General features: G+C 47.8%; 47 protein-coding genes, 2 rRNA genes, 1 other RNA gene and 1 riboswitch (2 of these 51 cut by a window edge). Of the genes, 14 read left to right on the forward strand and 36 right to left on the reverse strand.

All coding sequences use genetic code 11. The features are described from left to right. From LEUMU_RS25940 to LEUMU_RS28565, 6 genes are all read right to left on the reverse strand, one after another. Window positions 1–917: the 5' portion of a restriction endonuclease subunit S gene (locus LEUMU_RS25940; RefSeq protein ID WP_022952671.1), read on the reverse strand. Its footprint begins 421 nt before the window's first position; the window shows 917 of its 1,338 coding nt (coding positions 1–917); the start codon lies at window positions 915–917; its stop codon lies beyond the left edge, outside the window. Then, the gene (locus LEUMU_RS0112735; RefSeq protein ID WP_022952672.1) at window positions 917–3,238 is read right to left on the reverse strand and encodes a type I restriction-modification system subunit M; all 2,322 of its coding nucleotides are present in this window, start codon (window positions 3,236–3,238) and stop codon (window positions 917–919) included. Before LEUMU_RS0112735 ends, LEUMU_RS25940 begins: the two co-directional genes overlap by 1 nt. Before the next feature lie 191 nt (window positions 3,239–3,429). Next, window positions 3,430–4,989 carry a hypothetical protein gene (locus LEUMU_RS0112740; protein ID WP_022952673.1) on the reverse strand — a complete coding sequence of 520 codons (1,560 nt, stop codon included), beginning with the start codon at window positions 4,987–4,989 and terminating at the stop codon, window positions 3,430–3,432. A 205-nt stretch (window positions 4,990–5,194) separates the two neighbouring features. Then, on the reverse strand, window positions 5,195–5,443 hold the full coding sequence (locus tag LEUMU_RS0112750; protein WP_022952675.1) for a hypothetical protein: 249 nt from the start codon (window positions 5,441–5,443) through the stop codon (window positions 5,195–5,197). After that, a complete protein-coding gene (locus LEUMU_RS0112755; protein WP_022952676.1) occupies window positions 5,443–6,741 on the reverse strand; it encodes a replication initiation factor domain-containing protein in 1,299 nt (432 codons plus the stop codon). Before LEUMU_RS0112755 ends, LEUMU_RS0112750 begins: the two co-directional genes overlap by 1 nt. A 388-nt stretch (window positions 6,742–7,129) precedes the next feature. Then, window positions 7,130–7,291 carry an Arc family DNA-binding protein gene (locus LEUMU_RS28565; RefSeq protein ID WP_022952677.1) on the reverse strand — a complete coding sequence of 54 codons (162 nt, stop codon included), beginning with the start codon at window positions 7,289–7,291 and terminating at the stop codon, window positions 7,130–7,132. Between the two features lie 95 nt (window positions 7,292–7,386). Here LEUMU_RS28565 and LEUMU_RS0112765 point away from each other — a divergent pair, with 95 nt between their 5' ends. After that, entirely contained in the window at window positions 7,387–7,599 is a 213-nt protein-coding gene (locus LEUMU_RS0112765) for an Arc family DNA-binding protein (protein WP_022952678.1), read from the forward strand. Window positions 7,600–7,645: 46 nt separating this feature from the next. Here the strand turns inward: LEUMU_RS0112765 and LEUMU_RS0112770 are convergent, their stop codons facing one another. The 7 genes from LEUMU_RS0112770 to LEUMU_RS0112795 all read right to left on the reverse strand — a co-directional run bounded on the left by LEUMU_RS0112770 (window position 7,646) and on the right by LEUMU_RS0112795 (window position 12,891). After that, entirely contained in the window at window positions 7,646–8,161 is a 516-nt protein-coding gene (locus LEUMU_RS0112770) for a terminase small subunit (protein ID WP_022952679.1), read from the reverse strand. Between the two features lie 137 nt (window positions 8,162–8,298). Beyond that, window positions 8,299–9,069 carry a phage antirepressor KilAC domain-containing protein gene (locus LEUMU_RS28070; protein ID WP_022952680.1) on the reverse strand — a complete coding sequence of 257 codons (771 nt, stop codon included), beginning with the start codon at window positions 9,067–9,069 and terminating at the stop codon, window positions 8,299–8,301. 1 nt (window position 9,070) lies between these two features. Further along, window positions 9,071–9,295 (reverse strand): helix-turn-helix transcriptional regulator, encoded by a 225-nt coding sequence (locus LEUMU_RS0112780; RefSeq protein ID WP_022952681.1) that lies wholly within the window; start codon window positions 9,293–9,295, stop codon window positions 9,071–9,073. An 84-nt stretch (window positions 9,296–9,379) separates the two neighbouring features. After that, on the reverse strand, window positions 9,380–9,982 hold the full coding sequence (locus tag LEUMU_RS0112785) for a hypothetical protein (RefSeq protein WP_157474337.1): 603 nt from the start codon (window positions 9,980–9,982) through the stop codon (window positions 9,380–9,382). Between the two features lie 109 nt (window positions 9,983–10,091). Then, on the reverse strand, window positions 10,092–11,330 hold the full coding sequence (locus LEUMU_RS0112790) for a tyrosine-type recombinase/integrase (protein WP_022952683.1): 1,239 nt from the start codon (window positions 11,328–11,330) through the stop codon (window positions 10,092–10,094). 163 nt (window positions 11,331–11,493) lie between these two features. After that, window positions 11,494–11,848, reverse strand: a transfer-messenger RNA (tmRNA) gene (ssrA, locus tag LEUMU_RS28570). Window positions 11,849–11,931: 83 nt separating this feature from the next. After that, the gene (locus tag LEUMU_RS0112795; protein WP_022952684.1) at window positions 11,932–12,891 is read right to left on the reverse strand and encodes a helix-turn-helix domain-containing protein; all 960 of its coding nucleotides are present in this window, start codon (window positions 12,889–12,891) and stop codon (window positions 11,932–11,934) included. Window positions 12,892–13,465: 574 nt separating this feature from the next. Here LEUMU_RS0112795 and LEUMU_RS0112800 point away from each other — a divergent pair. Continuing rightward, a complete protein-coding gene (locus LEUMU_RS0112800) occupies window positions 13,466–15,313 on the forward strand; it encodes a DEAD/DEAH box helicase (RefSeq protein WP_022952685.1) in 1,848 nt (615 codons plus the stop codon). Window positions 15,314–15,374: 61 nt separating this feature from the next. Here LEUMU_RS0112800 and cmoB read toward each other — a convergent pair whose 3' ends face one another. Genes cmoB through LEUMU_RS0112825 form a run of 5 tightly spaced genes read right to left on the reverse strand, consistent with a single transcriptional unit; the run spans window position 15,375 to window position 20,366 of the window. Beyond that, entirely contained in the window at window positions 15,375–16,367 is a 993-nt protein-coding gene (gene cmoB, locus LEUMU_RS0112805; protein WP_022952686.1) for a tRNA 5-methoxyuridine(34)/uridine 5-oxyacetic acid(34) synthase CmoB, read from the reverse strand. A gap of 16 nt (window positions 16,368–16,383) precedes the next feature. Beyond that, the gene (locus LEUMU_RS0112810; RefSeq protein WP_022952687.1) at window positions 16,384–17,178 is read right to left on the reverse strand and encodes an SDR family NAD(P)-dependent oxidoreductase; all 795 of its coding nucleotides are present in this window, start codon (window positions 17,176–17,178) and stop codon (window positions 16,384–16,386) included. A gap of 17 nt (window positions 17,179–17,195) precedes the next feature. Next, window positions 17,196–18,647 carry a coiled-coil domain-containing protein gene (locus tag LEUMU_RS0112815; RefSeq protein ID WP_022952688.1) on the reverse strand — a complete coding sequence of 484 codons (1,452 nt, stop codon included), beginning with the start codon at window positions 18,645–18,647 and terminating at the stop codon, window positions 17,196–17,198. Beyond that, window positions 18,644–19,648 carry a MotA/TolQ/ExbB proton channel family protein gene (locus LEUMU_RS25950; RefSeq protein WP_022952689.1) on the reverse strand — a complete coding sequence of 335 codons (1,005 nt, stop codon included), beginning with the start codon at window positions 19,646–19,648 and terminating at the stop codon, window positions 18,644–18,646. The genes LEUMU_RS0112815 and LEUMU_RS25950 overlap by 4 nt, the downstream gene beginning before the upstream one ends. Window positions 19,649–19,661: 13 nt before the next feature. Continuing rightward, the gene (locus LEUMU_RS0112825) at window positions 19,662–20,366 is read right to left on the reverse strand and encodes an HAD-IA family hydrolase (protein ID WP_022952690.1); all 705 of its coding nucleotides are present in this window, start codon (window positions 20,364–20,366) and stop codon (window positions 19,662–19,664) included. Between the two features lie 64 nt (window positions 20,367–20,430). On the opposite strand from LEUMU_RS0112825, the gene LEUMU_RS0112830 reads away from it, so the two are divergent. After that, window positions 20,431–20,916 carry a TlpA family protein disulfide reductase gene (locus LEUMU_RS0112830; RefSeq protein ID WP_022952691.1) on the forward strand — a complete coding sequence of 162 codons (486 nt, stop codon included), beginning with the start codon at window positions 20,431–20,433 and terminating at the stop codon, window positions 20,914–20,916. A gap of 54 nt (window positions 20,917–20,970) precedes the next feature. Here the strand turns inward: LEUMU_RS0112830 and LEUMU_RS0112835 are convergent, their stop codons facing one another. Further along, window positions 20,971–21,717 (reverse strand): phosphate/phosphite/phosphonate ABC transporter substrate-binding protein, encoded by a 747-nt coding sequence (locus LEUMU_RS0112835; RefSeq protein ID WP_022952692.1) that lies wholly within the window; start codon window positions 21,715–21,717, stop codon window positions 20,971–20,973. Beyond that, entirely contained in the window at window positions 21,714–22,202 is a 489-nt protein-coding gene (locus LEUMU_RS0112840) for a PAS domain-containing protein (RefSeq protein ID WP_022952693.1), read from the reverse strand. Before LEUMU_RS0112840 ends, LEUMU_RS0112835 begins: the two co-directional genes overlap by 4 nt. A gap of 214 nt (window positions 22,203–22,416) precedes the next feature. Here LEUMU_RS0112840 and LEUMU_RS0112845 point away from each other — a divergent pair, with 214 nt between their 5' ends. Continuing rightward, on the forward strand, window positions 22,417–23,088 hold the full coding sequence (locus tag LEUMU_RS0112845) for an HAD-IA family hydrolase (protein WP_022952694.1): 672 nt from the start codon (window positions 22,417–22,419) through the stop codon (window positions 23,086–23,088). 54 nt (window positions 23,089–23,142) lie between these two features. On the opposite strand, the gene mtgA is transcribed toward LEUMU_RS0112845, so the two are convergent. Next, complete coding sequence (gene mtgA, locus LEUMU_RS0112850) at window positions 23,143–23,856, reverse strand: monofunctional biosynthetic peptidoglycan transglycosylase (RefSeq protein WP_022952695.1); 714 nt, start codon at window positions 23,854–23,856, stop codon at window positions 23,143–23,145. Between the two features lie 9 nt (window positions 23,857–23,865). On the opposite strand from mtgA, the gene LEUMU_RS0112855 reads away from it, so the two are divergent. Continuing rightward, a complete protein-coding gene (locus tag LEUMU_RS0112855) occupies window positions 23,866–25,068 on the forward strand; it encodes a GNAT family N-acetyltransferase (protein ID WP_022952696.1) in 1,203 nt (400 codons plus the stop codon). Further along, window positions 25,068–25,673, forward strand: coding sequence for a DUF938 domain-containing protein (locus LEUMU_RS0112860; protein ID WP_022952697.1), 606 nt, complete (start codon window positions 25,068–25,070; stop codon window positions 25,671–25,673). Before LEUMU_RS0112855 ends, LEUMU_RS0112860 begins: the two co-directional genes overlap by 1 nt. A gap of 62 nt (window positions 25,674–25,735) precedes the next feature. On the opposite strand, the gene fsa is transcribed toward LEUMU_RS0112860, so the two are convergent. Further along, window positions 25,736–26,392 (reverse strand): fructose-6-phosphate aldolase, encoded by a 657-nt coding sequence (gene fsa / locus LEUMU_RS0112865; RefSeq protein WP_022952698.1) that lies wholly within the window; start codon window positions 26,390–26,392, stop codon window positions 25,736–25,738. 317 nt (window positions 26,393–26,709) lie between these two features. Here fsa and LEUMU_RS28075 point away from each other — a divergent pair, with 317 nt between their 5' ends. After that, window positions 26,710–27,111, forward strand: coding sequence for a LysM peptidoglycan-binding domain-containing protein (locus tag LEUMU_RS28075; protein ID WP_022952699.1), 402 nt, complete (start codon window positions 26,710–26,712; stop codon window positions 27,109–27,111). A gap of 199 nt (window positions 27,112–27,310) precedes the next feature. Continuing rightward, a complete protein-coding gene (locus LEUMU_RS0112875; RefSeq protein ID WP_022952700.1) occupies window positions 27,311–28,702 on the forward strand; it encodes a cytochrome-c peroxidase in 1,392 nt (463 codons plus the stop codon). Here LEUMU_RS0112875 and LEUMU_RS25960 read toward each other — a convergent pair. The 7 genes from LEUMU_RS25960 to LEUMU_RS0112910 all read right to left on the reverse strand — a co-directional run bounded on the left by LEUMU_RS25960 (window position 28,680) and on the right by LEUMU_RS0112910 (window position 37,568). Beyond that, window positions 28,680–30,446, reverse strand: a complete 1,767-nt coding sequence (locus tag LEUMU_RS25960) for a CRTAC1 family protein (protein ID WP_022952701.1) — start codon at window positions 30,444–30,446, stop codon at window positions 28,680–28,682. The two genes, LEUMU_RS0112875 and LEUMU_RS25960, sit on opposite strands and share 23 nt — an antisense overlap. Further along, a complete protein-coding gene (locus tag LEUMU_RS0112885; protein ID WP_022952702.1) occupies window positions 30,443–31,228 on the reverse strand; it encodes an ATP-binding cassette domain-containing protein in 786 nt (261 codons plus the stop codon). Before LEUMU_RS0112885 ends, LEUMU_RS25960 begins: the two co-directional genes overlap by 4 nt. A gap of 11 nt (window positions 31,229–31,239) precedes the next feature. Further along, a complete protein-coding gene (locus tag LEUMU_RS0112890; protein ID WP_022952703.1) occupies window positions 31,240–32,514 on the reverse strand; it encodes a sugar ABC transporter permease in 1,275 nt (424 codons plus the stop codon). 106 nt (window positions 32,515–32,620) lie between these two features. Continuing rightward, window positions 32,621–33,658: a D-xylose ABC transporter substrate-binding protein gene (gene xylF / locus LEUMU_RS0112895; protein ID WP_022952704.1), complete on the reverse strand. Its 1,038-nt coding sequence runs from the start codon at window positions 33,656–33,658 to the stop codon at window positions 32,621–32,623. A gap of 50 nt (window positions 33,659–33,708) precedes the next feature. After that, window positions 33,709–35,022 (reverse strand): xylose isomerase, encoded by a 1,314-nt coding sequence (gene xylA / locus LEUMU_RS0112900; RefSeq protein ID WP_022952705.1) that lies wholly within the window; start codon window positions 35,020–35,022, stop codon window positions 33,709–33,711. Continuing rightward, complete coding sequence (gene xylB, locus LEUMU_RS0112905; protein ID WP_022952706.1) at window positions 35,019–36,476, reverse strand: xylulokinase; 1,458 nt, start codon at window positions 36,474–36,476, stop codon at window positions 35,019–35,021. The genes xylA and xylB overlap by 4 nt, the downstream gene beginning before the upstream one ends. A 60-nt stretch (window positions 36,477–36,536) precedes the next feature. Next, complete coding sequence (locus LEUMU_RS0112910; protein WP_022952707.1) at window positions 36,537–37,568, reverse strand: LacI family DNA-binding transcriptional regulator; 1,032 nt, start codon at window positions 37,566–37,568, stop codon at window positions 36,537–36,539. Window positions 37,569–37,732: 164 nt separating this feature from the next. Here LEUMU_RS0112910 and LEUMU_RS0112915 point away from each other — a divergent pair, with 164 nt between their 5' ends. After that, complete coding sequence (locus tag LEUMU_RS0112915) at window positions 37,733–38,605, forward strand: AEC family transporter (RefSeq protein WP_022952708.1); 873 nt, start codon at window positions 37,733–37,735, stop codon at window positions 38,603–38,605. Here the strand turns inward: LEUMU_RS0112915 and LEUMU_RS25965 are convergent. Further along, a complete protein-coding gene (locus tag LEUMU_RS25965; RefSeq protein WP_022952709.1) occupies window positions 38,568–38,861 on the reverse strand; it encodes a GIY-YIG nuclease family protein in 294 nt (97 codons plus the stop codon). The two genes, LEUMU_RS0112915 and LEUMU_RS25965, sit on opposite strands and share 38 nt — an antisense overlap. Before the next feature lie 73 nt (window positions 38,862–38,934). Here LEUMU_RS25965 and LEUMU_RS0112925 point away from each other — a divergent pair, with 73 nt between their 5' ends. The 3 genes from LEUMU_RS0112925 to mnmC1 are packed head-to-tail and all read left to right on the forward strand — an operon-like array spanning window position 38,935 to window position 41,902. Further along, window positions 38,935–39,879, forward strand: coding sequence for an ABC transporter ATP-binding protein (locus LEUMU_RS0112925; RefSeq protein ID WP_022952710.1), 945 nt, complete (start codon window positions 38,935–38,937; stop codon window positions 39,877–39,879). Next, window positions 39,876–40,655 carry an ABC transporter permease gene (locus tag LEUMU_RS0112930; protein WP_022952711.1) on the forward strand — a complete coding sequence of 260 codons (780 nt, stop codon included), beginning with the start codon at window positions 39,876–39,878 and terminating at the stop codon, window positions 40,653–40,655. The genes LEUMU_RS0112925 and LEUMU_RS0112930 overlap by 4 nt, the downstream gene beginning before the upstream one ends. Continuing rightward, the gene (gene mnmC1 / locus LEUMU_RS25970; RefSeq protein ID WP_022952712.1) at window positions 40,652–41,902 is read left to right on the forward strand and encodes an FAD-dependent 5-carboxymethylaminomethyl-2-thiouridine(34) oxidoreductase MnmC1; all 1,251 of its coding nucleotides are present in this window, start codon (window positions 40,652–40,654) and stop codon (window positions 41,900–41,902) included. The genes LEUMU_RS0112930 and mnmC1 overlap by 4 nt, the downstream gene beginning before the upstream one ends. Before the next feature lie 5 nt (window positions 41,903–41,907). On the opposite strand, the gene LEUMU_RS0112940 is transcribed toward mnmC1, so the two are convergent. The 4 genes from LEUMU_RS0112940 to LEUMU_RS0112955 all read right to left on the reverse strand — a co-directional run bounded on the left by LEUMU_RS0112940 (window position 41,908) and on the right by LEUMU_RS0112955 (window position 44,788). After that, window positions 41,908–43,080: an O-succinylhomoserine sulfhydrylase gene (locus LEUMU_RS0112940; protein ID WP_022952713.1), complete on the reverse strand. Its 1,173-nt coding sequence runs from the start codon at window positions 43,078–43,080 to the stop codon at window positions 41,908–41,910. A gap of 51 nt (window positions 43,081–43,131) precedes the next feature. Continuing rightward, a riboswitch (SAM riboswitch) is annotated at window positions 43,132–43,209 on the reverse strand. A gap of 61 nt (window positions 43,210–43,270) precedes the next feature. After that, complete coding sequence (locus tag LEUMU_RS0112945; protein WP_022952714.1) at window positions 43,271–43,675, reverse strand: RNA-binding S4 domain-containing protein; 405 nt, start codon at window positions 43,673–43,675, stop codon at window positions 43,271–43,273. Continuing rightward, complete coding sequence (locus tag LEUMU_RS0112950) at window positions 43,651–44,106, reverse strand: YcgN family cysteine cluster protein (protein ID WP_022952715.1); 456 nt, start codon at window positions 44,104–44,106, stop codon at window positions 43,651–43,653. Before LEUMU_RS0112950 ends, LEUMU_RS0112945 begins: the two co-directional genes overlap by 25 nt. Before the next feature lie 13 nt (window positions 44,107–44,119). Further along, on the reverse strand, window positions 44,120–44,788 hold the full coding sequence (locus tag LEUMU_RS0112955) for a hypothetical protein (RefSeq protein ID WP_022952716.1): 669 nt from the start codon (window positions 44,786–44,788) through the stop codon (window positions 44,120–44,122). Between the two features lie 179 nt (window positions 44,789–44,967). Here LEUMU_RS0112955 and LEUMU_RS0112960 point away from each other — a divergent pair, with 179 nt between their 5' ends. Together LEUMU_RS0112960 and LEUMU_RS0112965 are read left to right on the forward strand one after the other, a co-directional pair. Continuing rightward, window positions 44,968–46,275 carry a citrate synthase gene (locus tag LEUMU_RS0112960; protein WP_022952717.1) on the forward strand — a complete coding sequence of 436 codons (1,308 nt, stop codon included), beginning with the start codon at window positions 44,968–44,970 and terminating at the stop codon, window positions 46,273–46,275. 29 nt (window positions 46,276–46,304) lie between these two features. Beyond that, window positions 46,305–46,487, forward strand: coding sequence for a YgaP-like transmembrane domain (locus LEUMU_RS0112965; RefSeq protein WP_211223083.1), 183 nt, complete (start codon window positions 46,305–46,307; stop codon window positions 46,485–46,487). A 132-nt stretch (window positions 46,488–46,619) separates the two neighbouring features. Here the strand turns inward: LEUMU_RS0112965 and rrf are convergent. Continuing rightward, window positions 46,620–46,735: ribosomal RNA gene (gene rrf, locus LEUMU_RS0112970) — 5S ribosomal RNA — on the reverse strand. 132 nt (window positions 46,736–46,867) lie between these two features. Further along, window positions 46,868–48,416, reverse strand: a 23S ribosomal RNA gene (locus LEUMU_RS0112975); it runs 1,325 nt beyond the window's last position.

The following is a 48,416-nucleotide window of genomic DNA, read 5'->3' on the forward strand; positions in this document are numbered from 1 at the left end:
GTAGTAGCGCCTAACTTTACAACTAATATATCCCCCCGTTGAGGACAATAACGTTTGGAAAATACTTTATGGTCGTCCTCAGAAATATAACCCCATTTCTTTTCAAAGTTGATATAGCCCTGGGAAACAGCCTCCGCCGAAATAAACGGGATACCACTCTCATGTTTTTGGGGGGTTAAATGTGGCCCGTCAATAATTGGGGCTGAAACCAAATACTTGAGAGAAGCGACCACCCAATGCTCTGGCACATCTCCCAACCACTCAACCCCAGAATCCCGCATCGGCGCATCAGGATTAAGGCCTTTGGTCACAGCATGACTAATCACCGCTTGGCGTTTTTCTTTTAGCAGCTTTATGAGCTGTTGTTGCTTTTCGATCAGGGTGTCGATTTTGGCGGTTTCGTGGTCGAGGAAGTCTGATATTTTTTGCTGCTCTTCAAATATGGGAAGTGGCACGCTAAATCCACCGAACTTGTCGGTAGTTAAATGCTGCATAGTCGAGCCATGCGATGACTCATTCAACTCCCTCATGAACCACTTTGCAGCCCAATAGAAGTATTTTTTAAAAATACTGTGCTTATTTACATCAACACGAAAAATATGCTGATTCAACCATGCTGGCTCTCCATCCCAAATGAAAACATCCAAAGTTGCAGACCATGAAATTAATATATCACCCCTCATTACCTGATAACGAGCTGGTGGAATAAATGATGTTCTATTAATGTCGGAATCAGGGTTGGATAAATTTTGTATCCTTATGATTGGAACCCCTTGAGTAGACCAATGTGTAGGTTTAAAAGCAAACCCATTTAAGTACTCACCAATAAATTTAACTTTACTCAATTTCCACGTAAGTGGAATCCTATGCCCATTTATATTTTTAAAATCTTGATATACGGAAAGTCCAGAAGACATTACGAATGCACCTCCCGAAGCAGCTCCATAATCTCAGCACTGACCTTATCCAAGTCCGCATCAATCTCCACTAAATCTCTCGGCGGCTGGTACTCATAAAAATGCCGGTTAAACGGAATCTCATACCCCACAATCCCGATTTGGTGATCCTTGTCATCGGTCTTGGTCGCATCAATCCAGGCATCCGGCACATGCGGTTGTACTTCCTTGACGAAGTAAGCCTCATTCAAGGCATTCACGGCTTGGCTTGGGTCAAGCGCCACATTTTCATGGTCGCGCAGATTGCCATCCGGTTTGTATTCAATGGTTTTGGTGCCGACTTTAAACAAGCCATAGAGCGGATTGGCTTCCGTGTTTTTATGTACCTTCTTAATCACCTTTTCCGCCTCTGGATTGATCCAGCTCACCGCAGCGGTAATTTGCTTTTTCTGAGTGGCATCTAAGCTTAGGTCTTGCGCTTTGCAGGCGGCTTTAAGCACTGACTCATAGCGATTCATATCATCGTATTGCGCGGTGCCGATCTCAGCTTGCAGCGTTTTAGCCTTGAGTAGTATCTGCTTTTGCTTGTCCCAGGTTTCAACGTGTAATAGCTCTTTGATTTTGGCTTCTTTCAGGTCGCTAAAGTTAGCTTTCAGGTGGATGCGAATATCTGTTGCCTGCTCAGCCAGCTTGCCATAGTGCTCACAGCCTTCCTCATCACGCCACTCAGCACCATAAGTTTCATAGATCCAGCGCATTGGCGCATCCAGTGGCTTGGCCGCAAAGCGCAGCTCAGCAATGCGTTCATCACTAAACTGATAGCTTTCGCGTAGTGGTCGCTCAATGGTGATCCGGCGATAGCCAAATTCATGATTCGCAAAGATCTTACTGGCAAAGGTTTTAGGGGCGTCGGTTTTGGGGCTGGCAGACTGGCGGCCACGGTTGCTTTTTTGTTCCGCTGGCTTATCCACTGCACGTGCATCAACCTCCTCAAACGCGCCAAAGGTACGGGTGATCGTGGCAATGTCATCCTCGCCCATTTCATTGCGCTTACTGCCCAAGGACTTACGCATTTTACTGTAGAGGTTCACGCCGTTAATCAGCTGCACCTTGCCCTTGCGCTCAGTGGACTTTTTATTCGAGAGCACCCACACATAGGTCGCAATGCCGGTGTTGTAGAACATATCCGTCGGTAAGGCGACAATGGTTTCCAACAGATCCGCTTCAAGGATATACCGGCGAATTTCAGATTCACCGGAGCCCGCGCCACCGGTAAACAGCGGGGAGCCATTGAGGATAATACCGATACGGCCACCGCCTTCGGAGGCATCGCGTAACTTGCTAATCAGGTGTAGCAGGAATAATAAGGAACCATCAGACACACGCGGCAGACCAGGGCCAAAGCGCCCATCGAAGCCTTTTTGCAGGTGTTCATCCTTAATCAGGTCAACGATCTTTTTCCAGTCCACGCCAAACGGCGGGTTCGACAGCATGTAATCAAACCTCACCGCGAAGAATTGATCGTTCGACAAGGTGTTACCCAGTTTGATGTTATTCACATCCTGACCCTTAATCAGCATGTCCGCCTTACAGATGGCATAGCTTTCAGGGTTCAGCTCTTGGCCAAAGGCACGAATCACCGCATTGGGGTTTAATTCATGCACGTATTCCATGCCCGAAGACAGGAAGCCGCCCGTGCCTGCGGTGAGGTCGTAGAGCGTGCGAATAATGCCTTCTTTGGTCAGGGCATCATCGTCTTCCATAAACACTAAGGAAGTGGTCAGGCGCACAATATCGCGCGGGGTAAAGTGTTCTCCGGCAGTTTCATTCGAGCTTTCAGCAAAACGGCGTATCAGCTCCTCAAACACCAAACCCATATCGTGGTTGGTGATGGATTTGGGGCTTAGGTCGGTGGCTTTGACTTTCTCAACGATCTTGTACAGCAGATCGGCATCATTGAGCTGACCGATAAACTCGGCAAAGTTGAAGTATTCAAAGATCTCACGCGCATCTTTTGAGAAGCCTTGGATATAGCTTTCCAGATTGCTTTTAATCTCGTTCTGGCCCAGCTTGGAGAGGTTCATCTGTGAGGTATTGAAGAAGCTGAGGCCACTGGCTCTGAGGAGGAATTTCTCTTGGGCTTCTTCGGGCAGGTTCATCCCTTCAATTCTTGCAAACTCAGTCAGTACCGAGTCCTTAGTGGCTTCCAGAACGCATTCCAAACGGCGTAACAGCGTGAACGGTAGAATAATGCGCCCGTATTGGCTTTGTTTGAAGTCACCGCGCAGTAAGTCAGCGATAGACCAGCAGTAGGCTGCAAGATTATTGGGGGTTTGATCCACGTAGAAATACTCCATTAAGATTCAGCTATGACATTATCGCTTGTCAGCATATAAGCGGTGATCGTATCACCAAATTCTATACATTTGTTCCCTGAGTAAGTAGATAAATTATCAATCAAGAATAAGCCAAACAGAGTATTAAGCAAAAGGCCGGGCTAATTGCTCCCGGCCTACTATCCCACTGGCTCGACTTACTTGCTGATTAACGCGCCGATACCCGCAATCGGTGATAGACCCTCTTCACTGACCCCAACACCTGCACCGATCGCAGGTGTGACTTTGATCTTCTTTTTGGGTGAATCGTCAACTAAGTGATCCGCTGCAACATAAATAGCGCCGCACGAACTTTTAACCCTGCCCTTGGGTGTGGTCTCGACTATTCGCTCCTGCTTTCCACACTCGGGACAAATACAGCTCACTGGTTCATCGAGTGTGATATTTCGATTAGCCGGTTTGCGCTGCCCTTCCAAGTCATTAGAAGCTGATTGATAGTTCGGATTGAGCATGAACTTTGCCACGACCTGCCCACTCTTTCCGAAGTCGGGATTATCAATCAACACACCTTCAGCGTGTAACTGATCCAGAATATCAACGGCCTTCTGTTGGCGTGCGGCATCATCCACAAAACGCACTTTCAGTTTAACCAATTGAGCTTTGACAGGTCTCACGGTGGGCTTTATACCTCCACTCAGAATCCCCTCTTTAATCGTTAAGTAATGACCATTCGAGTAATCGACTTTGCCGCCCTGCTGATTGTCTTCATTTGGAGTACGTACACCAACACTCTCTGAAGGATTTAAAACCGCCCCCAGCCTAGTATCTTCTACGTGGGGGCGGTTTTCAGCGGCCCGATTATTTGTGCTTGTTAGATCATTGTTTTCAGCACTCGGAAGGGCGGTATTATTCACAGTTGCCGCCACTTTTTCACGTCCCAGATAGCCGCTAAATTTATTCGCCAGTGGGGATAGTTCATGCTGAACCGTTTTAAAATCTGATCCGTCCGATTGCCAGTCGTGGTTTGCTTTTGCCTTCAAGCTAAACGCTGGCATGGCCACCAAGGGGTTGATGAAAACAGCGCTGAAGGCACTACAGAAAATGGCCCCCACACTGCATACGATTGAGAATAGGGCGATAACAATATAATGCTCAGTGGTGCCGCTCTGAATCATCTGTACCGGCTTGTGTAAGGTATGCGCGGCTTTCTGTTGGGCGATTGCAATCAGTTGATCCTGATAGGCTCGCTCTGCGTCGATCTTGGCGATTAACTTCGATTCCTCGTCATGTATCCGGTTTGCACGGTGCAGCGCAGAATCCCGCGCCATCTCCGCAGAGCGCTCCATATTAGCAAATGATCCGTCTGTCACTTGGTACGAGGCGGTCTGTGTATCACGCCGGTCGGTGTCTGCCAGTTGGCTGCTAATACCGGCAACAATCGCCATAATAGTCACGACGATGGCCAGCAAGCCCTGAATGATAGTACCGGATGAAAAACCGTGCAGTCGATACGATGTCACCATGCTTTTGGCTAGTGGTATTTCAATGCAGGCAATTCCAGCGCCCACGACCATCAAGGCCCACTTGAATATAAAACTACCCTCCGGGCTAGTGAGCTTGGATACCAGAAAATTAGACAGGTGATAAGCGTTCATAAAGACCAGCGCCATCATAATGACCGCCATTAGCACCCCGAATGATTTAGACGCGCCAACGCTATGGCCAGCAATTGTTTGATGTCTGAAGGTTGCACTCATTACAGATCCCTCCGAGTGATATCGTAACGCTCAACGCCGCTTGCTTCATCGCGTCCAGTACAATAAAGAAACACGTTGAAGCCATAGGCCCGTTGTTCTCGAATGTATCTGTCCCGCGCTGCGTGACTTTCAAACGTCATTGATTCAGGTGGATAGTGTGTGACCTGCTTAGGCTGACTTGGATTAACTAGGCGTAGTTCGTTGTTCATAATGTTACCTCCTGGGCTTCCATTTCTTTCCGGTGCGCCATCGCTTGTCGCTCACCTGCCATATCAATCAAAAAAATCAGATCATCAAAAAATTCATGCTCAGCAATTTTTAGTAGCGTGATTAAGCTGGCTACAGTCGCTTGCCAATCGCTCGTTGTGGAGGATTGCCACAGCTCAACAATAACGGCCTGAACCTTATGTAATCGAAACGCCGGATTAATCTCTAACGTGCTTTGAGTAGTCATCACGCGGCCTCCTGCTCAAGATCAAAGATAAAGTCTTTCAGCCCGTCCTCACGGGTCAACCAATCAATAATTTTCTCGTATTCAATGCCACGTTGGATAAGCGTTCTAAACAAGCGACCATAGCTCTGTTTGGCCCAATGGATTTTCTTGCTGAGCAATAGGTTCTTTTCGCGGTTGAACTGCGTTAGTTGCGCCTGTGTAGCTTGCTCCAGTGTGAGTGATTCCCTGAATTCATCCATTAAAGCCCGAACGCCTGACCGGTCAATGGCAAAATAAGCATCTGGTCTTAGCATGACATCCAGCGGAATTTCACGGCCTGTCCCTTTTCGGCTCATTTCATGCTCAATCCGAACCCATGCACGGTCGGTGCTGTCTGGCTCTGCTTCTGATCCAAGTAATTCTTTGCCTTTTTCGTAAGCTCTGAAGAAGTCAGCAGAACCCTTACGGCTGCCAATGTAAGCCGTTAAACCAGCCGGACAATGCTTTATGGGTTGATAGGACTCTGGTGTGATATCACTCACTGTCAGTGGCGACCAATCTCCCGCCATGCCGAAGGATTGCAGCATGTTAGGGTTGCGCAGCTTGTCAGACCTGAAAAGACCCTCATTGACTGCTTGTTTGAACAGTAAAGGCACGGTATAGCCTTTTGCTAGGCAGTATTCCCCAGGTAAATCCAAAGCGATATCGGCACGGCTGATGCGCCACTCGTTCAACTGTAAGATGCTAAACAGCTCGTTCCACAACTCAGGGTAGTTAAGCTGTAACAACTTGCAGCCAAGGCCTGTTAACTCAAACATGCCACCCTTATTGCGTCCTGTCTCACTGGTGGCGATATGGCCCAAGGTTAGATAATCAGCGTCACGACGCATTAGCAACTTAGCCGACTGCTCATAGCCGTGTAGCCCTTTTTCTGTCCATACGGTTTCAATACCGGCTGAATTAAGAATGCCGCCCTTACCGTCGATATCACCCATTGAAGCGCGGAAGGCATCCAAGTCAGTAACCGTTAATCGCAACCAGTCAACTTTGGTGATATTAGTCGCTAAGTTGTCTTTGGCGTGATTTGGTAATTCATAACCCCCCGTATTACAGTACGGGGGATAGGTCGCGTTTTTCGCTCCTTTAAAATCAATAGGTTGAGTGGTTCTAACTTGATTAGTTACAGAACTATCGATGTCTAAACCACCTACCGCATTCGATTTAAGGCTCAGAAGTGCTTCACGCTCTACTTGAAGCTTTTTGGCTTTATTACGGCTTGCACGAGCAGCATTTACCACGCCTTTAGGAAGTTTGCTCATGATCGAACCTCCACAATAGACATGTATTTTATTTTTGCATTAGGGTTGGATGTAGAGATTTGGGCAAATGCAATTCTGCTGGCTTCTTCTCTCGATGTAGCGGAGATCAAAAGAATTTCATGCAGTGGGTAGTATATTTTGAACTGCCTAATTGAAGTGCTCATGACAATAACCCCCCGTTAAGAGACAGGCTGAGGAAGTACTGTGATGAGGTCAAAGGTGTAGTAACTAGGGACGTGCGTATGCAACGAGGTATGATAGAATCAACCATGCTGAAAACTCCTATAAATTCGCGTTTATGTATGTATTTAGCGTTAGGCTTTGACGTTGACGCGTCTTAGCCAGAAGCCTTACCAGTTGACGCTGGTGGGGCTTTTTTACTATTTGCTTATGCTGCTTCTGGTTTAGGCTTCTCCTTCTCTCGTTCAATTACTTCATTTAGCATCCGGACAATCTCACCATTCATTGATCGATTGTTTTCACTGGCAGCCTTAACAATCCATTGATGTGTTGCTGCGGGTAATCTAACTTGTGTTTTAGCTGTTTTCATGTGTCTCCTTAATGTGCCACTACCGTAGTGGTATCGGTGCCACTATAGCAGTGGCATAAATTTAATACACCTATTTTAGGTGTAATATTCAGCACATGGCCAAACAACAAGACTTCTTTAAAACACAAATTCGTATACCGTCAGATATTTATGGCGCGATAAAAGATGCCGCCGAAGAAAGTGGACGTAGCATCAATGCCGAGATAATAGAGCTGTTTTTAATTGGCCTAGGTGAAAAGGAACCACCCATAAACAGTGTAATGATCCGGAAAATCATACGAGAAGAGCTCCAAAAAATAAGCAAGTGACCAAACACTAGTCTGGCGTGCTTCACAATAGGTGCGGCTCTGGTTTCTAGGTCGTAAACTTGCCGATTTCACCCTTGGCTTCAAGTTCTGCAATCATAAGTTTGTTTTTTTCGGCTGCTCTGTCCAATTCACGATTTACCTCATCCAGATCGATAGAAACGGCATGCGTAACTTCCTGCTCGATTTTATCTTGCCATCCATGTGCATTCTTCATGAACAAATTTAAAAATGGTGAGTTCAGTGCCCCAACTACTCCGGCTTCAAGGATGTAAACCATTTGGCAATCGCGCGCACGCGTATAGGCTTCTAAAAACTCCGGGTGAACTGGTTCCTCGCTGTCTTTTTTTGTCTTGTTTGCCCAGTTCCAAAGTGTTCCCACGGTAACGCCGATCCCCAGTGCAAAGCGCTCCATCGTTGGCATTCTACGGGCTACCATTTGTATTGTTCCCTGCTTGTTAACACTCTCACGATAAGAGGGCTCATCAATCGAAAAGAACTCCTCCATTCTCTGTGCATACTCAGGTTTGTACTTAGTTGGGCGACCATTCTTTTTAGGTTGCATATATCACCTTCAAATCTCAATTATCGTTAATTGAGCTACTCACGATTTATTACTGTGGTGTGGTTGTTTGGGCAAATCTAAAGCTGGTTATCAGGAAGAGAAGTAATCCTCTGTATCGATACTCAGCAAGATTTATTTTATTTACCCTGCCAGACATTGAAGCCGCGCAGGGGCGTGTCATCCGTATCCGCTTTGCGGCTACCTGGTGTGGTGCCTTTGAAAATGATGGCAAGCTTTGCCAGTCCTTTTGCAGTGATCATAGGCTGACTATATGAATGCCCATTCTTGGATACTCCTGAGCGCGTATTCATTAGGCCAGAAGTGATACGATGCTCAAAGGCGACACGTTCATTTTTACCGTTCTTGTAACACCATTTATTATTATCTACCCAAGCGCATAGAGCCTTAGGGCTGAGCTTTAACTGTTTGGCTGCATCACGGATAGAGTGTGAGCCATTGGCATTCGATAGACGATCCAGTGCATTGGCTTTGGGTAATAGTATTTGATTCTGTTCTGCTATATCCGCAGCTATACGTAATGCCTCAGCAAAGGTTTGTGGCAATTGAGGGGCCTTAGGCTTTGATCTGTTTATCCAATACTCTGTGATCTGTCTGAGGTAATTCACGTCCTTAGTAGCAACCAGCATTTTACTTTCTACTTCCGGCAGGTCGTATAAGACTACTTGTCCATTAGGCCTTAGAGTGGATGGGATTTTCCCATCCTCTATTTCAGACCTAAATATCACCTTGATGTCGCGGTGAAGGTCACCTAGCAACATCGGCTTGGTTCGATTAGCATTTAACAGCTCTAGGATATCCCTTGATGACATAAAGTTTGTCGTTGTTGTAACACCAGATCCAGAAGTGGTTAGAACTGCTCCTGCGCCAAGGGCTTGCTTTGGATTCATCTTAGACCTCCTCTACAGCAGGTATGCCGTTATTCGCAAGCTCACGAATATACTCAGCGTCCCATACTGACACTCGCGCACCATAACGCATAGGCTCCTGAATGCGTCCTTGCTTGACATACAACCAAAATGTAGAAACTGCAATACCTAGAAATGGCGCAGCTTCCTTTACCCTTACCTTCCCCTCAGCCGCAAAAGGCTTTACTTGCACTGTTGTGTTCATCATTGACACCATCTGCCTTGTTTAGATGAATCTATTAGATAGTAAATTTTATGATTTAAATAACCATCTAGGGGGACTAAAGTCGGATTATTTTTTTGGCCTGCCTTTCTTGGTGGCGATCTTGAACTCTTTAGCCCATAAAGTGCACTTTTTCAGAATTGTACTGCTTTTAACGCTCGGAAAAATTAAGCAGACCTTGTTAGCAAAGTCTTCATTGTTTTTGTAGTCAAGTCCCGAGTTAGGAACTAACTTCCATTCAAACCACATTTCTTTCACTTCATCTATATCTTTGTTTTTATTTGTTTTTCTGTGATGCTTCTTCATTGCTTCCCTGGTTTTACTAGAGTGATTTACCTTTTTTATGGAGAGAATTTCCTTATCTACAACTGAGATTTCACTATTCAAATGATTCAGTTTTCTACTCAGTGATTGTTGATTAATTAATCTACAATGCTGAGAAATCAGCGTACGTAAAATTGGAAGTAAGTCATCTATTTCGGTGTTTTCTTTAGTAATGAGATTCGCAATCTCATTACCAATATGCTTAACTAATTCATGGTTTGATTTTTTTTCTGAAAACTTATCGGTAGCTTCAAGCACTATTTGATCGAGATCCCAAATTAAATCAAGCTGCCATAGACTATCTGTGGACTGAACCCTATTTTGAAGAAATACTCTCAAATCTTTCATGTGGTATAGGTATTCCATATTGCACCTTCACAACAACCTTAAGTAAAAGCCGCGCCACTTGGTAAGGTGTCCAGCTTGTCCCCCGTCGGGTAAGGCGCGGTGAACTCTATTATGCCTGATTGCGCTTTATGGGTATTACATCGGCACCCGTTCGCAAACCGTCAAGATAATCCGCGTAATACTGCATCATGGCCCGGCGCTCTGGGAGATTCTCACTCCGATCATAAGCGCGCCTGACATCATTGCCGACTACATGGGCAAGCTGCCTTTCTATTAAGTCTGAAGAATAACCAAGCTCATAAAGCATTGTTGATGCCATCGCCCGAAAGCCGTGTGCGGTCATTTGGGTGTTGTCATAGCCTAGCCGCCTGATTGCCTGCCTTACCGTGTTGTCACTCATTGGTCGGCTTTTTGAACGCACACCCGGAAACACAAAACCGTATTGACCTGTAAGCGGCTGAAGGTCATGCAATAACTCTACGGCTTGCCGTGATAGTGGCACCACATGGGCAGAGCGTGTTTTAACTTTCTCAGGCGGTATTAGCCAGCGTGATTCCTGAAAGTCAATTTCGCCCCACTCCATGCGTCGAAGTTCGCCGGGTCTGGTGAATGTATAGGCTGATAGTTTTAATGCCGCTTGTACGGTGTAATCACCCTTATACGCCCAACAACCACGCAAGAAAGCAGCGACTTGTTGCGGCTCTGTAATCGCTGCAAAGTGCTTTTGCTTTACAGGTGGCAATGCCCCCTTTAAGTCTGCGGTCTGATCTCGTTTGGCCCTACCAGTAGCAACCGCAAATCTAAACGCCTGCCCTATTACCTGCTTTACTCTGTGGGCCGTCTCAACGACTCCCCTACTTTCAACACGCTTTAAGCATTGCAATATGTCCGGCGGTTCAATTTGGGATATTGGCACCGATCCAAGCCACGGGAATACATCATTTTCTAATCTGGCTAATACGCGGGTTTTGTGGCTGTCGCTCCAGTTCGCAGAATAGCTAACAAACCATTCACGCGCTACAGATTCAAAGCTGTCTTGTGCTAATTGTTGCTTCACTGCTTTTAGGTGCTGCTTATGGGCTGAAGGGTCTACGCCTTTGGTAAGCTGCTCCCGTGCTTCGTCGTGAATAGTCCGGGCATGTTTCAGGCTCATCTCAGGATAAGCGCCAATAGAAAGCGTTTTTTCTTTTCCCAGTACCCGGTATTTATAGCGCCATAGCTTCGACACACTACCGCTGGACTCCCTCACCAGTAGATACAGGCCGCCACCATCACCATACTTTTTTGGTTTACCGTCTGGTTGCGGCTTTGCTGCCTGAATCGCTTTATCTGTAAGGTTTCGCTTCATTTGGGGGTATCTCCACTCTGAAAGATTCAATGCCCCCAATTTATACCCCCATTGGGGGTAGCTTTCAATGAACCAACTTAGATTACTATAGACGAAAAAAAACCCTCAGAGCGTTATGCTGTAAGGGTTTTTAGACTTTCTTGTACCAGTTTGGACAGTGTATTGGTGGAGACGGCGGGAATCGAACCCGCGTCCGCAAATCCGCTGCCTGAAGGCGCTACATGCTTAGATCCGTCATTAATTTAGCAAACTCAGTCTCGACGGGCAGAGAAAGAATCCGCGATTTCAGTTAGGTTTTAACGCTTTGGCCCTGAACAGTCCGCCACGCGATACCGCATAAATGATTCCCGTTCAGCACCTGCGGGCGAACACTGGCGGGAATTTAGCAGGCTGTTAAGCCGCTAAAGCGTAGTTGTTATCGTTAGCAACTAATAGTTTACAGCTGGGATTTAAGTGGTCACTGCATCCACTGCATGCTCCCCAGGTTTTGTAATCCACGTCGAAGCCAGGTCGTCCCCAAGATTACACGCTGGTGAATGACGCAGTGTACTTCATCCCGAAGGAGCTGTATAGCACTGCGTACATCTATTACCAACTCTCTTTATGGCTGAGAAAACTTAGCACGGTAGCGAGTTGGTGAAAGACCTAACAAACGAGTGAAGTGATGACGCAAGTTCATACCAGTTTGGAAACCAGTTGAAGACGCAATCTCTTCTACGCTGTAGTTAGTTGTCTCAAGGAAGTCTTGAGCCAAGTTAATACGTTGATGGATCAGCCACTCTTTAGGGCTCTTACCGACGGTAGAACGGAACTGACGGTCAAAGCTACGACGTGACAAGCAAGCCTGCTCTGCCATTTCAGTAACATTCAATGGCTTGTCCAGATTCTCAAGTACCCAGTTAATAGTCTCGTGCAGACGACCGTGCTGCTGGCGCAATGTACGCTCAACAAACTGAGACTGTGTTCCGTCACGATGTGAAGAAACAACCAAATCTTTAGCAACCACATTAGTGCGGTGAGCACCGTAGTCTTGTCTGATCATGTGCAAACCTAAATCAATTGCTCCAGAGTGACCTGAAGAGGTGTGCATGCGGTCTTCACCGGTATACAGCACGTTATCGATAAAGTTAACTTTAGGGAACATATCAGTAAATGACTTAGCATGTGCCCAATGAGTCGTTGCACGCTTACCATCCAGCAAACCAGTTGATGCCAGAGCAAACGCTCCCAGACCTAGTGCTACGATTCGGCCACCGCGCTGATGCATCTCAAGGATCGCATCAATCACGTGCTCAGGTGGCTTAACATCTGTGCCACTCCAGCCCGGAATAACTAACATGTCATAGCCAGTCAAATCATCAACCTTGCCATCAACCTGAACGGTGATGCCACAAGCTGCTTTTATAGGTCCTTCTTGAACGCTTAAGATATCGGCTTGATACCATGCTTCCAGTTCAGGGCGAGGCGTTACGAACAACTCCACTGCACAACCAAACTCAAATGCATCCAAATTTTCGTACGCTAAAATTGCCACTTTGGGCGATGATGTAAATTTATTCATAAGTGTATTTCTTCTTCAGTATGATCGGACCCCTATCGATGAAGCAGATACGGTACGAGCTGTGTGTCTTGCAATCTGCTATGGCAGATTGTTAATGTTTTTTTGCTGAAGTTACAATAGCCTGACTGAACGCGAACTTAATAAATCAGGATTCTGGCTTATTAACCGCTAGCTAACGAAATTGTAACCTTCATTGTGCCCTTTCGCCTATTGTGTATCAGTCTTATTTTCAAGTACACGATTTAATATAACATAAAAAACGAGATTGAAAACATTAACTATAAGCGACCTTCGTCTGTGATTAAGTCAGGATAGCTTTAAATGCCTGTGAATATCAAACCCTCACTGCTTTATAAGTAAGCATCGACATAATCATAAAGGCTCGCATAATACTGTTTTGTAACAGTATTACCAGACAAATTTAATTACTATACGTACACTTAAACGCTAGTGGTTAATTATTATCCTTATCTAGTCAAATCACTCCTCAGACACTGCATAACTTTTAAATAAACTCAACATTCTTCTTGCAAATAGCGTACAATTATCGCCTTAACATATCAGCGAAACCCGAATGTCAGAGCAAAACACAGCCCCTTTTTCAGAACTTGGCCTCTCAGACGCCGTTCTCGAAGCGATTGATTACGAATATCCTTCACCAATCCAAGCACAAAGTATTCCTCCATTACTGGAAGGTCGTGACCTGCTAGGTCAGGCACAGACCGGTACCGGAAAAACTGCCGCTTTCTCATTACCACTGCTATCTCGTATCGACTTAAGCAAGAACAAACCACAGGTTTTAGTGCTTACTCCGACGCGTGAGCTTGCGATTCAAGTCGCTGAAGCAATGCAGTCATACGCCAAAAAATTACCTGGTTTCCATGTATTACCTATATATGGTGGCCAAAGCATCGGTATCCAATTAAAACAACTGAAGCGCAATGTGCACGTTGTTGTTGGAACACCAGGCCGCGTGATTGATCATATCAAACGCGGCACTCTAAAATTGGACGAGCTACAAACCGTTGTTATGGACGAAGCTGACGAAATGCTTCGCATGGGCTTTGTAGACGACGTTGAGACGATTCTTCAGGAAACGCCTGAGCAAAAGCAAGTGGTACTGTTCTCAGCCACTATGCCGCCAGCCATTAAAAAGCTGACGCAGCGCTACCTGAAAAACCCAGTCGATATTCGCATCAAGAATACAACCGCCACTGTAGCAAAGATTCGTCAACGCTACTGGCAGGGTAAAACCATTCACAAGCTGGATGCGTTGACCCGTATTTTTGAAGCGGAGCCATTTGACGGCATCATCATCTTCGTACGTACTAAGTCGATGACTCATGAGCTTTCAGAGAAACTGGAAGCCCGTGGTTATGCAACGACTGCACTTAATGGCGACATTAAGCAGGAAATGCGTGAGAAGACCGTTGAGCAATTCCGTCGCGGTAAAATCGACATCATGATTGCAACCGACGTTGTAGCGCGTGGTTTGGACGTTGAGCGTATTAGTCACGTTATCAACTACGACATGCCACATGATACAGAGTCTTACGTTCACCGTATTGGCCGTACAGGCCGTGCCGGACGTGAAGGTACTGCGATTCTGTTCATTCCGCCTCGTGGCCAGCGCATGTTGGAAAGCATTGAGCGCGCGACCGGACAGAAAATTACGCCGTTTGAATTGCCATCTGCTGAGTCAATCAGTCAAAGCCGCATCAGCCGCTTTAAGCAAGAAATCCAATCTATTGCTCTGCAACAAGATTTGGACTTTATGGAAAAAGTGGTTACAGACTTTGCTAATGAAGGCGATCTGAGCCTTGAGCAAATTGCTGCGAGCTTGGCATGGTTAGCACAGAAAGATCGTCCACTATCTGCAGATCTGTTTGATATTCCAACGCATAGCGACAACCGTCGTGAACGTGAAACAGGCCGCGATAAAGACAGAGGTCGCGATAGCCGTGACAACCGTCGTGGTAATGATCAGGAGCGCCCTGCTCGCCGAGAACGCCCAGCGCGTGATGATGCTGAACGTAAGCCACGTACTCCACGTCGTGAGCCTGTCAGCAGCGAAGAGTTGCCAGATATGGTGACTTATCGTTTAGATGTTGGCCGTGATCACGGTGTTGAAGCCAAGCATATCGTTGGCGCAATCGCTAACGAAGCCGGTGTAGACAGTGCTTTTATCCGCAATCTGCGCATTGAAGGCGATCACAGTACGGTTGAATTGCCAGATGGCATGCCAAAGCCTATTCAGAAGCATCTATATAAGGTTTGGATTCAAGGTCATCAGATCAATTTGCGCCAGGATGGCTCAACAGGTGGTGAAAGCAAGAGCGCTCCAGCAGCACCTCGCAAGCCACGTGATGAAGCAAAACTAGGCGGTGACGATAAGCCTCGTCGCAAAGTTAAGAAGAAGTAAGTAACACCTTTAAGTCCGGCAGCGAATCGTTGCCGGACTTAAAATACGGCATTCAATCAGTTTAAGGTGCCTGACAAATCAACGTCGCCCGACGTGGAGCAGGATAACCCTCAATCGTTTTGCTGTGATCGTCCTGATCCAGAAAGCTTTCCAACGACTCAAACGTCATCCAGTCCGTCGCCCGCTGTTCATCTAATGACGTGACACACTCATCAACCACTCTGCAGTTGATAAAACCAACCCGCTCCAGCAATCGAATCAGAAACCCAGTCGAACTAATAAACCAGACATTGCGCATTTTTGCATAGCGATCTTCTGGCACCAGCACACTCTGCTCATCGCCTTCAATCACCAAGGTTTCCAGAATCAGTTCACCACCCGGACGTAAGAAACTACGTAGCTCCTGCAAATGGGTAACCGGTGAAGCACGGTGATATAAAACCCCCATCGAAAATACCGTATCAAAACCAATACCACGATACTCACGGGTGAATGCGGGTAGCTGCTCACACTTCATCGGCAGTAAATGCACGGGCAAGCCTTCACCCGCATATTGCTTGATGGCTCGAAATTGCGCGACAAAGAACTGGCTTGGGTCAGCGCCGAGAACAAGCTCTGCCCCCTCTCCTAACATCCGCCACATGTGATAGCCGTTACCACAGCCCACATCCAGCACACTACGGCCCGCTAGTGGCGCAATGTGAGAGCGAATTCGCTGCCATTTATAATCAGAACGCCATTCGGTATTTACATGAATACCAAATATCTCATACGGCCCTTTGCGCCAAGGGATAATGGTACGCAGCTGTTGCTCTAATAAATCCCGAGACTCATCATCCAGATCTTCAGGGCGACCAATTCGAACACGATCAGCATTCAGGTCGTTATCTGTGGGAACCACTTTAGGCATGGCATCCAGCAAACGAATCCACTCCTCCAGAAAACCATGTGTTTTTTCCTGAAAAACGGCCTCTAGCTGAGTCGGTAAACGCTCCAGCCAAGGTTCAAAGCGCGTATCGGTCAGGTCGCGATAAAGCGTGTCAAAATTAAACATAATAGTAATATCTGACTCAGCTTTGGTCAGTTGTTAAACCGGGCCATACAAAGTCTGCTGGAATGCGTTCATATTGAATCGCTTCCCCAGTGCGCTTACCAGCCTCATCACACATAAAGTAGAGATAAGGGCCAATCGCCGCAGCTGGTAATGCCGTACTATCAGTCGCTTCACCAGGAAAATTCATTTTGCGCATTTGGGTGCGTAATGGGCCAGTATCGATGGTATTAACGCGCACAAAGCGGTCATCATTCTCATACTCATCCGCTACGATCGACATCATCGCAGCCATACCCGCTTTGGCAATACCAAAGGCACCCGCATAAGCCTTATTCGCCTGATGGGCAGAGTGAATAATCGAGCCATGACCCTTAGCTCGTAGCATGGGCATACAGGCTTGAATAATCAGGTAGTTCGCATTCAAATCAACCGTCATGACCTTCTGCCACATTTCAAGCTCCACCTGCTCAAATGGCACAAAACCCGGCAGCCACGCCGCATTGAGCACCAAGCCATCCAAACCACCTAACTGCTCTTCAAGGATACGCGACATTTCCAGATAGTCATGCACCGTAGCTCCGGCCATATCCAGCGGATAAATCGCTGGCTCAGGATTACCCGCCGCCACGATTTCGTCGTAAACCAACTCCAGCGCCTCGATGGTTTTATCCAATAGCACCACGGTCGCACCAAACTGCGCATAGGCTTTGGCAATGACTTTACCTAAGCCATCCGCCGCGCCAGTCACCAGAATCACCCGCCCGTCTAACGCGCCGGCAGGTGGAATAAAGTTTAAAAGTGCTTCAGCCATGATGGGTCCTGTTTCGTTTATTCGTCATCTTGATAATAATAGTCGTACGCGCGTTGCATTTCTGTGGTGAAACGCCATGCATCGGAGTACGAAAGGCCGCTATTTTCAGGGATAATCACCTTAACGTACAGGGATTTACCGTATTCATCCTTTAGTCTAGCTAATTGCTCAGACATTTGCGCGCGTGTGGTGACCTTAAATTCACCATTCTCAGTTTCGCGAATCCGGTATACATCTCTGCCACCCGATTTACTAAACCAAACCGACACCACTTGCTTGCCAACACTAGAGCGTGCAGGACGCAGTAGTTTCTTGTATTTAGCATCCAGCTCATCGTACTCGTCTTTCAGGCTTTGCACGCGTTCATCTTCTGAACTGCTCAATGCCGTTAAGCGCTCAATTTCAGTTTTTAGCTCGCTAATTTGGGATTCGCTTAAGGCCTTGCTTTCATCCAGAGAGTCTTGAGAACTTTGAAGTTGAGCTTCCAGCGCAGAAACCGCTGTGGTTTTCTCTAGCTCCATCGCATCCAGACTGGCTTGCAGACTTTGTAAACGACGCTCTAGTTCAGTCACCGAAGTCTCTTTCGACTGCTGGCTTTCTGCTAAATTAGTTTGCAAGGCTTTAAGCTGTAGCTCCAACTCTGCCAGCGAGGTTTCTTTATCCTGCTTGCTCGCTAGCAATGCCGCTTCGGACACTTCAAGACGGCGGCGTAATTCTGCGATAGTCACCGCACTACTTTTATCCGCCTGATTTACTTCAGCCAACTCGCCCTGCACGCGCTTTAGCTCTTCCTGCAAGCGAACCACTTGTGACTGACTGGTTTCTTGAATATTTTGCAATGCGCTCAAAGCTTCCGCCCGCATTCCTGCAGTTGCGAGTTGCTTATCACGATCAGCCGCTAAATCACTTAACTGCTGCTGCAATAGTGCAATGCGCTTCTCTGAAGCATCTTGAGTGATTTGCAAGGCAGATAGCGCCTGTGTGCTCTGCTTGAGTGCTGCTTCCTGCTGCTCGGTGCTAGCTTGCAAGGTAGTCACTTGCTGTTCGCGTTGCTCCAGTAGGGTCTCACGCTGCTCAGTAGCTGCCAAACTTGTCGCTAAAGCTGCTTCAATTTCTTTAATCTTCGCCTGAATACGCGCCAGTTCTAACTGCAAATCCTGATTGATTGCCTGCTTCTCGCTGGCAATCTTATTCGACTCAGCCAAGCGTTGTTCGAGCAGTAATAATTGATCTTCCAGCGTGTGATTTTTAGCTTCTTTATCCAGCGCTGTTTCAGCCGCCAGACGTTGCGCATTCATACTGTTCTTAAGGTCGGTTACCAGCTTCCAGTTATTGGTAATCGCCATTACTGTCACCAACAAAAACACCATGGTGATGACCATCATAATGTCAGTAAATGATGGCCAAAAACTGTCATCCCCATGATCGCGCTCGGGGAAGCTATGATAATCGGGAAAGCCGCCACTCATCGCTTAGTGTCCGTTTGGCCTGGAACAGCAATGCGGTCACTTTCGGAGGTAGTAATACCGCCACTAGCTGTGGGTGGCGAGGATGCACTCTTCGGTAAGCGGAAGCCTTCACGCAGCAAATCCTTAAGCTCTTGTAAGCTGGCTTCGCTAATCCCATCACCTTTAGTTTGGCGCTGCACGGTGGCGCTTAACTGATCCGCAACTGCAGTAAAACTTTGCTGCGCTTCCTGCAAGCGTTCAGCTGACTTATTCAAAGTCATGGTCAATTCAGCAACCTGACGAATTAGCGACTCTTCACTGTGAGTAATCGACGGCATCAGATACGTTGAGGTCATGGTCTCAATGCCATTTAACAACTGAGCGCGCGCATTATTTAATCGCAGATAAAAATAAGCATATAGCACGAAGCAAACAATCGCCGTCATGGTGGTACTCAGTGCCGATGACATACCACCAATAATCATGCCCATTTTGCTGGCACCTTCTGGCGAATCAAGCAAGCTAGAGGCTCCAATCAGTGCGATCGACAGGGATACCACCGTACCAAACACCCCAAGCAAGATCAGGATGCTATTAATAAAGCGCACCAAGGTAAACCGGCTTTGCTCCGAAGTACTCAGGCTAGAAGCCAATGCACCATGATTAACCGGCGCATTACGTCGCCCCATATTCATCACATAATGGTAGCGAGTGACCGCCAAGGCATCATCCGGCAAGCGTCCGGTTGGATCAGTGACACCGTCAGTAATGCCATCTACCAAGCGCTCCAGCACATTGTGCTCACGGCTGTAAGACAGCAATAAAGAGATCATCCGAAACATGCCCAGCAGGAATAAGACGATAATCACGCCATTGAGCATCCAGCCGACCGGATTAATTTCTCCGGATAGGTATAAATTGGCAATATTATCTTTTTGCCAGAACAAGGCCGCCGCGAGTAGTAGCATCAGTAATGCCACTTGAAATAAGGTCGACCGAGCGGTGTTGGTACTAATATTCACGTATTACTCTCCGTTAATTGGCGCGGTGGCTGTCTGACTCGTTGGCTTCAATCAGCCAATCGAGAATTTCCTGAGCCTCTTCGATCACACCATTGGCTCCCCACAATTCAGGGCGCTCTTCTTCGTCAATATAACCATAACTGGCCAACAAAGTTGTCATACCGGCCCGATTACCGGCCTCAATATCACGCTCAGCATCACCCACATAAATGCACTCAGTCGCCAATACATTACAGGCACTGGCGGCATAAAATAAGGGTTCGGGGTGAGGTTTACGATTTGGTAATGAGTCGCCGCTGACAATCGTCTTACTGCGATCATGCAAGTTGAGCAGTTTTAATAATGGAACCGTCAAAAAGGCGGGCTTATTGGTCACGATGCCCCAGGCAATCCCTTGCGCCTCAAGAAATGCCAGCGTTTCTTCCATTCCCTGAAATAATCGTGTATCCACACACAGGTTTTGCTCGTATAGATCTAAGTAACGTTGCTGCCTACGCTTAAAATCTGCTGCAGACTGATCAGCGCCAAAGCCCAACGTCACCAACGCGCCACTGCCGTGTGAGACCTGCCGACGCGCCATTTCGTGATCGACCGCTGGTAAGCCTTCTTCTTGCATCAGCAAGTCTAGGGCACCTACCATATCCGGTGCGGTATCCAATAATGTGCCATCAAGGTCAAACAGTACAGCACGGGTTGAGTATAAGGAACTTGTTGGCATTTTTTATATCTTTTAAGTGGTTGAAAACAAAACTTCTACCGCATCATAAATGAGGAACTATCTCGTGAAACTGTTTTTTTTGGCAAAAACACTATTCTTAACAATGCTTGTCAGCTTTATGCTGACCGGTACGGCATCCGCCTTTACGGAGTTTGACGGTACTCAAACCACCATCGAAAAACAAGTCGGAAAGGGAAAATGGACACTCATTGAGGTTTGGGCCTCCGATTGTCACGCTTGCCGCATGCACATGCCAGAAATGGTCGAGTTTGATGGCAAGATGGAAAATCTTGAGATCGTCGGTATTGCACTAGACGGCCAACCGGGCAAGAAAAATGCAAAGTCGATGATTGATGAATACAAAATGGGCTTCAAAAATATCATCAGCAATCCAATCGAGTTTAATGCTTGGATGGAATTGAATGCAGAAGAGTCATTAATCGGAACACCAACGTTCCTGATTTTTAACCCTAAAGGTGAGTTAGTCGCAGCCCAGCCTGGCATTATTCCAGTGGCGTCCGTTGAAAAATTCATTAAGTCGAAAAGCTAATTACTAGACTGACTCACTCCCTGCATCTCGACATGCGGGGAGTGTTAGCCTGAATTACTGCAAGGTATCCATCAGATCGATCATAAACTCGGTATCTTCCTGAGTTTGTTTTTTCCAACCATCCAATCCCATGCTTTGCAGCACACCTGCCCCTTTTTCCAACTCTGTCATCGTAACCAACAAGTCTTGTAGGTGATCGTGATGATCTTTGAATCGCGGGCCAGCCAATAGTACATGCGTGACCACATGGATTTCACTGGTTAGCAATACTCGCAGCTGCCCTTTCACAAAGTCAGATAAATTGTGATACGCCTCTTTTAAGAAGAACCCTACATCGGCTTTCTCCTGAAATAGCGCTTTGGCAACCAACACATAATTATCCACCAGCTGTACGTCAGTATTGCTGCTGGTTAAATTCGCTGATTCGATCATCATCATGCCAATTAAATTAACATCCGGATCATCCGTCCGTGCAATGCGTAAACCCGCTGCCAACTCATCAATGGATTGAACGGCTGATTGCTTAGGCACTGCCAACACGACTTCATCTGGTTTATTGAGTGGCGCGGCAATTGCTGTAAAGCCTTTCTCACGCACCAGCATAGCCGCATCAAAAGGATTGGCATAAATCAGGTCAATCTCATCGCGCAAAATGGCCTCACGCTGGCTGGCAAAGTCATTATACAGCTCGACATGAATGGCCTCGCCCAATTGCTTTTGCAGCCAGGTATTAAAGATGTACCAACCGGCAATGTAATCCGGCATAAAGTCAGGGCTAACCGTTAAGGTATAAGGTTTCATGCGGACTCCTGCGCAATCATTTGGCGGTATTGCTCGATGCACTCGCCAATGCGTTGGCGGGAGGGTTTACGGCGTACTGAGGTATACCCCACCACTTCGCCATCTCGCACATTAGCTACAACCGTTGCCAGCACCCAATAATACGCGCCATCTTTACGTAGGTTTTTTACGTAGCCCGTCCACTTTTCACCGCGCGCCAGCGTATCCCACAAATCCTTAAAGGCGGCTTTTGGCATATCCGGATGCCGAAGGATTTGATGGGGTTTGCCAATCAGTTCGGCCTCGCTAAAACCTGACATCTCGACAAATGACTGATTGCCATGCGTCAAAATTCCTTGGGGGTCCGTTCTTGAAACAATTAATTTGCCTTCGGGGAAAGGCACTTCACGATCACTCACCAGCACTTGCCGCTCAGTCCCATCATAATAAGTCAGGGTCTGCGACACGCAGCCAGGAACCACATCATCCAGATGCATATCCTGCATAGCTCACCTCGGTTGTATTGAATCCATTCACTTGGTGGCCTAATTATAGCGCCAGAGGGCCACTTGATTTCGTTGATAATTTGCACAACATGGATTTAAGTTAACCCGCATTCCCGTGTGAAGATTGTTACAGGATGGCCTCTGACACAGCGCCTGTGATATGTTTGCAAGCTTGACATCGATCTAAAATTTAATCACAAGGACATCACACCCCATGAGCCAAACTGTTATTAAAGCAGTCCTATTTGATATGGACGGACTTCTGCTGGAAACCGAGAGCATTTACACGGAAGTCACGCAGATGATTGTCGGGCGCTATGGCAAGGTGTTTGACTGGTCGGTGAAGTCCCACATGATTGGCCGCGATTCGCACGATGCGGCAACGTATTTAGTGAAAGCCTTAGACCTGCCCTTCACGCCTGAATATTACTTGGAAGAGCGTAATGATCTGCTAGATGAGCGATTTGCCTTTGCTAAAGCCAAGCCTGGTGCACGCGAGTTGATTGAAAAGCTCGCTGATATGAATTTCCCAATTGCGGTGGCAACCAGCTCTAAAGAGCATCACTTTAATATCAAGACTAGCCAGCATCAGGATTGGTTTACGCTGTTTGATACGGTAGTCACTAGCGATCATGAGAATGTGAAACGCGCGAAACCTGCGCCAGATATTTTCCTGACGGCAGCAGCTCAGCTAGGCGTAGCGCCTGAAAATTGCTTGGTATTTGAAGATGCGCCGTCGGGTGTGGCAGCGGCTAAGGCAGCGGGCATGAGCGTGATTGCGGTACCTGACCCAAATATGAGCCATGATGCGTTTGCAGATGCGAATGAGATTATTGATTCGTTAGAATTATTTGATCTGGAAAAATGGGGTTTGAACGCTCAATAAACAACTATTTAAGTGCTGGCGATAAACAACCGTCAGCGCTTTTATTTGAAGGTATTACAGCTTCTTCAAATAATCCACGCCACCCAACTTATCCATATGCTTCAAGATCCAAGCGTGACGCTTTTGCAACGTTTCGCTTGGCTCATTGGCATTCGATTTAGCGGGTGTTGGCAATACGGCCGCTAACATCGCGCATTCCTCACGTGTCAGCTCCATCGGTTCTTTATCAAACAGCAACTTACTCGAAGCTTTCACCCCAAACGTCACATCCGCAAACTGCGCCACATTCAAATACACTTCAAGAATCCGCTGCTTAGACCACACCAACTCCATCGACACACTCAGCACAATTTCGACCATTTTGCGGACATAGCTGCGGCCATTCCACAGGAATAAGTTCTTTGCCAACTGTTGGGTAATGGTACTTGCGCCGCGCACTGCCTTGCCTGCACGCCAATCGTCATAGACATTGCGTAACTCAATGGTATCGATTCCCCAATGTGTGGGGAAGCGCTGGTCCTCGGCCGTCAGCACAGCCAACGCCAATTCAGGCGGGATATTGTCCCAATCCGTCCACTCAAAGTTAGCCGCTTTATAAATAGCGGGCTCAGCTGCATGCAGCGCGTTTTGATGATAAATAAAAGCGGAAGTCGGAACAGGAACCCATCGAAATACCAGCAGTACCGATAGAAAGAGCAGAACAATGCCCAGCATTACCCAGAGTAAAACCCTAAGCCCTCGCATCATTCTTTTTGTTATTGGCTTCATGTGCCTATAATGCAGGAATCCCGCCTATTCGAGCAATACTTTTTAACCATGCAGATTAAAATTCACAGCAATATCAATCAGATTTCCGCCACCGAGTGGAATGATTTGGTTGAGGGTAATAATCCATTTATGCGCCATGAGTTTTTGGCAGCCCTTGAAAATCATGGCTGTGTCGGACCTGAGTACGGTTGGATTCCTCGCCATATTGGCGTCTATGAGTCTGATAAACTATGCGCTGCTTTGCCGCTGTACGAAAAGTATAATTCTTATGGTGAATTCGTATTTGATCACGCTTGGGCGGATGCTTATAAGCAAAGTGGCCTCACCTATTTCCCAAAATTGGTCTCTGCAACGCCTTACACCCCCGCGACCGGCCAACGATTTCTAAGTAATGCGGACTCACCAGAAGAGCATTATGAGCTGATCATGCAAACGATCGCGCAGTTTGCCGTTGCCAATAATTTCAGTAGTTTTCATTGCCTGTTTCCACGCGCTGATCAACTGGACTGGCTAGCCACGCTTAACCTCAATGATGCCAATGTGCTGCTGCGCCACGATGTGCAGTTTCACTGGCACAATCAGGGCTATAACGACTTTGAAGACTTCCTTGATAAGTTAACCGCTAAAAAGCGCAAAAATGTCAGGCAAGAGCGCCGCCGCATGCAGCAATCCGGCGTGCAACTGCGCTTACTGGATGGCCATACTGCCACTGATAAAGATTGGGATGATTTCGCGCACTTTTATAAAACTACCTTTGAAGAGAAGTGGAGCACGCCCACGCTAAATGCCGCTTTCTTTAAAGAAGTCGCCGCAAAACTCCCCGATCAGGTATTTTTAGTCCTAGCCGACCTCCCCGCTGAAGATGACGAAAGCACCGGTGAATGCATTGCCGGCTCACTTATGTTTCGAAGCGATACGCGCCTCTATGGCCGCCATTGGGGCTGCACCATGCAAGTAGATAAGCTGCATTTCGAAGCTTGTTATTACCAAGGGATTGAGTATTGCATTCGCCATGGCTTGCAGGTATTTGAACCCGGCGCTCAGGGTGAGCACAAAATTGCCCGTGGTTTTATTCCGACTGAAACACGCTCTGCTCACTGGCTAAATAATTCACCCTATCAAGAGGCCATTGCGCAATATGTCGATCATGAGCGCAAAGCCATTAATGACTACCGCAAGCAACTCGGCTCACCGTATCAGGAAAACGACTAATGAAACCCTATTCCACTGCCTGCGATCAAAACCGCGACCCAATACTCAGCGTGCTGCGTGAGTTATTAAGCGATCGCAAAACTGTTCTAGAAGTCGGTACCGGTACAGGCCAACATGCGGTGTATTTTGCAGAAAAGCTGCCACACCTAACGTGGCAATGTAGCGACCAAGCCCAGTACCACCAAGGCATTCAGCTATGGCTGGATGAGGCAAAGCTGCCTAACTTGCTGCCACCACTGGCCCTCAATGTCAGCGAAGATAATTGGCCGACAACGCAATACGACGCCCTATACTGCGCCAATGTGATGCACATTATGAGCTGGAAGAATGTCGAGGATTTGTTCCGACACACCGCTGCCTGCCTTAACGACAATGGCTTAATGATTTGCTACGGCCCATTTAATTTCAACGGCCAGTATACCAGTGCCAGCAATGCTCAATTTGATCAAAGCCTGCGAATGCGCGACCCATTAAGCGGGATTCGTCACTTTGAAGAACTACAAGTGTTGGCTGAAGAAAATGGCCTGAGTTTTGTCAGCGATATTGAAATGCCCGCGAATAATCGAATTTTGCTTTGGCAAAAACGCACAGTGCCCACCAAATAGTGAGCACTGTGTAATCGGCTACGGCTCAGCGCGCAATGCCTGAGCCCGCTAATTAGTCGGGATTAACCCGCGATTTTTTGACCCGTCTTTGCCCAATCAGACATAAACGCTTCCAAACCTTTATCCGTCAGCGGGTGCTTAACCAATGCTTTCAACGTTGAAGGTGGAATAGTCGCCACATCCGCGCCAACCAATGCTGCGATCTTCACATGATTCACAGTACGGATTGAAGCCGCCAGAATCTGAGTGTCGAAGTGGTAGTTGTCATAAATCGTGCGGATTTCCTGAATCAGCTCCATGCCATCAATACCCATATCATCCAAACGACCAATGAATGGAGAGATGTATGTCGCGCCCGCTTTAGCCGCCAGCAATGCCTGGTTGGCAGAGAAGCACAGTGTGACGTTAGTCTTATGACCGGCATCTGTCAGTGCTTTACAAGCTTTCAGACCATCCAGCGTCAGTGGTAGCTTGATGCAGATATTATCTGCAATCTTAGCCAGTACCGCAGCTTCCTTCATAATCTCTTCGTATTCAGTGGCTGCCACTTCCGCCGACACCGGACCATCTACAATGCTGCAGATCTCTTTGGTGACTTCGATAATATCGCGGCCAGATTTCAGAATGAGTGACGGATTAGTAGTAACACCATCCAGTAAACCCAGTGAATTTAACTCGCGAATATCATCGACATCAGCTGTATCAACAAAAAACTTCATGCGCTAACCTTATATTTCGTTTCAATTAATAGTGAGTGGCAGATCAAGCTACCCTGCCCCAGTGTAACTGTTTTTGGGCCTGACAACCTGCTACCGCATTATCGTTGAATGAGCACGGCTAATCAATTTCGAAACTCAGACTTAAATTAATTGTCCAAGCCCTTCAATGCCGCCTCAATCTGACGCTTACAAAACCTTTACATGAATTTTAGCGCCTTTTTAGCATCATTTTGCGCAGACTAGAGTATGCCGTATGATTGCTGGCTATCTAGCGTCAATCGGCGTCAACGCTTTTTCAAATCTAACAGGGGAATATTATGAAAAGCTTAAAACCTATTATCCTTACAGTCATTACTGCTGTGACTCTATCAACCGCCAGCATGGCAATGGCTGAGACTTCTTCAACGGTATCTGGCGACGGATTCCTTGAGCTAAATGTCGTCGAAGTCAGCACCGGTCAAGCTGCTAAGCAAGCGGTCAAACCAGCACCAAAAGCCTCTGTCAGAGCCAAGCGCGCGACTCGCGCCAAACGTGCCGATCGCAAAAAGCGTACTACCCGCAAAACTTATGCCTCTAGCTACCGTGTTCGCAGTGGCGACACGCTAAATAAAATCGCGGCTAAGTTTCAGGTTTCAGTTGATCGTTTAGCGCGTTTGAACAATCTGCGCGGCTCTAAGAAAAACCATATCGAAATCGGTCAGCGTCTGCGTCTTAGATAAGACAGCACGTTAACACCGCTCGATCTCAGCCTCGACGTCGTCATTCGTCGGGGCTTTTTTCCCTCCCTGCCTCGTACCTTTACTAAGCTAAAAGATTTTTTGAGGTACGTCAATCAAAAAACCTTTCAGAACACATTCAATAGGTTATACTCAATCGTCACCGCGAGTTTTACGGGTGATATGATAAGGAGGAATTCTATTGAACGCAGCACCCTGCAAGCCTATTCGTTATACTCAGCGACTCTCACACATAGCACTAATTAGCTGCGCGATATTATTTTCTCCGCTGTTAATTGCTAGCCCCGCTTCAGACTCCATCAAACTACCCGCACCACTCTCAGCGACTGACTTTATTCAGACTGATGAAGCGCGTAGTCGACTTGGACAATTACTGTTTTTCGACCCAATTCTCAGCGGTAATAAAAATATCGCCTGTTCAAGCTGCCATCATCCGGAGTTTGCCAGTGCCGATGGCGTTGCCTTGTCATTAGGTGATGGCGGGCAAGGGCTTGGCCCAGAGCGCATTCCGGTAACTGGCAAGAATCGCCCCGAACAGCGCATTGGCCGCAATGCACCGGCATTATTTAATCTTGGCACGAAGCAGTTTCGGTCAATGTTTCATGATGGCCGTTTGGAAGTCGACACCCAACGCGCCAGCGGCATGCGCACACCACTAGAGAACGATATGCTGCAAGGCTTTGATTCGATCCTTTCTGCGCAAAGCATGTTTCCCGTACTTTCTCCGGATGAAATGGCAGGCCACTATAATGAAAATGAGGTGTCGCGTGCTGTGCGCATGGGTTTGATCACCGGCCCCGATGGCGCTTGGCAGAAGATTTCAGAACGGGTACAGGCAATCCCTGAGTATGTGGAGCAATTTAAAGCAGCTATTCCGTCAATCCAACAGGCTAGCGATATTAAATTTACTGATATTTCGAATGTAATCGCTGAGTTTATTAGTAGCGAATGGCAGGCGGTTGATAGCCCATTTGATCGTTATTTGCAGGGCGATGCACACGCTTTATCCGCTGTTGAACAGCAGGGTTTACAACTATTTTATGGGAAAGCTGGCTGTGTAAGTTGTCACCAAGGCGCGCTGCAAACTGATCATGATTTTCATGCGATCGCCATGCCGCAGTTTGGGCCGGGAAAAGTGGCTCGATTTGAAAGTGAACCGCAAGATATTGGCCGTATGCGGGTAACAGGCAAGCCGGAAGATAAATACAAATTCCGAACGCCTAGCTTGCGCAATGTGACGTTGACTGCGCCTTATGGGCATAACGGTGCGTTTGCGACGCTGGATAGCATAGTGCGGCATCATTTGAACCCTGCTGCATCTTTAGCTGGCTTTAAATTGAGCGCGGTGAAGTTAGCACCTTTGCCTGAGAAGGATGCTAAAGACCTTAATCAGGCACGTTTAGATCGGGTGGTTCCGGAGTTACTAGCAGCTAATGAGTTAGCGGTAATTGAACTGGCTGATTCTGAGATTTCTGCGTTGGTGGCTTTTTTGCATGCTTTGACGGATTCGCGCTCTGGTGCTGGGAAATTGGGCAAGCCGCAAGCGGTACCTAGTGGCTTAGCGGTGGAATAGCCGTCTTACTTACCTGCTTGCTGTGTTTCTTTGGTGACTGGCCCTTTGAAACTTGCCAGATGTTCCCAGCCACTAACTCATACCAAGGGCTTTTGGCCTGATCAGGCCAAGTCACCTGCACCCTCACCTGCTGAGATTTACCAATACCAAAATGCTGAGGCAATAAACTACCACCTGCATGTCCACCACCGACCGTTACTTCCCGCTGGTAGCGTTTACCATCAGCTTCAACCGTGACCCAAGCACCAACCGCATCACGGTTTTTACCCGACTGCTTTAAACGAATGGCCACCCAATGACCGACGGCTGTTGTGGCATTTTGATAAACCCTAAAGTCTGCCCGCCGATTCACTACTACCAAATCCAACAAACCGTCATTATTAAAGTCTTCCAACGCCGCACCGCGAGAGCGCGCTGTATCGGCAATCCCAGCCTGCTGCCCTATTTCATGAAAGTTACCTTGTTCATCCTGCAGCAGTAAATTATTAGGATCGTAAACCGCAGAGTCCGGCATTTGATCAACATTGCCTTTGGCGATAAACAAGTCATCCAAGCCATCATTATTCACATCACCAAACTGCGCATGCCAAGCGGTTGATGGCCGCCCTTCATCCCCAAAATACGGTCGATGCGCAATCATGCCGCGCTTAAATGCCTGATCATCGTATTTCGGGCCGTTGGCTTCCGCATTCAAAACCTGAAACTTCTGATCACTCATACTGGTGAGCAAGTAATCGGGTAAGCCATCGCCGGTAATATCACGACTGGCAATGCCCATTCCCCAAATTTTAAAAGACTGCCAGCCCTCAGAGGCTTGATATAAAACAGGCTTTGGCTGCATTTTCCAAAGCTGCTCTTCACCATCATGTAAATAATAGTGGCGGTCATTACTCACTCGAAGATCGGCTTTGCCACTGTGTTTCCAGTCAGAAAACAGCATGGATAAGGTGCAATAACCGGGAGTTAATTCAATGGCAAAGCCAAATTGCTGGTCATGCATTCGATATAGCTGGTGTGAATCACAGGCTCCGAATGGGCCATCTTTGCGGCTACGATCGACGTAATTGCCAAATACCAAAGTCGGGCCTTGGCTTGGAGCTTCCCAAGTGGCGCTGAATGCAGTCGTCCAGCGCTGATCTGAAGGATATTTCCAATGATCATTCGCGTTTTCAAACTCACAATTACCCAGCCCACGCAGCAATCTATTCTCACCCGCTCGCAGCACTGCTAAGTCTAGGATTCCGTCGCCATCTATATCTAGAGGATAGGCACCGGTGACGGCTTTTAAGTCAGTTATGGCGCTTGGCTTTGGAGTAAAGCGAAGTGTTTGTTGACCACTGTTAATTAGGAGTTTAGCGGGCGTTTCACCACCTGCCACATACAAATCAGCAAAGTGATCATTGTTGCAATCAAAAGCTGCTACACCACCGCCAACAAAGTGCTCCCAGCCGCCTGTGTACTGATGACTAAATGGCTGCTCTGATGTTCTATCAATGAAGGTTATAGCTGAACTAGCCAGAGAATCATCCACACCATCAGAGCCAGCAGCTACACTTGCATTGGCGTTGGCGTTGGCGTTGGCGTTGGCGTTGGCGTTGGCGTTGGCGTTGGCGTTGGCGTTGGCGTTATCAGTTTTCGCTACAGCAGTACAAACCGACAGGCCTGCAGCAATGAATATCGCCAACAGGCCAGTCGATGAGCTACTTAAAGCTTTTGAAAACAAATGACGCGCCAAAGCAATCAATCCGTTTCCGCGCCAGGCCCGGGTATCGCTTTAGCCGGTACCTTGCCCAGTATAATCATCCCCAACACTTCATCCTTGGTCACATCTTCAGTGCGGGCTGAGCCAACTAGTTTACCGTTTTTCATAACCGCCACCCGATCCGCCAAATCAAATACATCATGGATATCATGACTAATCAGGAAAATACCGATGCCCTGCTTTTTAAGCTCCAAGATCAGCTCACTTACCTGCTTAGTTTCCTGAGGGCCAAGCGCTGCCGTTGGCTCATCCATTATCAGAATCTTGGCATTAAAGTGTACTGCGCGAGCAATTGCCACAGACTGCCGTTGCCCACCGGACAAGGCTTTTACCGGCTCACGAAAACGCGTGAAGTTCGGATTCAGTCGCTTCATCACTTTGCGAGTTTCAGACTCCATGGCGACATCATCCAACGTGCCCCAACGGGTTCTTAACTCACGACCTAAAAACAGATTCGCCGCAGCATCAATATTGTCAGCCAATGCCAGAGTTTGATAAATCGTCTCGATGCCATAGGCCTTGGCGTCATGCGGGTTATGAATCGTCGCGGGTACGCCATTGATTTTGACTTCGCCACGACTACCGCGATACGCGCCGGAGAGCATTTTAATCAGTGTCGATTTACCCGCGCCGTTATGGCCCAATACCGCAACCACTTCGCCACCGTATAAATCCACATCCACGCCATCAACCGCATGGATGCCACCAAATGAAATGCTCATATCACGCATTTCCACTAATGGGACTTTTTGTTCCGTTTGCATGATGATTCCTCCTAAGCGGCACGTTTACGATAGATAATATCAATATAGACCGCGAGCACGAGTACCACGCCGACCACCATGTTTTGCAGCGGTGCATCAAAGCCGAGCAACACCATTCCAGACTGCAGCGACTGCATCACCAGCGCACCGAGTACCGCGCCAACAATGGTTCCAACACCGCCATTCAGCGACGTACCACCAATCACCGCTGCAGCGATAACCAATAGCTCATCCAGCGTTCCGGTGGCATTGGTTGACGCATTCAAACGCGCCGTTGAGATGGCAGAAGCCAAGCCACATAACATGCCCATCACACTAAAAATCGCCACGGTCATCATTTTGGTATTGATACCGGATAACTCAGCCGCTTCAGGGTTTCCACCCTGCGCAAACACATAGCGACCAAAGCGAGTGCGCTTAGCCACAAAGGTCATCACAATCGCCACACCAATCGCAATTAGCACAGGGATTGGTAAGCCATAGGCGATTTCAAGACCACCTTCTGGGATCGCAATGCCATTCGCTTCAGCATAACGCTTAGCCACACGAGCAGGCATGTAATAGCTATTGGCAATGCCAACAATACCCATGACGATAGTGATGCCCAAACCTGCCAGCACAAACTCTGCCCACATTGGGCGCAATGGGAAATTAAAGCGTTTGCGCTGATGCCTTCCATTGATTAATCCAAATACGATCAGAACACAGCAGGCTAATCCAACAATTAAACTGGGCCAGTAACCAATGGTTCCACCGTTGCCGCCGCCAATTAAGCGGAAGGTTGAGTCCATCGGTGCCACGGTTTGCCCGGAGGTCACCCACCAAGCGGCACCACGCCAAACTAACAAACCACCTAGCGTTACGATAAAAGCTGGCACGCCCATATAGGCAATAACAGAGCCTTGCAAACCACCAATGAGCCCGCCAATGATGATTCCACCCAGTAATGCGACTACCCATAACAAAGGATGGCCGTGGCCTAGCAGGTCGGGTAGCAGGTTAACCTGCATAACGCCGATGATCATGCCAATAAAGCCTAGAATAGAGCCCACTGACAGATCAATATTACGGGTCACAATCACAAATACCATGCCAGCGGCCATCACCATGACCGAGGAGCTTTGGATTGAGATATTAAATAAATTTCGCGGCGTGATAAACGAACCACCCGACAGGATATCGAAGACTACCCAAATGGCCAGCAGCGCCAGCACCATTCCCAGTAGCCGTACGTCTAACTCCAGGGCATGTAAGAACCGCCCGATACGACTTGTTTTTTGTTCCATGTCAGCCTCTTTAAAGCCTTTTTTCAGACAAAAAAATAGAGTGCAACCGTCATAGTGGCAACTGCACTCTAATTTGTTTCAGCGTTTAAATTACGCAATCAAGCACTTAGTCACATACAGCAACCGTACCGGCTTTTACGCCTTGGCAAAGCTTTTCTTTAGTAATCCAACCAGCATCGACCACTTCAGCAAGGTTCGCTCTGGTGATTGGGACTGGCTTTAAGAATACTGATGTCATCTCAACGCCTTTAGGGCCGCCTGAGAATTTCACCGCGCCATCGATATCATCAAACTCAGCGCCTTCGGCAAGCTTCAGCGCAATCTCAGCCGCTGCCGCACCCAACGCACGCGCATCTTTCCAGACAGAGACTGTTTGAGTGCCTAACGCCACACGGTTCAGTGCAGCATGATCGCCATCCTGACCAGAGACTGGCACATCGCCATCCATACCCTGAGCAGCCAATGCCGCGACAACGCCACCGGCCGTACCATCGTTAGAGGCTACAACCGCATCCACTTTGTTATCGTTAGCGGTTAGGATTTGCTCCATGTTTTTCTGAGCATTGGCAGGCAACCAACCATCGGAGTACGCCTCACCCACATTAACCACTTTGCCGGAGTCAATCGCGTCTTTCAGTACTTCCATTTGGCCGGAAAATAAGAAGTCCGCATTCGGGTCCGTTGGTGAGCCTTTGATAAACACATAGCGCCCTTCTGGCTTCGCCTCAAACACAGCGCGAGCCTGCATGCGGCCTACTTCTTTGTTATCAAAAGTCAGGTAGAACGCGTCTTTGTTTTCAATCAAGCGGTCATAACCAACCACCGGGATGCCTTCATCCGTGGCTTTTTGGACAGCAGGCCCAATCGCACTGGAGTCTTGCGCCAGAATAATCAGCGCTGTTGCGCCACTGGCGATCAAACTTTCAACGTTGGATAGCTGCGTGCCCGGTGAGGACTGCGCATCGGCAGAAATGTATTTTGCACCGGCGGCTTCGATGACTTTTTTCATCGCGCCTTCATCAGTTTTCCAGCGCTCTTCCTGAAAATTAGACCAGGATACGCCGATCACTGTTTCGGCTAAAAGCGGTGTGGTTAATGCGGCAGATACCAGACCTGCGGCGACTAGAGTAGTCAGCTTGTTCATAATGAGTCTCCTCCCATTGATGCTGATAAAAAGTGAAACACAGGCTTCACTTAAACGAATCGGTTGACCAGGTTTTCGTAGTATTCCTGACGACCAGATTGTGGTTGTGGGTCAATGCCTTCACGCTCAACACGTGCCGCGATTGATTCCAATGATGCGTCTTCAGACAACATAGCTTGAGCCACCTCGCTATCCCATCCGGCATATCGCTGATTAACCTGCGACTGCAACGAACCTTCTTCATGCATTTTGGCAGCGGCCAGTAGCGCTCTTGCGCAGGTGTCCATGCCGCCAACATGTCCATATAACAAGTCAGCAGGATCAGTTGACTGACGACGTAATTTCGAATCGAAATTCATGCCGCCCGTAGTAAATCCACCACCTTGCAAAATGTAGTACATGGCTACGGCCATTTCTGGCACATTATTCGGGAATTGATCGGTATCCCAGCCAGACTGGTAATCGTTACGGTTGCCATCAATCGAACCGAAAATACCCAGCGTGTTGGCCATGGCAATTTCATGTTCAAACGAGTGGCCTGCCAATACTGCGTGACCTACTTCGATATTGACCTTGACCTCATTTTCCAAACCGTATTTTTTCAGGAAGCCATACACTGTTGACACATCAAAATCGTATTGGTGCTTGGTTGGCTCCTGTGGCTTGGGCTCAATCAAAATCGCGCCTTCAAAGCCAATCTTATGCTTGTATTCAACTACCAGATTCAGGAAGCGGCCCATGTGATCCAGCTCGCGCTTGGTGTCTGTATTGAGCAAGGTTTCATAGCCTTCACGACCGCCCCACAACACATAGTTCTGACCATTGAGTTTGTGCGTGACATCCATTGCGTTCTTAACTTGCGCTGCGCTGTAAGCAAACACGTCAGGATCTGGATTGGTGGATGCACCCGCCATAAAGCGTTTATTGCTGAATAAATTAGCCGTACCCCAAAGCAAGCCAACGCCCGTTTCCTGCATTTTCTCAGCAAACAGGTCGGTAATCTCTTGAACATTGCGATTGGACTCAGCCAAGGTAGCGCCTTCTGGTGCAATATCGCGGTCATGGAATGAGAAGTACGGCACACCCAGCAAGCTAAACATATCAAACGCAACTTCGGCTTTTAAACGTGCTCCGGCCATAGCATCCGCTGGCTTATCCCAAGGACGCGGCATAGTACTTTGTCCAAATGGGTCAACGCCATCCCAGCAGAAGGTATGCCAGTAACACACAGCAAAGCGCAGATGCTCTTCCATGGTTTTGCCCATCACTACGCGCTTAGGGTCGTAGTAGCGATACGCTAATGGATTGCTGGACTCCGGGCCTTCGTAGATAACCGGCTTAATGTCCCCAAAAAAATCACTCATGATGTCACTCCCTTTAGTGCCGGATAGAGGGCTTTATAGCGCTCGTAACCGTGCTGATATTGTGTTGTCAGTGCCGCAATCGGCTCGATCACGCGCTCGACTTCGGGCACGTAACAAATTTGTTGTGGGTCTGCGTTTTCTGCCGCGCATAGGCCAAGTCTGGCGGCACCAAAGGCGGCTCCCAGCTCACCACCGGCTGGAATTAATAGAGGCTTACCTAATACGGATGCGATGATTGATAACCAAGTCTCAGAGCGTGCACCGCCGCCGACCGCATAAGCCGCTTCAAAGTCAGTGCCGGCTGCTTGTAATGCCAGTTGGCTATCTTTAAAGGCATACGCCACACCTTCCAGCACAGACTGCGTTAAAGCGTTTACATCGTGCGAATGGGTCAAGCCAACAAAGGCTCCGCGAGCATTAGCATCGTTATGTGGCGTGCGTTCTCCGCCCAGATAAGGTAAGAAAGTCGCCGATGAGGGCGCTTGTGGAACGCCACCTAAGCCTTCGGTAAGCTCAGCCGCTGTTTTGCCAGTAATGCCAGACAGCCACTGCAAGCTATCGGTCGCGCTTAAAATCACCCCCATTTGGTGCCAGGTATCTGGCACCGCATGGCAAAATGCATGAACCGCACTTTGAGTATTCGGTGAAAAGCGATCATTACAGACAAAAAGTACTCCAGAGGTGCCGAGCGATAGAAACGCCTGACCCGCTGTGACAGTGCCCATGCCACAAGCCGCTGCGGCATTATCGCCAGCACCTCCGGCTACAACAACGCGTTGCCGAATTCCCCAATGTTGTTGTAGATCCTGTCGCAAGTCTGCCGAGGCTTCACTGCCTTCAACTAATGAAGGCATTTGCGCCCGACTCAGACCCGTCGCACTCAGCAATGCGTCCGACCAGTCCCTCTTTGCGACATTCAGCCATAAAGTCCCGGATGCATCAGACATCTCAGAGACATACTCCCCCGTGAGTTTGTAACGTAAATAATCTTTTGGCAGCAGTACTTTGGCTACTTTAGAAAATATTTCAGGCTCATGCTCTTTGACCCAGAGCAGCTTTGGCGCGGTAAAACCGGGCATTGCAATATTACCCGCCAGCTCGCGACTCTCTGGGCAATTGGCCTCTAACTCTTCACATTGCGCAGCTGAGCGTCCGTCATTCCACAAGATCGCAGGCCGTAACACGTCACCACTGGCATCTAGTAAGGTCGCGCCATGCATTTGTCCGGATAGACCAATCCCCTTCACTTGCGCAAAGGCATCTTTGTAGTTCGCAGATAAATTATCCAGCGTGTCGCAGGTCGCTTTCCACCAACTCTCCGCACTTTGCTCCGACCAGTTTTCATGGGGGCGAGCCACTTCCAGCGACACACTGGCACTGCCAATAATGTGCTGATCCGCATCCATCAAAACGGATTTAACGGATGAGGTGCCCAGATCAATACCAAGATACATGATTTACGCACCTCATTTTAAGTGTGCCATTACCGCAGAATGATTTCACAATCGTCCTCTCTATGTGTTCAGGTTATCGCGCAGGAAAATGTCGATACGAATACGTTCCTGACTTTCCAAAAATGATGTGCCATCAGCCAGCGCACGGATAATACGAATCGCGCTGCGAATCTGGTGTGGCGGGTCTTGATTTAAGATCGCGTCAAACGTGCCATCGCATAAGGCTTCGCGGGCATCGTCGGTCAGATCATGTGCCACAATCCGTACTTTGCCTGCCAGTTGATGTTGTTTTAAAGCAGCCACTAAACCGCGCTTGGCTGCGCCTAAATTATAGATACCGAGTAGATCAGGATGCTCAGTCAGTAGTGCATTGACCAATGACTCAGTGGTGGCATTGTCATCCCGCGCTTCCAACACCGGCAAAAGAGTTAGCTCCGGATACTCCTCACGCATGACTTGCTCAAAGCCAAAACGGCGATCAACGTGGTCACGCAGCAACATAGAACCTGCCACAACCGCAACTTTACCTGTTTGCGGCCTAATAAACCGGCCCAATAAACTGGCTGCGGTGCGCCCTGCTGCCACATTATCAATGCCAACAAAATGTGCCCTTGATGAGCCAGGGATATCGGATACCAAGGTAATCGGAATAACGCCACGCTCGGCAATTCGCTCAATGGCCTGCTTAACGTGTGGCGCATCGCTAGCGACAAATACGACGCCAGTGAATTGATCAGCTTCAATCGCATCCAAAGCTTTGATTAACGCCGGACCATCAAACGGGGGGATTTCTCGAATTTCGATTTGAGTGCGGTTGCGCACTTCAATATCAGCGGCGGACTCAGCTTCCTGCTTTAGCATTTGCATGAAGGCATTGTCGCCAGAGGGGAGTAAAAAACAGATTCGGTAGACACGACGCTTGGCTAAGTTTGCTGCTTGCGTATCCCGAGTGAAACCGATTTTTTCAATCGCATGAGTCACCTTTTCAATGGTGGTCGCCTTGACGCCCTGCCGTCCATTTAACACACGATCGACCGTCGCTAAACTCACTTTAGCTTCTGCGGCAACATCATGTACAGTGACTCGTTTCATAAATTCCTCCAATGCCAACTACCTTAAAATAAAAAATGATGTACGTAAATCATTTTCTGCAAAAGCATCAAAAAAACTGACAGAATGCCAATCAAGACTGTTGATGTGACTCACGCTCAGGCTATACTCAACTCCCCTTTCACCCATGACAGTCGCGGCCTTTTATGTCTCAGGTTTTTGCAGTCCTCTTTCCGGTTTTCTCCATTATTCTGATTGGTTACTTGTATGGGCGCTGGCGTCCTAGTGACATCAACACTGTTAACCGCATGAATATTGATGTGTTTGTCCCCGCGCTGGTGGTCGACTCACTGATGCGCAGCGACTTTAACTTAATGGAATATAAGTGGCTAATTGTTGCCGGAGTCGCAGTGGTGCTGGTGTCCGGGCTGCTATCGTGGGGTGTGGCTTATTTTATGAAGCTGCCTAATCAGGTCTTTGTTCCTCCAATGATGTTTAACAACTGCGGGAATATGGGCTTACCGATTGCGGTATTGGCATTTGGTGAAGTCGCGCTGCCAGCGGCCATGGTGTTATTCCTAGCCAGTAATACGCTGCACTTTACGCTAGGCACGCGTTTAGTGGGTGGCAAAATCTCGTGGTTTAGCCTGCTGACAATGCCAATCAATTTAGCCACGATTATCGGACTAGGCCTTAACTTTGCAAATGTTCAGATGCCAACTAGCGTTATGCTACCGATTCAAATGTTGGGGCAAATTTGCATTCCACTAATGCTATTTACGCTAGGGATTCGCATGTTGAGTGTGGATCTACAAGCATGGCGCATTGGTTTAATCGGGGCGATTGTACGGCCACTATCCGGCTTAATTGCCGCCGCCTTGTTCTTGTGGTTTATACCGCTTGAATTGGTGCAGCAACAGCAGCTGTTATTGTTCGCTATCTTGCCGCCTGCCGTGCTCAACTACATGTTAGCCGAACGCTATAATCAGGAACCGGTGAATGTGGCATCAATGGTTATTGTGGGCAATGCCAGTTCGGTGATTACGCTGTTTGCGATGCTGTACTACCTGAATCATTAAGCTCTGCGCTGGCGACTAGCTTTTCCTTGGTCGCTTTTGGTAGGCGTTTAATGGCATATTCGCGACTGGCAGCGGCTGAGCGAGATTCGACAGTCTCATAATAAACCAGCTTTACGGGTTGTCGTGCGCGGGTATATTTAGCCGCTAACATTCCCGTGCTATTATGCTCGCCCACGCGACGCTCGACATCAGTTGCGATGCCTGTATAAAGGCTGTTATCCGCACAACGGACTATGTAGACAAACCAGTAACTCATTGTTTATAAACCCAGAATTATTCCGACGGTTGAGGGATAAATCACTCAACGTCGACAGACAGGCCATCATATCATGACCAAAGCATTACAAATTAACGGACTCCGTAAAACTTACGGGAATGGCTTCACCGCCCTCAAAGGCGTCAGTTTAGACGTTGAAAAAGGGGATTTCTTCGCACTGCTCGGTGCCAATGGTGCCGGTAAATCGACGCTGATTGGAATTATCTCATCACTAGTCAATAAGACCGAAGGCAGTGTGAAAATTTGCGGCTTCGACCTGGAAAAAGAGCGCAGCCAAGCCAAGGCCATGATTGGTCTCGTCCCCCAAGAATTTAACTTTAACGTCTTCGAGCCGGTTGAAGAGATTTTAATTAATCAGGCAGGCTACTACGGCGTGCCACGCAAAGAAGCGACTATTCGCGCTAAAGAATTATTAGAGCAATTGGAACTGTGGGATAAGCGCAAGAATATGGCTAGTGAGCTCTCCGGTGGTATGAAGCGTCGCCTGATGATTGCTCGTGCGCTGATTCATCGCCCTCAATTATTAATTTTGGATGAGCCAACAGCCGGTGTGGATATCGAAATACGCCGCTCAATGTGGGAATTCCTGAAGAAGCTGAATGAGTCCGGCATCACCATTATTCTGACCACGCATTATCTGGAAGAAGCGGAAAGCCTGTGCCGCAATATCGCTATTATCAATAAAGGCAATATTGTTGAAAACACCAGCATGCGCGCCCTGCTCTCTCATTTGCAGATGGAAACCTTTATCTTAGATCTGAAAAATCCGGTCACTGAAATTCCGGAAACTGGAGAGTTTGTGCTGCGCAAGATCAATGACACCACGTTGGAAGTGGAACTCAATAAAGAATATTCGATCAATCGGATTTTTGAAGTGCTGAATACCCACGATATCCGCGTGATGAGTTTACGTAATAAAACCAACCGACTCGAAGAGCTATTCATCGAATTAGTCCACAAAAGTAACACCCCTGCTACCGAGGAGACCGCAGCATGACGGCCCAAGATCAAATAACGGCACTACGAACGATTCTGGTCAAGGAAGTGCTGCGCTTTACCCGTATTTGGGTGCAAACCATATTGCCACCGGCCATTACCATGGCGCTGTACTTTGTGATTTTCGGTAAGCTGATTGGCGGCGCGATTGATTCTAGCGCAACGGATGGCTATGCCTATATTGATTACATCGTGCCTGGTCTGATCATGATGTCGGTGATCACCAACTCCTATTCCAATGTGGTTTCCTCGTTTTATGGTGCTAAATATCAGGGCCATATCCAGGAACTGCTGGTATCCCCGACGCCTAACTTTATTATTTTGATTGGTTTCGTGGGTGGTGGTGTTGTACGAGGATTGATGGTGGGAGCCATTGTGACCGTGGTATCGCTATTCTTTACGGATATGGATGTTCAGCACCCATTTTTGACCATGCTGACTTTGCTTCTGACGTCTATTTTGTTTGCAACTGCAGGCCTAATTAACGGCGTTTACGCGAACTCATTTGATGATATTAGTATTGTGCCAGTGTTTGTACTGACCCCGCTGACGTACCTTGGCGGCGTGTTTTACTCCATTCAATTGCTATCACCGTTTTGGCAGAATCTATCACTGATCAATCCAGTACTGTATATGGTGAATGGCTTCCGCTACGGTATCTTGGGTGTCTCGGATATTAGTATTTATGTGAGCCTTTCTCTGATTTTCATCTTCGGCGCCATTTTGTTCAGCATCGCGTATTACTTGCTGGATAAAGGGGTAGGTATTCGCAGTTGAGCCCTTGGTTTGACTATCCCCGCTACCAATGGCAACAGCGCCATGCGGTGGTTATTGGTGCGGGAATTGCAGGGTGCCAGATCAGCTGGCATCTCGCACAGCAAGGCTGGACAATTAGCCTCATTGAGCGTGAAACGGATATTGCACGACAAGCTTCAGGCAATTTAGCTGGAGTCATTTCACCCAAGATGACTGCAAAACCCAGTACCGGTGAGCAGTTTTATCATCAGGCATTCGACTATTCTACTCAGCAATTAACCGATCTATTGGCCGCCGGTGCAGATGTTGATTGGCACTCTTGCGGCATGTTGCAGCTTAATCATAACGAACGTGAGCAACAGCGCTGGGAAGCATTGCGCGATCGCAACTTACCCGCTGATTTTCTACAATGTACGGATTCAGAGCAGACCTCACAATTAGCCGGTATTCATTGTGACTATGGCGCGACTTATTTCCCTCGCGCTGGCTTTATCAATCCTGCTTCGTTTTGCCGTGCTTTGATTCAGCGACCGGAAATTACACTGATTTCTCAGGTTGAAGCCATGAGCATTGCGCATGACGACAAGCAGTGGAGAGTTCATGATGCGGATGGCGGGGTTGTGGCACAGGCTGAAGTACTGATTTTGGCTAGCGGTAAAGACATCAATCAATTTACAGATAGCATCGTCTTCCCTCAGCTGGGCGTGCTCGGGCAAAGTAGCCATGCCACACCGACGCAGGGAAGTAGTGCGTTAAAGTGCGTAATCGGTCATGAAGGCTATCTCACGCCCGCTTATCAAAGCCAGCATGTTTTTGGCGCGACCTTTGATCGTGAGTTTGAGGAAATTACGGTTAGTGATACTAGCGATCAGCGAAATTGGCAGCAATTACAGGAATATTTACCTGAATGGTGTGCAGAGGTTGCTGAGATAAACAGTGGACATGTTGCCGTTAGAACGACTACTCCAGATCGATATCCTTATGCCGGAGCAGTGCCAGATACCGCGTTTTATGCAGAACACTATGCCGCATTAAAACATGGCCGGACTGCTGAGACTTATCCGCAGGCTAGCTATCAGTCTGGGTTATTTGTATTAGGTGGGTTTGGTTCACGTGGTCTAACGACTAGTGGCCTTTGTGCCAAGTTACTGAGTGACTGTATTAACAATCAAGTCACGGACAAGGATCAGGCATTGTTAAATACCTTACACCCTGCCCGCTTTCTGATTCGTCAGTTACGACGCGGCAAGCTTCCCGCTGTTTCGTAGTCGACTCAACCCAATCCGCGAGCTAAGTCATCGCGAATATCTTCAAACGCTTCTAGGCCTACAGAAACACGCAGTAAAGTATTCGAGATTCCGGTAATTTCACGTTGTTCTTCACTTAAGCGACCATGAGTTGTGGAAGCGGGATGAGTGATGGTAGATTTTGTATCGCCTAGATTGGCAGTAATCGAGATCATCTTTGTGCTATCGATAACGTGCCAGCTATCCGCTTGCTCACCTTTTACTTCAAACGACACAATGCCACCAAAACCGCTTTGCTGTTTCAGTGCCAGCTCATGCTGTGGGTGAGTCTTCAGGCCAGGATAATGCACGGCCTTTACTTTTGGATGAGCACTGAGCCACTCGGCTAGTTTCAATGCATTCTCACAATGCGCTTTCATGCGTAGGCTTAAGGTTTCCAAGCCTTTCAGGAAGACCCATGCATTAAACGGGCTCATGACCATGCCGCCTGAACGCAGAACGCCGAACACTTCTTTGCCCACCAACTCATGGCTACCAACCACCGCACCACCAAGACAACGGCCTTGACCATCCAGATATTTAGTCGCAGAATGAATCACTAAGTCAGCACCCAAAGTCAGTGGACGCTGCAAGGCTGGAGTACAGAAGCAGTTATCAATCGCCAGCAAGGCATTATGTTCATGTGCGATATCAGACAAAGCTTGGATATCGGCAATTTCAGTTAATGGGTTTGAAGGGGTTTCAGCAAAGAATAAACGAGTGTTTGGTTTACAAGCCTGCTGCCATTGGGATAAATCAGTCAGATCAACAAAGTCAATCTCAACACCAAACTTGCGAACGTAATTGCTAAATAAAACAGTCGTGGTGCCAAATACCGAATGCGAACAAACGATATGATCGCCACTTTTTAACAAACCAAGCACAACGGCTAAAATTGCAGACATTCCTGAAGAGGTTGCAACACAAGCTTCCCCGCCTTCCAGCGCCGCTAAGCGTTCCTGAAAGTAAGCAATCGTGGGGTTGGTCATGCGGCCATAAATATTGCCCGGCTGCTCACCGGCAAACTTGGCAGCGGCCTCAGCGGCACTGTTAAAAACAAAACTGGAGGTTGGGAAAATGGCTTCGCTGTGTTCCTGCTCATTTGTACGGTGATGACCAGAGCGAATCGCCAGTGTTTCAAAGTGAAAATCGTGTTCCATGTGCATTTCCTGTCAGTATGGCGGGCACAAAAAAACCCGCAATAGATTACTAAAGCAGGCGTACCGGCCTCTTTAGCTGCATTTATAGAGCGCCCGCAAGCTGTGGATCAAATCGGCGCATCAAGGGGATTAGCATAAAACGCTAATCCCAAAAGGTCAAATAGTTGCTGGGAATAATCCAGTAGATTTTCTAGTCAGAGCGTCCGCGAAAACGGTCCATCAAACGCCGTTCGCGCTTATTTGGCTTATGGGTTGGCTGTTTGATATTGGCCGCTTGTAATCGATTAAGCTCAACCACTTCTTCGCGCTCACGAATACTTTCTTCGGTTTCCTCATACAATAAAACCGCTTCTTTAGCCGGGCGCCGCTTATCATTCAAACCCCTGACAAAAACGTGAAAACGCTCAGTCCCACGCGTGATCGTTAGCTCATCATCGCAACGCACTGTTCGCGAGGGTTTAACGCGATGGCCGTTGAGGTGCACCTTGCCGCCAGTAATGGCTTCAACCGACATGGCACGAGTCTTAAAAAAGCGAGCAGCCCACAGCCATTTATCCAGCCGGAGCTCTGTTAGTTCCTGTTTATTAGTGGCCATTCGACAATTCTGTCCTCCAATTCATCGATAATATCTCGCTCGAAAACGACCCTAGCCATGGCTGAATTTCCCGTGCGATGAACTCGGGTTTTATCGCCACAGACCAAGTGATGCCAACTTGCCAGACCGGCGCCTTGCTGCAATCGACGGTAACTACAGCTAGGTGGCATCCATGATAGCGCATCCAGATTACCCGGCTCTAGTTGTACGCAATCAGGCACGCGTAGCAGACGGTTCTTATAATCCGCACACTGGCAGGCTTCACCATCAAATAAATGGCAAGCGACGTCAGTGTAATAGACTTCCCCACCGTCCTCTTCTTCATCCTGCAGCTTGATCAGACAACATTTTCCGCAACGGTCACATATTTGTTCCCACTGATCGGTGCTCATCGCCTCTAACGCTGTGGTTTCCCACCATTTTTCTGACATCGAACGATTTACCTCAGGATGGATTTTGGTTTTCATCTGTTTTTTTATCAGACTCAAGCGCGGCTTTCAGACGCGGAAAGTCTTCTGGAGTTACATAGTAAAAGGTTTCTTTACCATCTGTATCCCATAATACCACCAAGCCCTTTTCAGGAAAAAGACGATATTCTGTTGTCTCACCGACCTTCTGGGTTTCGACTGGCTTACCGAAAAAATCGATCTGCTTTTCTTCGTAATCAGCAATGGATATATACATAAAGCGCCAAACCCGCAAATCTAACGCTGATAAGATCTGCTCAGAGCTTAAGTTGTATTGCCACAAATTGTTTGGGGTTGGTTTTCGATCAATGCCCTGCTCCCGAATACTCTCAAGCAGCTCATCCGACGCATCAAGCTCAGCGACTAGCCGCGCTTCGAAACGACCAACCCGAACTTTGCCTAAATAGGCTTCAAGAAATAGCGTGTTATCCGGTTTCTGGAATAACTTAATGTCCGCTAACTCATTAAATCGTTTAGCAAACTCACGCAAAGTGAGATGCCCGGGAGAGATCCCAAAGACCTCGGTACGACCATTCTCAAGCGTTTTGATCTTCCATGGCAAATTATCATCAGCAGGAGCGGCTTCATCCGACTGGTTACAAGAAGCTAATAATAAGCATAGCAATAGGCTAATAAGTGTTTTCATTAATGATGATAGAGAGAAGTTAGTTTAAAGTACGTTTAGAGTATTGTTTTCAATTATAATAGCGCTAGGATTAAATCATCGATATAAAACCCGAAATGACCTCTTAAAAACAATATCAGGCTAAATAGCGTGATGCTGTGGTGCCTATTTATTAGATAATATACTACCCAGGAGTTTGAATGAGTACGAACGATACCGTAACGTTGATTGATAATGCAACGGGCAAGCAAGTTGAGTTACCTATCCTGCGTCCAGTCAATGGCAGTCCAACCATTGATATCAGCCAATTACCGAAAGAACTAGACTATTTCACCTACGACCCAGGCTTTTTAGCCACTGCCAGCTGCCGTAGTAGTATCACATTTCTTGATGGAGATAAGGGAATACTTCAGTACCGAGGCTATCCGATTGAGCAACTCGCTGAAAACAGTAGCTTTATCGAAGTCTGCTACCTGTTATTCCATGGTGAGCTGCCAAACAAACCAGAGCTTGATGATTTCAGCAACATTATCACCAGACACACGATGCTACATGAGGCAATTAAGCGCTTCTACAGCGGTTTCCGTCGTGATGCTCACCCCATGGCAACCATGGTTGGTGTTGTTGGTGCATTATCTGCTTTCTATCATCATGGTGAAGATATTCATGATCCGCAGCATCGGATGATCACAGCGCATCGCCTGATCGCGAAAATGCCAACGATTGCTGCTTGGAGTTACCGTTATGCCAATGGCCAGCCAATGGTGTACCCAAAGAATTCATTAGATTTCTCTAGTAACTTCTTACACATGATGTTCTCAATGCCAACAGAGGAATATGTACCAAATCCCCTATATGTGAAGGCATTAGATTTACTGCTGATTCTGCATGCTGATCATGAGCAAAATGCATCAACATCTACTGTGCGCTTGGCGGGAAGCTCCGGAGCGAATCCGTTTGCAGCCATGTCAGCAGGCATTGCTTCACTGTGGGGCCCTTCTCACGGTGGTGCTAACGAAGCCGTTATTCGCATGCTTCAGGATATCGTGGCATCCGATAAAGATGTTGCTCATTATGTTGCTCGTGCAAAAGATAAAGATGATCGTTTCCGCTTGATGGGCTTTGGTCATCGCGTCTACAAAAACTTTGATCCTCGTGCCGTTATCATCCGTAAGACTTGTATGGAATTGCTAGAAAAACTCGGCGAAGGTAATCCATATCAAGAGCTATTCGACACGGCAATGGAGCTAGAGAAGATCGCACTGGAAGATGATTACTTTGTATCGCGTAATCTTTATCCAAATGTCGATTTCTATTCCGGTATTATTCTGCTGGCGATAGGTATACCATTGAATATGTTTACCGTTATCTTTGCTATGGCACGTACTGTGGGCTGGATTTCTCACTGGAATGAGATGATTGCTGATGAGGACTTCCGTATTGGTCGCCCAAGACAGCTGTATACTGGTGCCGAGGAAAGAGACTACGTTGATATTAATAATCGCTAAGGAGATCCGGTATGTTCGATAACCTGACAATGGGTAACGCAGTAACCGCTTTAACAGGCTTAATGGTACTAGTTAGTGTCATTTTGATCCGAGTTTTGGGGGATGGCTTCCTGATACTTCCAGTTATTATTGGAATTCTATCAATTCAATCGGCCTTTACCGGTTTCTGCCCTAGTGAAATGTTCCTGCGAAAGTACAACTTGGTTAAGTAATTAACTGATAAGTTGGGAATAAAAGAAAGCGCCCACGGGCGCTTTTTTGTGCCTGTTGTTTGGAGAGATTGCATAAATCCCAGGCATAAAAAAGCCCCGGACAGTTGTACTGTCCGAGGCCCTTCTGTTCAATCCTGGTAATGTCCTACTTTCACATGGGGAAACCCCACACTATCATCGGCGATGACACTTTTCACTGCTGAGTTCGGGATGGGATCAGGTGGTTCAATGTCTCTATGGTCACCAGGAAAACCGGTGTGTGTGACTGAACTGGTTTGCGGCAACAGCCTCAGCTGCCCCGCGCTCAATCGCACGTAAAATCAGTAATAATCTAGTGGTAATGTCCTACACTTTCGTCCAAACAAACCATTCAGGGTTATAGAATCAAGCCTCACGGGCAATTAGTACACCTTAGCTACACACATTACTGCGCTTCCACATGGTGCCTATCAACGTCGTAGTCTTCAACGGCCCTTTAGGGAGATCTAGTCTCCAGAGAATACTCATCTTGGAAGGGGCTTCCCGCTTAGATGCTTTCAGCGGTTATCCTGTCCGAACTTAGCTACCCGGCTATGCCACTGGCGTGACAACCGGTACACCAGAGGTTCGTCCACTCCGGTCCTCTCGTACTAGGAGCAGCTTTCCTCAATATTCTAACGCCCACGGCAGATAGGGACCGAACTGTCTCACGACGTTCTGAACCCAGCTCGCGTACCACTTTAAATGGCGAACAGCCATACCCTTGGGACCCGCTTCAGCCCCAGGATGTGATGAGCCGACATCGAGGTGCCAAACACCGCCGTCGATATGAACTCTTGGGCGGTATCAGCCTGTTATCCCCGGCGTACCTTTTATCCGTTGAGCGATGGCCCTTCCATACAGAACCACCGGATCACTAAGACCTACTTTCGTACCTGCTCGACGAGTCTGTCTCGCAGTCAAGCTCACTTATGCCTTTGCACAAACCTCATGATTTCCGACCATGATTAGTGAACCTTCGCGCTCCTCCGTTACGCTTTAGGAGGAGACCGCCCCAGTCAAACTACCCACCATACACTGTCCCAAACCCCGATCAGGGGCCGTGGTTAGAACATCAGAACTACCAGGCTGGTATTTCAAGATTGGCTCCACCGGAACTAGCGTCCCGGTTTCAAAGCCTCCCAGCTATCCTACACAAGTAGGCCCGATGTTCAGTGCAAAGCTGTAGTAAAGGTGCACGGGGTCTTTCCGTCTAGCCGCGGGTACGCAGCATCTTAACTGCGATTTCAATTTCACTGAGCCTCTGGTGGAGACAGTGTGGCCGTCGTTACGCCATTCGTGCAGGTCGGAACTTACCCGACAAGGAATTTCGCTACCTTAGGACCGTTATAGTTACGGCCGCCGTTTACCGGGGCTTCGATCAAGAGCTTCGCCGAAGCTAACCCCATCAATTAACCTTCCGGCACCGGGCAGGCGTCACACCCTATACGTCCGCTTTCGCGTTAGCAGAGTGCTGTGTTTTTGATAAACAGTCGCAGCCACCTGGTCTCTGCGGCCCCCAACAGCTATGAACCGTCAGGGGCGCACCTTCTCCCGAAGTTACGGTGCTATTTTGCCTAGTTCCTTCACCAGAGTTCTCTCAAGCGCCTTGGAATTCTCATCCTATCCACGTGTGTCCGTTTAGAGTACGGTCACTAATAAGCTGAAGCTTAGAGGTTTTTCCTGGAAGCATGGCATCGACTACTCCAGTTCCGTAGAACCGTCGCCATCACGCCTCAGCATTAAGAACCCGGATTTGCCTAAGTTCTCTGCCTAAACGCTTAGATACACACCAACTGTGTTCTAGCCTAGCCTTCTCCGTCACCCCATCGCACTTATTAGCGGTACAGGAATATTAACCTGTTTCCCATCGACTACGCATCTCTGCCTCGCCTTAGGGGCCGACTAACC

The sequence above is a fragment of the Leucothrix mucor DSM 2157 genome (genome assembly GCF_000419525.1).
GTDB lineage: Bacteria > Pseudomonadota > Gammaproteobacteria > Thiotrichales > Thiotrichaceae > Leucothrix > Leucothrix mucor.

Bases quoted from the DNA above. Each gene is read 5' to 3' on its own strand.
- LEUMU_RS0112740 (WP_022952673.1), bottom strand. From the start codon at position 4,989: ATGAGTGCAACCTTCAGACATCAAACAATTGCTGGCCATAGCGTTGGC.
- LEUMU_RS0112750 (WP_022952675.1), bottom strand. From the start codon at position 5,443: ATGACTACTCAAAGCACGTTAGAGATTAATCCGGCGTTTCGATTACAT.
- LEUMU_RS0112755 (WP_022952676.1), bottom strand. From the start codon at position 6,741: ATGAGCAAACTTCCTAAAGGCGTGGTAAATGCTGCTCGTGCAAGCCGT.
- LEUMU_RS28565 (WP_022952677.1), bottom strand. From the start codon at position 7,291: ATGAAAACAGCTAAAACACAAGTTAGATTACCCGCAGCAACACATCAA.
- LEUMU_RS0112765 (WP_022952678.1), top strand. From the start codon at position 7,387: ATGGCCAAACAACAAGACTTCTTTAAAACACAAATTCGTATACCGTCA.
- LEUMU_RS0112770 (WP_022952679.1), bottom strand. From the start codon at position 8,161: ATGCAACCTAAAAAGAATGGTCGCCCAACTAAGTACAAACCTGAGTAT.
- LEUMU_RS28070 (WP_022952680.1), bottom strand. From the start codon at position 9,069: ATGAATCCAAAGCAAGCCCTTGGCGCAGGAGCAGTTCTAACCACTTCT.
- LEUMU_RS0112780 (WP_022952681.1), bottom strand. From the start codon at position 9,295: ATGATGAACACAACAGTGCAAGTAAAGCCTTTTGCGGCTGAGGGGAAG.
- LEUMU_RS0112785 (WP_157474337.1), bottom strand. From the start codon at position 9,982: ATGAAAGATTTGAGAGTATTTCTTCAAAATAGGGTTCAGTCCACAGAT.
- LEUMU_RS0112790 (WP_022952683.1), bottom strand. From the start codon at position 11,330: ATGAAGCGAAACCTTACAGATAAAGCGATTCAGGCAGCAAAGCCGCAA.
- LEUMU_RS0112795 (WP_022952684.1), bottom strand. From the start codon at position 12,891: ATGAATAAATTTACATCATCGCCCAAAGTGGCAATTTTAGCGTACGAA.
- LEUMU_RS0112800 (WP_022952685.1), top strand. From the start codon at position 13,466: ATGTCAGAGCAAAACACAGCCCCTTTTTCAGAACTTGGCCTCTCAGAC.
- cmoB (WP_022952686.1), bottom strand. From the start codon at position 16,367: ATGTTTAATTTTGACACGCTTTATCGCGACCTGACCGATACGCGCTTT.
- LEUMU_RS0112810 (WP_022952687.1), bottom strand. From the start codon at position 17,178: ATGGCTGAAGCACTTTTAAACTTTATTCCACCTGCCGGCGCGTTAGAC.
- LEUMU_RS0112815 (WP_022952688.1), bottom strand. From the start codon at position 18,647: ATGAGTGGCGGCTTTCCCGATTATCATAGCTTCCCCGAGCGCGATCAT.
- LEUMU_RS0112825 (WP_022952690.1), bottom strand. From the start codon at position 20,366: ATGCCAACAAGTTCCTTATACTCAACCCGTGCTGTACTGTTTGACCTT.
- LEUMU_RS0112835 (WP_022952692.1), bottom strand. From the start codon at position 21,717: ATGAAACCTTATACCTTAACGGTTAGCCCTGACTTTATGCCGGATTAC.
- LEUMU_RS0112840 (WP_022952693.1), bottom strand. From the start codon at position 22,202: ATGCAGGATATGCATCTGGATGATGTGGTTCCTGGCTGCGTGTCGCAG.
- LEUMU_RS0112845 (WP_022952694.1), top strand. From the start codon at position 22,417: ATGAGCCAAACTGTTATTAAAGCAGTCCTATTTGATATGGACGGACTT.
- mtgA (WP_022952695.1), bottom strand. From the start codon at position 23,856: ATGAAGCCAATAACAAAAAGAATGATGCGAGGGCTTAGGGTTTTACTC.
- LEUMU_RS0112855 (WP_022952696.1), top strand. From the start codon at position 23,866: ATGCAGGAATCCCGCCTATTCGAGCAATACTTTTTAACCATGCAGATT.
- LEUMU_RS0112860 (WP_022952697.1), top strand. From the start codon at position 25,068: ATGAAACCCTATTCCACTGCCTGCGATCAAAACCGCGACCCAATACTC.
- fsa (WP_022952698.1), bottom strand. From the start codon at position 26,392: ATGAAGTTTTTTGTTGATACAGCTGATGTCGATGATATTCGCGAGTTA.
- LEUMU_RS28075 (WP_022952699.1), top strand. From the start codon at position 26,710: ATGAAAAGCTTAAAACCTATTATCCTTACAGTCATTACTGCTGTGACT.
- LEUMU_RS0112885 (WP_022952702.1), bottom strand. From the start codon at position 31,228: ATGCAAACGGAACAAAAAGTCCCATTAGTGGAAATGCGTGATATGAGC.
- LEUMU_RS0112890 (WP_022952703.1), bottom strand. From the start codon at position 32,514: ATGGAACAAAAAACAAGTCGTATCGGGCGGTTCTTACATGCCCTGGAG.
- xylF (WP_022952704.1), bottom strand. From the start codon at position 33,658: ATGAACAAGCTGACTACTCTAGTCGCCGCAGGTCTGGTATCTGCCGCA.
- xylA (WP_022952705.1), bottom strand. From the start codon at position 35,022: ATGAGTGATTTTTTTGGGGACATTAAGCCGGTTATCTACGAAGGCCCG.
- xylB (WP_022952706.1), bottom strand. From the start codon at position 36,476: ATGTATCTTGGTATTGATCTGGGCACCTCATCCGTTAAATCCGTTTTG.
- LEUMU_RS0112910 (WP_022952707.1), bottom strand. From the start codon at position 37,568: ATGAAACGAGTCACTGTACATGATGTTGCCGCAGAAGCTAAAGTGAGT.
- LEUMU_RS0112915 (WP_022952708.1), top strand. From the start codon at position 37,733: ATGTCTCAGGTTTTTGCAGTCCTCTTTCCGGTTTTCTCCATTATTCTG.
- LEUMU_RS25965 (WP_022952709.1), bottom strand. From the start codon at position 38,861: ATGAGTTACTGGTTTGTCTACATAGTCCGTTGTGCGGATAACAGCCTT.
- LEUMU_RS0112925 (WP_022952710.1), top strand. From the start codon at position 38,935: ATGACCAAAGCATTACAAATTAACGGACTCCGTAAAACTTACGGGAAT.
- LEUMU_RS0112930 (WP_022952711.1), top strand. From the start codon at position 39,876: ATGACGGCCCAAGATCAAATAACGGCACTACGAACGATTCTGGTCAAG.
- LEUMU_RS0112940 (WP_022952713.1), bottom strand. From the start codon at position 43,080: ATGGAACACGATTTTCACTTTGAAACACTGGCGATTCGCTCTGGTCAT.
- LEUMU_RS0112945 (WP_022952714.1), bottom strand. From the start codon at position 43,675: ATGGCCACTAATAAACAGGAACTAACAGAGCTCCGGCTGGATAAATGG.
- LEUMU_RS0112950 (WP_022952715.1), bottom strand. From the start codon at position 44,106: ATGTCAGAAAAATGGTGGGAAACCACAGCGTTAGAGGCGATGAGCACC.
- LEUMU_RS0112955 (WP_022952716.1), bottom strand. From the start codon at position 44,788: ATGAAAACACTTATTAGCCTATTGCTATGCTTATTATTAGCTTCTTGT.
- LEUMU_RS0112960 (WP_022952717.1), top strand. From the start codon at position 44,968: ATGAGTACGAACGATACCGTAACGTTGATTGATAATGCAACGGGCAAG.
- LEUMU_RS0112965 (WP_211223083.1), top strand. From the start codon at position 46,305: ATGGGTAACGCAGTAACCGCTTTAACAGGCTTAATGGTACTAGTTAGT.